59 protein-coding genes, 1 tRNA gene and 1 other RNA gene (1 of these 61 only partly in view) are annotated in these 55,966 nt (G+C 68.0%); 30 read left to right on the top strand and 31 right to left on the bottom strand.

From position 1 onward, the window contains the following. Positions 1-641, bottom strand: partial view of an SDR family oxidoreductase gene (locus EL337_RS26310; protein ID WP_048635161.1) — the 5' portion only. 97 nt of this gene lie to the left of the window's left edge; 641 of the gene's 738 nt are visible here — the first part of the coding sequence; its start codon is at positions 639-641; its stop codon lies off the left edge, out of view. Between the two features lie 14 nt (positions 642-655). Further along, positions 656-1,396, bottom strand: a complete 741-nt coding sequence (locus tag EL337_RS26305) for an SDR family oxidoreductase (protein WP_048635162.1) — start codon at positions 1,394-1,396, stop codon at positions 656-658. A 104-nt stretch (positions 1,397-1,500) separates the two neighbouring features. Between EL337_RS26305 and EL337_RS26300 the strand changes: the two genes are divergently transcribed. Next, positions 1,501-2,436, top strand: coding sequence for a LysR family transcriptional regulator (locus EL337_RS26300; protein WP_048635163.1), 936 nt, complete (start codon positions 1,501-1,503; stop codon positions 2,434-2,436). Positions 2,437-2,452: 16 nt separating this feature from the next. On the opposite strand, the gene EL337_RS26295 is transcribed toward EL337_RS26300, so the two are convergent. Both EL337_RS26295 and EL337_RS26290 read right to left on the bottom strand, forming a co-directional pair. Further along, positions 2,453-3,091 (bottom strand): TetR/AcrR family transcriptional regulator, encoded by a 639-nt coding sequence (locus EL337_RS26295; protein WP_048635164.1) that lies wholly within the window; start codon positions 3,089-3,091, stop codon positions 2,453-2,455. After that, positions 3,060-4,454, bottom strand: coding sequence for an aromatic ring-hydroxylating oxygenase subunit alpha (locus EL337_RS26290; RefSeq protein WP_048635165.1), 1,395 nt, complete (start codon positions 4,452-4,454; stop codon positions 3,060-3,062). The genes EL337_RS26295 and EL337_RS26290 overlap by 32 nt, the downstream gene beginning before the upstream one ends. A 136-nt stretch (positions 4,455-4,590) precedes the next feature. Between EL337_RS26290 and EL337_RS26285 the strand changes: the two genes are divergently transcribed. From EL337_RS26285 to EL337_RS26250, 8 genes are all read left to right on the top strand, one after another. Further along, positions 4,591-6,351: an N-acyl-D-amino-acid deacylase family protein gene (locus EL337_RS26285; protein ID WP_048635166.1), complete on the top strand. Its 1,761-nt coding sequence runs from the start codon at positions 4,591-4,593 to the stop codon at positions 6,349-6,351. Then, complete coding sequence (locus tag EL337_RS26280) at positions 6,352-7,335, top strand: alpha/beta fold hydrolase (protein WP_048635167.1); 984 nt, start codon at positions 6,352-6,354, stop codon at positions 7,333-7,335. 23 nt (positions 7,336-7,358) lie between these two features. Further along, positions 7,359-8,510 carry an epoxide hydrolase family protein gene (locus EL337_RS26275; RefSeq protein ID WP_048635168.1) on the top strand — a complete coding sequence of 384 codons (1,152 nt, stop codon included), beginning with the start codon at positions 7,359-7,361 and terminating at the stop codon, positions 8,508-8,510. A gap of 69 nt (positions 8,511-8,579) precedes the next feature. Then, positions 8,580-9,635 carry an ATP-dependent DNA ligase gene (locus tag EL337_RS26270; protein ID WP_048635169.1) on the top strand — a complete coding sequence of 352 codons (1,056 nt, stop codon included), beginning with the start codon at positions 8,580-8,582 and terminating at the stop codon, positions 9,633-9,635. Between the two features lies 1 nt (position 9,636). After that, positions 9,637-10,686 carry a non-homologous end-joining DNA ligase gene (gene ligD / locus EL337_RS26265; protein ID WP_048635170.1) on the top strand — a complete coding sequence of 350 codons (1,050 nt, stop codon included), beginning with the start codon at positions 9,637-9,639 and terminating at the stop codon, positions 10,684-10,686. 23 nt (positions 10,687-10,709) lie between these two features. Further along, the gene (locus tag EL337_RS26260) at positions 10,710-11,237 is read left to right on the top strand and encodes a hypothetical protein (RefSeq protein WP_048635171.1); all 528 of its coding nucleotides are present in this window, start codon (positions 10,710-10,712) and stop codon (positions 11,235-11,237) included. Further along, complete coding sequence (locus EL337_RS26255) at positions 11,234-11,983, top strand: thioesterase II family protein (RefSeq protein ID WP_048635172.1); 750 nt, start codon at positions 11,234-11,236, stop codon at positions 11,981-11,983. Before EL337_RS26260 ends, EL337_RS26255 begins: the two co-directional genes overlap by 4 nt. Before the next feature lie 64 nt (positions 11,984-12,047). Beyond that, positions 12,048-13,373 (top strand): HNH endonuclease signature motif containing protein, encoded by a 1,326-nt coding sequence (locus EL337_RS26250; protein WP_126316696.1) that lies wholly within the window; start codon positions 12,048-12,050, stop codon positions 13,371-13,373. On the opposite strand, the gene EL337_RS28925 is transcribed toward EL337_RS26250, so the two are convergent. The 6 genes from EL337_RS28925 to EL337_RS26220 all read right to left on the bottom strand — a co-directional run bounded on the left by EL337_RS28925 (position 13,341) and on the right by EL337_RS26220 (position 17,693). Beyond that, positions 13,341-13,604, bottom strand: coding sequence for a hypothetical protein (locus EL337_RS28925; protein WP_198528545.1), 264 nt, complete (start codon positions 13,602-13,604; stop codon positions 13,341-13,343). The two genes, EL337_RS26250 and EL337_RS28925, sit on opposite strands and share 33 nt — an antisense overlap. A 27-nt stretch (positions 13,605-13,631) precedes the next feature. Next, positions 13,632-14,504, bottom strand: a complete 873-nt coding sequence (locus tag EL337_RS26240; protein ID WP_048635175.1) for a DMT family transporter — start codon at positions 14,502-14,504, stop codon at positions 13,632-13,634. A 9-nt stretch (positions 14,505-14,513) separates the two neighbouring features. Beyond that, entirely contained in the window at positions 14,514-15,584 is a 1,071-nt protein-coding gene (locus EL337_RS26235) for an NAD(P)H-dependent amine dehydrogenase family protein (RefSeq protein ID WP_048635176.1), read from the bottom strand. 62 nt (positions 15,585-15,646) lie between these two features. Further along, on the bottom strand, positions 15,647-16,657 hold the full coding sequence (locus EL337_RS26230) for a S1C family serine protease (RefSeq protein WP_048635177.1): 1,011 nt from the start codon (positions 16,655-16,657) through the stop codon (positions 15,647-15,649). Positions 16,658-16,709: 52 nt separating this feature from the next. After that, entirely contained in the window at positions 16,710-17,537 is an 828-nt protein-coding gene (locus EL337_RS26225; protein WP_048635178.1) for a lipid uptake coordinator LucA, read from the bottom strand. A gap of 70 nt (positions 17,538-17,607) precedes the next feature. Further along, positions 17,608-17,693, bottom strand: a tRNA-Ser gene (locus EL337_RS26220). A 94-nt stretch (positions 17,694-17,787) separates the two neighbouring features. Between EL337_RS26220 and ffs the strand changes: the two genes are divergently transcribed. The 3 genes from ffs (at position 17,788) to EL337_RS26205 (ending at position 21,273) form a co-directional block, all read left to right on the top strand. Then, positions 17,788-17,882: signal recognition particle sRNA small type (ffs, locus tag EL337_RS26215), an RNA gene on the top strand. Between the two features lie 35 nt (positions 17,883-17,917). Next, a complete protein-coding gene (locus tag EL337_RS26210) occupies positions 17,918-19,216 on the top strand; it encodes an aspartate aminotransferase type Ic (RefSeq protein ID WP_048635179.1) in 1,299 nt (432 codons plus the stop codon). Positions 19,217-19,242: 26 nt separating this feature from the next. Next, the gene (locus EL337_RS26205; RefSeq protein WP_126316694.1) at positions 19,243-21,273 is read left to right on the top strand and encodes a DNA polymerase III subunits gamma/tau; all 2,031 of its coding nucleotides are present in this window, start codon (positions 19,243-19,245) and stop codon (positions 21,271-21,273) included. Positions 21,274-21,293: 20 nt separating this feature from the next. Here the strand turns inward: EL337_RS26205 and EL337_RS26200 are convergent, their stop codons facing one another. From EL337_RS26200 to EL337_RS26190, 3 genes are read right to left on the bottom strand one after another with little or no spacing between them, the layout of a single operon-like run. Then, positions 21,294-21,680, bottom strand: coding sequence for a phage holin family protein (locus EL337_RS26200; protein WP_048634019.1), 387 nt, complete (start codon positions 21,678-21,680; stop codon positions 21,294-21,296). A 16-nt stretch (positions 21,681-21,696) separates the two neighbouring features. Next, positions 21,697-23,019 carry a class I SAM-dependent methyltransferase gene (locus tag EL337_RS26195; RefSeq protein WP_048634018.1) on the bottom strand — a complete coding sequence of 441 codons (1,323 nt, stop codon included), beginning with the start codon at positions 23,017-23,019 and terminating at the stop codon, positions 21,697-21,699. Further along, the gene (locus EL337_RS26190) at positions 23,016-24,395 is read right to left on the bottom strand and encodes an FAD-binding oxidoreductase (RefSeq protein ID WP_048634017.1); all 1,380 of its coding nucleotides are present in this window, start codon (positions 24,393-24,395) and stop codon (positions 23,016-23,018) included. The genes EL337_RS26195 and EL337_RS26190 overlap by 4 nt, the downstream gene beginning before the upstream one ends. A gap of 90 nt (positions 24,396-24,485) precedes the next feature. Between EL337_RS26190 and EL337_RS26185 the strand changes: the two genes are divergently transcribed. Then, entirely contained in the window at positions 24,486-24,941 is a 456-nt protein-coding gene (locus tag EL337_RS26185; protein ID WP_048634016.1) for an SRPBCC family protein, read from the top strand. A gap of 14 nt (positions 24,942-24,955) precedes the next feature. Here EL337_RS26185 and EL337_RS26180 read toward each other — a convergent pair whose 3' ends face one another. Next, positions 24,956-25,708 carry an Rv3717 family N-acetylmuramoyl-L-alanine amidase gene (locus EL337_RS26180; protein WP_048634015.1) on the bottom strand — a complete coding sequence of 251 codons (753 nt, stop codon included), beginning with the start codon at positions 25,706-25,708 and terminating at the stop codon, positions 24,956-24,958. Between the two features lie 129 nt (positions 25,709-25,837). Between EL337_RS26180 and EL337_RS26175 the strand changes: the two genes are divergently transcribed. The 3 genes from EL337_RS26175 (at position 25,838) to EL337_RS26165 (ending at position 27,806) form a co-directional block, all read left to right on the top strand. Next, positions 25,838-26,179 (top strand): YbaB/EbfC family nucleoid-associated protein, encoded by a 342-nt coding sequence (locus EL337_RS26175; protein ID WP_048634014.1) that lies wholly within the window; start codon positions 25,838-25,840, stop codon positions 26,177-26,179. 4 nt (positions 26,180-26,183) lie between these two features. Further along, a complete protein-coding gene (gene recR / locus EL337_RS26170; RefSeq protein WP_048634013.1) occupies positions 26,184-26,795 on the top strand; it encodes a recombination mediator RecR in 612 nt (203 codons plus the stop codon). A gap of 129 nt (positions 26,796-26,924) precedes the next feature. Further along, positions 26,925-27,806 (top strand): type IV toxin-antitoxin system AbiEi family antitoxin, encoded by an 882-nt coding sequence (locus EL337_RS26165; RefSeq protein WP_048634012.1) that lies wholly within the window; start codon positions 26,925-26,927, stop codon positions 27,804-27,806. A gap of 40 nt (positions 27,807-27,846) precedes the next feature. On the opposite strand, the gene EL337_RS26160 is transcribed toward EL337_RS26165, so the two are convergent. Both EL337_RS26160 and EL337_RS26155 read right to left on the bottom strand, forming a co-directional pair. Then, positions 27,847-28,563 (bottom strand): type 1 glutamine amidotransferase, encoded by a 717-nt coding sequence (locus EL337_RS26160; protein WP_048634011.1) that lies wholly within the window; start codon positions 28,561-28,563, stop codon positions 27,847-27,849. After that, on the bottom strand, positions 28,560-29,786 hold the full coding sequence (locus EL337_RS26155) for a MurT ligase domain-containing protein (RefSeq protein WP_048634010.1): 1,227 nt from the start codon (positions 29,784-29,786) through the stop codon (positions 28,560-28,562). Before EL337_RS26155 ends, EL337_RS26160 begins: the two co-directional genes overlap by 4 nt. 78 nt (positions 29,787-29,864) lie before the next feature. Here EL337_RS26155 and EL337_RS26150 point away from each other — a divergent pair, with 78 nt between their 5' ends. Next, positions 29,865-30,866 (top strand): DEDDh family exonuclease, encoded by a 1,002-nt coding sequence (locus tag EL337_RS26150; protein ID WP_048634009.1) that lies wholly within the window; start codon positions 29,865-29,867, stop codon positions 30,864-30,866. Here EL337_RS26150 and EL337_RS26145 read toward each other — a convergent pair. After that, a complete protein-coding gene (locus EL337_RS26145) occupies positions 30,853-31,716 on the bottom strand; it encodes a helix-turn-helix transcriptional regulator (protein ID WP_048634042.1) in 864 nt (287 codons plus the stop codon). The genes EL337_RS26150 and EL337_RS26145 overlap by 14 nt on opposite strands. Positions 31,717-31,789: 73 nt before the next feature. Between EL337_RS26145 and EL337_RS26140 the strand changes: the two genes are divergently transcribed. After that, the gene (locus EL337_RS26140) at positions 31,790-32,455 is read left to right on the top strand and encodes a class I SAM-dependent methyltransferase (RefSeq protein ID WP_048634041.1); all 666 of its coding nucleotides are present in this window, start codon (positions 31,790-31,792) and stop codon (positions 32,453-32,455) included. Positions 32,456-32,470: 15 nt separating this feature from the next. Here the strand turns inward: EL337_RS26140 and EL337_RS26135 are convergent, their stop codons facing one another. The 9 genes from EL337_RS26135 to EL337_RS26095 form a co-directional block, all read right to left on the bottom strand. Next, entirely contained in the window at positions 32,471-32,854 is a 384-nt protein-coding gene (locus EL337_RS26135) for an SHOCT domain-containing protein (RefSeq protein ID WP_048634008.1), read from the bottom strand. 104 nt (positions 32,855-32,958) lie between these two features. Then, positions 32,959-34,770 carry a 2-isopropylmalate synthase gene (leuA, locus tag EL337_RS26130; RefSeq protein WP_048634007.1) on the bottom strand — a complete coding sequence of 604 codons (1,812 nt, stop codon included), beginning with the start codon at positions 34,768-34,770 and terminating at the stop codon, positions 32,959-32,961. A 178-nt stretch (positions 34,771-34,948) separates the two neighbouring features. Continuing rightward, positions 34,949-35,608: a helix-turn-helix domain-containing protein gene (locus EL337_RS26125; protein WP_048634006.1), complete on the bottom strand. Its 660-nt coding sequence runs from the start codon at positions 35,606-35,608 to the stop codon at positions 34,949-34,951. Between the two features lie 11 nt (positions 35,609-35,619). After that, the gene (locus tag EL337_RS26120; protein WP_048634005.1) at positions 35,620-36,825 is read right to left on the bottom strand and encodes an NAD(P)/FAD-dependent oxidoreductase; all 1,206 of its coding nucleotides are present in this window, start codon (positions 36,823-36,825) and stop codon (positions 35,620-35,622) included. Then, the gene (locus EL337_RS26115) at positions 36,822-38,162 is read right to left on the bottom strand and encodes an FMN-binding glutamate synthase family protein (protein ID WP_048634004.1); all 1,341 of its coding nucleotides are present in this window, start codon (positions 38,160-38,162) and stop codon (positions 36,822-36,824) included. The genes EL337_RS26120 and EL337_RS26115 overlap by 4 nt, the downstream gene beginning before the upstream one ends. Beyond that, entirely contained in the window at positions 38,162-38,857 is a 696-nt protein-coding gene (locus EL337_RS26110; RefSeq protein WP_048634003.1) for a GltB/FmdC/FwdC-like GXGXG domain-containing protein, read from the bottom strand. Before EL337_RS26110 ends, EL337_RS26115 begins: the two co-directional genes overlap by 1 nt. Next, on the bottom strand, positions 38,845-39,753 hold the full coding sequence (locus EL337_RS26105) for a class II glutamine amidotransferase domain-containing protein (RefSeq protein WP_048634002.1): 909 nt from the start codon (positions 39,751-39,753) through the stop codon (positions 38,845-38,847). Before EL337_RS26105 ends, EL337_RS26110 begins: the two co-directional genes overlap by 13 nt. Positions 39,754-39,797: 44 nt before the next feature. After that, complete coding sequence (gene glnT / locus EL337_RS26100) at positions 39,798-41,111, bottom strand: type III glutamate--ammonia ligase (RefSeq protein WP_048634001.1); 1,314 nt, start codon at positions 41,109-41,111, stop codon at positions 39,798-39,800. Between the two features lie 105 nt (positions 41,112-41,216). Continuing rightward, positions 41,217-42,467: an ammonium transporter gene (locus EL337_RS26095; RefSeq protein WP_048634040.1), complete on the bottom strand. Its 1,251-nt coding sequence runs from the start codon at positions 42,465-42,467 to the stop codon at positions 41,217-41,219. Between the two features lie 155 nt (positions 42,468-42,622). Here EL337_RS26095 and EL337_RS26090 point away from each other — a divergent pair, with 155 nt between their 5' ends. Next, positions 42,623-43,606: a bile salt hydrolase gene (locus EL337_RS26090; RefSeq protein WP_197724154.1), complete on the top strand. Its 984-nt coding sequence runs from the start codon at positions 42,623-42,625 to the stop codon at positions 43,604-43,606. On the opposite strand, the gene EL337_RS26085 is transcribed toward EL337_RS26090, so the two are convergent. Continuing rightward, positions 43,603-44,193, bottom strand: coding sequence for a nitroreductase family protein (locus tag EL337_RS26085; RefSeq protein ID WP_048634039.1), 591 nt, complete (start codon positions 44,191-44,193; stop codon positions 43,603-43,605). The two genes, EL337_RS26090 and EL337_RS26085, sit on opposite strands and share 4 nt — an antisense overlap. A gap of 76 nt (positions 44,194-44,269) precedes the next feature. On the opposite strand from EL337_RS26085, the gene EL337_RS26080 reads away from it, so the two are divergent. The 8 genes from EL337_RS26080 (at position 44,270) to EL337_RS26045 (ending at position 52,599) form a co-directional block, all read left to right on the top strand. Next, positions 44,270-45,535: an aspartate kinase gene (locus tag EL337_RS26080; RefSeq protein WP_048634038.1), complete on the top strand. Its 1,266-nt coding sequence runs from the start codon at positions 44,270-44,272 to the stop codon at positions 45,533-45,535. Positions 45,536-45,567: 32 nt separating this feature from the next. Continuing rightward, entirely contained in the window at positions 45,568-46,602 is a 1,035-nt protein-coding gene (locus EL337_RS26075) for an aspartate-semialdehyde dehydrogenase (RefSeq protein WP_048633999.1), read from the top strand. A 100-nt stretch (positions 46,603-46,702) separates the two neighbouring features. Continuing rightward, entirely contained in the window at positions 46,703-47,704 is a 1,002-nt protein-coding gene (locus EL337_RS26070) for a DUF4185 domain-containing protein (protein ID WP_083443184.1), read from the top strand. Between the two features lie 75 nt (positions 47,705-47,779). Next, entirely contained in the window at positions 47,780-49,477 is a 1,698-nt protein-coding gene (locus tag EL337_RS26065) for a dihydroxyacetone kinase subunit DhaK (RefSeq protein ID WP_048633998.1), read from the top strand. A gap of 153 nt (positions 49,478-49,630) precedes the next feature. Continuing rightward, the gene (locus tag EL337_RS26060) at positions 49,631-49,957 is read left to right on the top strand and encodes a hypothetical protein (protein WP_232786863.1); all 327 of its coding nucleotides are present in this window, start codon (positions 49,631-49,633) and stop codon (positions 49,955-49,957) included. Between the two features lie 96 nt (positions 49,958-50,053). After that, positions 50,054-51,499 carry a catalase gene (locus EL337_RS26055; RefSeq protein ID WP_048633996.1) on the top strand — a complete coding sequence of 482 codons (1,446 nt, stop codon included), beginning with the start codon at positions 50,054-50,056 and terminating at the stop codon, positions 51,497-51,499. A 430-nt stretch (positions 51,500-51,929) separates the two neighbouring features. After that, a complete protein-coding gene (locus EL337_RS26050) occupies positions 51,930-52,337 on the top strand; it encodes a CsbD family protein (protein ID WP_232786862.1) in 408 nt (135 codons plus the stop codon). 88 nt (positions 52,338-52,425) lie between these two features. Further along, on the top strand, positions 52,426-52,599 hold the full coding sequence (locus EL337_RS26045; RefSeq protein ID WP_048633995.1) for a CsbD family protein: 174 nt from the start codon (positions 52,426-52,428) through the stop codon (positions 52,597-52,599). Positions 52,600-52,677: 78 nt separating this feature from the next. On the opposite strand, the gene rpsR is transcribed toward EL337_RS26045, so the two are convergent. From rpsR to rpmB, 4 genes are read right to left on the bottom strand one after another with little or no spacing between them, the layout of a single operon-like run. Beyond that, the gene (gene rpsR / locus EL337_RS26040; protein ID WP_048633994.1) at positions 52,678-52,935 is read right to left on the bottom strand and encodes a 30S ribosomal protein S18; all 258 of its coding nucleotides are present in this window, start codon (positions 52,933-52,935) and stop codon (positions 52,678-52,680) included. After that, positions 52,932-53,237, bottom strand: a complete 306-nt coding sequence (rpsN, locus tag EL337_RS26035; RefSeq protein WP_048633993.1) for a 30S ribosomal protein S14 — start codon at positions 53,235-53,237, stop codon at positions 52,932-52,934. Before rpsN ends, rpsR begins: the two co-directional genes overlap by 4 nt. 3 nt (positions 53,238-53,240) lie before the next feature. Continuing rightward, complete coding sequence (rpmG, locus tag EL337_RS26030; RefSeq protein WP_048633992.1) at positions 53,241-53,405, bottom strand: 50S ribosomal protein L33; 165 nt, start codon at positions 53,403-53,405, stop codon at positions 53,241-53,243. After that, positions 53,405-53,641 carry a 50S ribosomal protein L28 gene (gene rpmB, locus EL337_RS26025; RefSeq protein WP_048633991.1) on the bottom strand — a complete coding sequence of 79 codons (237 nt, stop codon included), beginning with the start codon at positions 53,639-53,641 and terminating at the stop codon, positions 53,405-53,407. Before rpmB ends, rpmG begins: the two co-directional genes overlap by 1 nt. Before the next feature lie 99 nt (positions 53,642-53,740). Here rpmB and mrf point away from each other — a divergent pair, with 99 nt between their 5' ends. From mrf to EL337_RS26010, 3 genes are read left to right on the top strand one after another with little or no spacing between them, the layout of a single operon-like run. Beyond that, entirely contained in the window at positions 53,741-54,853 is a 1,113-nt protein-coding gene (gene mrf / locus EL337_RS26020) for a ribosome hibernation factor-recruiting GTPase MRF (protein WP_048633990.1), read from the top strand. Between the two features lie 8 nt (positions 54,854-54,861). After that, positions 54,862-55,299, top strand: a complete 438-nt coding sequence (locus EL337_RS26015; RefSeq protein ID WP_048633989.1) for an organic hydroperoxide resistance protein — start codon at positions 54,862-54,864, stop codon at positions 55,297-55,299. Position 55,300: 1 nt separating this feature from the next. Continuing rightward, on the top strand, positions 55,301-55,945 hold the full coding sequence (locus EL337_RS26010) for a sensor domain-containing protein (protein WP_048633988.1): 645 nt from the start codon (positions 55,301-55,303) through the stop codon (positions 55,943-55,945). The last annotated feature ends 21 nt before the right edge of the window (positions 55,946-55,966 follow it).

The following is a 55,966-nucleotide window of genomic DNA, read 5'->3' as shown; positions in this document are numbered from 1 at the left end:
GGCAACCCGAAGCGCTGCATCGGATTGCTCGCCTTGACCTGATCGAGGAATTCACGTGCGGCGTCCGGGGACATGGTGCGCTGCAGGATCCCGGTATCGACGGGGCCGGGGGAGACGGCGTTGACGCGGATGCCCCGATCGATCAGCTCGCGGGCGAAGGTCCGGGTCAGGGACCGCAATGCCGCCTTGGTCGCCGAGTAGACACTCGTCGCCGCAATACCTTTGGTGTTGCTGACCGACGTGGTGAGCACCACGGCGCTGCCGTCGGGCAGCAGCGGCAGGAACTTCTGCAGAGTGAAAAAGGGTGCCTTGGTGTTCAGCTCGAAGAGCGCGTCGTAGTCGGCCTCGCTGGTGTCGTCCACGGTCGAGGTCACCGTGGCGCCGGCATTGAGCACCAGCAGGTCGACGGCGCCGAATTCGGCAGCGGCGCGCTCGACCAGTGCGTCGATTCCGGAGACGGCGTCGCTGGCCTCCACGATGGCCCGCGGACCCAGTGCGGCCCTCGCCTTTTCCAGCGACGCGGGAGTCCGCCCCGTCACCAGGACCCGCGCGCCACCGTCGACGAGCAGCTGAGCGGTCGCCAGCCCGATCCCGCTCGTGCCGCCGGTGATGACGGCCCGCTTTCCCTCGTACTGATTCACAGTCGGATGTCCTTTCACAGTTGTGACTCGCCGCCGTCGACGACGAGTTCGATACCGGCGACATAGGTCGCGTCGAATGCCAGAAATGCCACCGCAGGGGCGAATTCATCGGGATGGCCCCAGCGCCGCATCGGGCTGCTGTCGGTGAACTCGGCCTTGAGCTGCGCCGCCCGCTCCGGCACCTCTTTCTCCAACTTGCCGGTGTCGATGGAGCCCGGGCTGATCGCGTTGACCCGGATTCCCCTGGGCAACAACTCCCGGCTGAGAGTGCGTGCCATCGACCGCAGCGCCGCCTTGCTGGCCGAATACACGCTCAGCGCCGCCCATCCCGTCTGGTTCGCGATCGATGTCGTGAGCACCACACCGCTGCCCGGGGCCAGCAGTGGCGCCAGTCGCTGCACGGTGAAGAACGGCCCCTTGGTGTTGATGGCGAAGACCTGGTCGAAGGTCCGTTCGGTGACATCGTCGAACGCGTCGAAGCTGCCGATGCCGGCGTTCACCACCAGTGCGTCGAGCGACCCGAACTCCTCCCTGGCGCGGGCGGCCAGCGCGTCGATGTCCGCCAGCGAACTCGCGTCGCTCGCCAGCGTGATCGCGTTGCCACCGAGCCGCCGGCCCGCGGCCTCCAGCGTGTCCCGATGCCGTCCGGTGATCAGGACGTGGGCTCCGTTGTCCACGAGGTAGCGCGCCGCCGCCAGTCCCAGACCGCTGCTGCCTCCCGTGATCACCACGTTCTTGCCGTCGTATCTGCTCATGTCTCTCGAGTCTGCGGCGGTCTGTTCCGGGTGTCCAAGACCTGGTCGGTACCCGGTTATGCGGAAACGGAATAACCCCGGCGACGCCTGAAGTTGCACGTCGAATGAACGATCTCGGGATCGACCTGGAGCTGCGGCTGGTGCGGTACTTCACGGTTGTCGCGGAGCATCGGAACTTCAGCCGCGCGGCCGCCGAGCTGCACCTGGCGCAGCCATCGCTGAGCCGCCAGATCCAGCGCCTGGAGCACCGACTCGGCGTGCAGTTGCTGGAGCGCACTCCGTCGGGAGCGCTGCTCACCGAGGCCGGCGCAGCGTTCCTCCCGGAAGCGCAGGCCCTGCTGCGCACCGCCCGCCGCGCCGCGCTCACCGCACGCGCGCACGCACCCGTCGGCAAGGTCGTCATCGGATACGTGGAGGATCTGGTGATCACCCCGGCGGTTCGCGAACTGCGGCACCGCAATCCGGGGGCCGAGATCGTCACCCGCCACCTGCAGTGCCACGAGGAGGGGCTGTTCGCCGAAGGGCAGGTCGACGTACTGGTGGCCAGGGACCCGTTGTTCATCCCTACCGACGGCATCCGGGTCGCCGCGCTGTACGAGGAGCCGCGGATGTTGGTCATGCCTCCTGACCATCCGCTGGCCGACCGCGTGTCGGTGTCGCTGGAGGAGTTCGCCCGCGACCAGTCGATCATCTGCTCGCACGGCGGGATCCGGTCGATCTACCCGGCGGGCTCCTATGAGCCGAATGATCCGGGTCCGATGTCAGCTGCACCCACGGTCGAAAGTTTCGAGGACAGAATCGAACTCGTCGCCAGCGGCCAGGCGATCGCGGTGCTGCCCGTCGGTGACCGGCGCACGTCGCTGCGCGACGGGCTGGTGACCGTTGCGCTGCAGGGATTCCCCGCCAGCACGGTCGTCGTCGCCAGTCGTGTCGGCGACCAGAATCCCCTGGTGGCCGAGTTCGTCAGGACCGCGCACACGCACCTCACCGGGCCCGGGTCACCGGCGGCCACTCAGATTCAGGCGGGGGCCAGCCGGTAGTGACGGACCGGCAACGTCAGTCCGGTGTGCGCAGCGTCGCCAGCAGGGCGTCGAGGACGAACTCGAAGACAGCGTCGTAATCGGTCGGGGCCTGCAGCGCCTCGACCAGCGCGCGGTCGGGGGACGCGTCCGCCCACAGCGACGGATCCTCCTCGTCGTGTTTGGCGCCGCGCACCGCGGAGAACTGCATGACCGCCGACGAGATGACGTGCACCTGGACAGAGCGCAGGATGAGTGCCGCCTCGGTTCCGGTCACGTCCAGCTCCGCCAGCTGCGCTGCCAATGCTTGCTGGATAGGTAGGAACAGCTGTGGTGTGCGGTCGCGTTCGTGGGCGATGCCGAGAAGGTGCTGGCGTTCGATGAGCACCCGCCGTTGCGAACGGGCCAGCGACGCAATGCGTTCGACGGGATCATCGCCTTCGGCGGGCAGATTCGCCAGCTCGCCGAGCAGTCGCTCGACGAGGCTGTCCAGGAGCTGATCCCGCCCCCCGATATGCCAGTAGATGGACGTGACCGCCACGCCGAGCCGGTCGGCGAGGTTGCGCATCGTCAGTGCCTTCACCCCGTCGATCTCGATCAGCTGGGCTGCGGTCTGCAGGATCAGCTCCGCGGTGACGCCGGGATCACCGGTGGGCTTGCGGCGCGGCGGCGCCATCGGTGTCACCCCCGGTCATCCGATCCTGTTCCGGCACATCGAGATAACGTTCCAGGTTGCGATGCATGTTGATGATCCGCCGCTCCTCGTTCGACAGCACGAGGTGCGTCAGACCCGGTTGATGCAGTCCGCGTTGAAGCCCGGGCAGCACCTCGATGTCCTGTGTCAGAACCAGACCGGGGTGGGCTTCGTCGGCCCGCAGCCGGATATCTGCGGGCGTGCCGCGCGGCGCACCCGGCGGCATCCGCATCCACAACGTCATCACCAGCTCGCCCCGGTCGGGATCGGCACCCGGTCGGGACGTGAGCACGGTCAGGTGGTCGGCGTTGGTCAGGACGGACAGGTTGGGGAACACGTTGTACTGGTGCAGTTGCATGATCTGGTCGTCGGTGGCCCACTGGAGATCGACACCCCGTCCGGCGGCGAAGGCTCTGGTCCGGTCGGCGATCACCTCGGCCACGGTTTGGCCCGGCGTTTGTTGCTCGGCCGGGAACGGGGTGCCCTCGGCGACGCCCATGAGCGTGCCCTGTGTGGACACGTACGCGTCCCACACCGCGGCGTCGTCCACGTTCTCCTTGAGGTGCGGACTGGGCACGCCGTAGCGCTGTTCGGACTTGCCGGTGTGGCCCCAAATGGTCTGCGGTGCATAGACATCGTCCATGCACCTGTGCAGTTCGGGGTGCAGGGTCTGGATGTGGTAGGTCTCGCTGAACCCGTCGGCGATCGTCTTCCAGTTGGCGTCGACGTCGATGGTCATGGTGGCGTAGCAGCGGAACTCGCCGAGGCGGTTCCACGCGATGTCGTCGGGCACCGCCTCGAGGTAGTCGCGCAGCGGTATCGCGGATGAGTCGAGATTGACGAAGACGAGGCGTTCCCAGGTGTCGACCTGTACCGGGACGAGCGGGAACTCGCTCATAGGGAGCGCGCCGAAACCCTTGCGATGGGGCACGCGTCGCAGCGCACCCTGCAGATCCCAGGTCCAGCCGTGATACCCGCATCGGAGTTCACGCAATTGTGAGCCGGCGCCGGTGCACAGGGCGTTGCCGCGATGGCGGCAGACGTTCTGGAATGCCCGTAGCTCTCCGTCGTCTCCGTGAACGACGAGCACCGAGTAGGGCCCGCAACGGTACTCGAAGTAGTCACCGGGTTCGGCGACGTGATCGACGGTGCACGCGAACTGCCAGACCTTCGGCCACATCCGCTCGTTCTCAAGCGCTGCGAACTCGGACGAGTAGTAACGCTGCGCCGGGACCAGGGTGGGACGCTGCGGCGGCACGCCGATGGCGTCCTCTCGCGCCGAGCGAGGTCGGGTGGGTGGCGCGGGTGTGTTGGTGCTGTAGCTGATCTGCGCCGTGTGCGTCATGACTCGTCCTTCGAAAAAGTCGCTACTCGCCTTGGGTGGAAACGGCTCGTGCGCTTGGCAACGCTATTACATTGGCCTCTGTAACGGTGTTACATTCACGAAGAAACCGGCTGCCGCTGCGCTCGAGGAGGAAATCGTGTTCGACCTGAAGATCACCGGCGGGACCGTGGTGGACGGCACGGGCGCGGACCGCTTCACCGCCGACGTGGCGGTCAAGGACGGCAAGATCGTCGAGATTCGTCGCCGTGGACCGAGCGACCCGCCACTGGAGGGCAACGCCACCGAGACGATCGACGCCACCGGAAAGATCGTCGCGCCGGGCTTCGTCGACATCCACACCCACTACGACGGGCAGGTCAGCTGGGACAGCGTGCTGGAACCGTCCAGCAATCACGGGGTCACGACCGTCGTCGCCGGCAACTGCGGCGTCGGCTTCGCGCCGGTGCGGCCCGGTAGCGAGGAGTGGCTGATCGCCCTGATGGAGGGTGTCGAGGACATTCCAGGTACGGCGCTCACCGAGGGCATCACGTGGGGCTGGGAGAGCTATGCGGAGTACCTCGACGTGATCGGCACCCGGGAGTTGGCTGTCGACTTCGGCAGCCAGATCGCCCACGGCACGGTGCGTGCATACGCGATGGGCGAGCGCGGGGCCCGCAACGAACCGGCCACACCGGAGGACATCGCCGCCATGAGCCGGCTGGTCCGTGAGGCCGCCGAGGCGGGCGCGCTGGGCTTCTCCTCCTCCCGCACCATCGCCCACCGGGCCATGGACGGCGAACCCGTCCCGGGGACGTACGCCGCCGAAGACGAACTGTTCGCCCTCGGCCACGCGATGGCCGCCGGTGGGGCCGGCGTGTTCGAGCTCGCACCGCAGGGCGCGGCGGGGGAGGACATCGTCGCGCCGAAGAAGGAACTGGAGTGGATGCAACGGCTCGGCTCCGAGATCGATTGCGCGCTGAGCTTCGCGCTGATCCAGGTGGACGCCGACCCGAACCTGTGGCGCGAGCAGCTCGACATCTCGGCGGCCGCGCACGAGGCCGGCAGCCGGCTGCACCCGCAGATCGCTGCCCGCCCGTTCGGCATGCTGCTCGGCTTCCCCGGCCACCACGCGTTCACCCACCGCCCCACCTATCGACGCTTGAAGGCGGAGTGCACCCGCGAAGAACTGGCCGCTCGATTGGCTGAACCCGCTGTGCGGCAGGCGATCCTGTCCGAGGACGATCTGCCGATCGATCCGACGAAGCTGTTCGACGGCATGTTCGCGCTGGCGCAGAACGTAACCGAGCGGCTGTACTACCTGGGCGAGCCGCCCAACTACGAGCCCACCGACGAGGACACCGTGGCCGCGATCGCGCGCGAACGCGGTCAGGATCCGCTGGCGGCGATGTACGACCTGATGCTGGAGGCCGACGCCGGCAACATGCTGATGTTCCCGATGTTCAACTACTCCAACGGAAACCACGACGCCATCCGCGAGATGATCACCCACCCCGCGGGCGTGATGGGCCTGTCGGACGGCGGTGCGCACTGCAGCATGATCTGCGACGCGTCCTATCCCACGTTCCTGCTGACGCACTGGGCCAGAGACCGGCACCGCGGCGCGACGCTGCCGTTGGAGTACGTCATCCGCAAGCAGGCACACGACACCGCGCAGCTGTTCGGACTGACCGACCGCGGCGTCATCGCCGTCGGCAAGAAGGCCGATGTGAACGTGATCGACATGAACGCGCTCACGCTGCACGCCCCGCGGATGGCCTACGACCTGCCCGCGGGCGGACACCGGCTGGTCCAGGGGGCATCCGGCTACGACGCCACCATCGTCAGCGGAGTCGTGACGCGCCGCCACGGCGCCGACACAGGGGCACGTCCGGGTCGGCTGGTGCGCGGAGCGCGGTAGGTGTCCTTTCGGTACGACCCACGGCACCGGCCACCTCAGCCCGCCCTGCCTCCGCCTGACGCGTTCCACGTCGACAAGGCTGTTGTCGCCGAGGGTGTTTCACTGGCGTATGTCCGGGAGGGCGTCGGTGGTGTGCCGCTGCTGTTGATCCACGGCTACCCGGAGACCAAGCGGATCTGGTGGCGCAACATCGAGGCGCTCGCGGCGTCGGGCTTCGAGGTCGTCGCACCCGACCTGCGGGGCTACGGAGACAGCGACCTCCCGCCCGACGATCGCCACGACATCGTCACCTACTCACACGACCTGCACGCGTTGATGCACGACCACCTCGGCCACGCCTCGTGCGTGATCGCGGCAAGCGACGTCGGCGGTGTCGTGGCCACCGACATGATCCACCGCTTTCCCGGGTTCGTGACCGGGTTCTGTGTGTTCAACACCGTTCCGCCGATGGGTGTCGACTACACGGGGATCGCCGTCGCTGGCACTGCCGACATCGCCGACGGATCGGCGATCAGCGACCCGACCGGCGACTACCGGTGGATGCAGGGCGCGTTCCCCGACGAACTCGCCGCGATGCTGCGCTCCGCGCAGGCGCGCAGGCAGTGGGTTGCCTCGATGTACACCAACCGACTGTGGGGGTCGAGGTACGCGTTCGAACAGGCGCACGTCGACTTCATGACCGAACCGTTCGCCGACGAGGCGCGGCTGCGTGCCGGCTGGGCGACCTATCAGCTGGCCTACGGCCGCGCGATGCCCGAGTTCCCGTTGATGGACGCCGTCGATGTCCGAACCCTGATCCTCTACGGGCCCGACGACCACGCCATCGGGGAGGACTTCGTGCCGCGGTGCGAACGAGCCTTCCGCAATCGCATCGGGCCGCTCGTGGTTCCGGGGGCCGGCCACTTCCTGCAGTGGGAGCGTGCGGACATCTTCAACGAAGTGCTGCCCGCGGTGTTCGCCGCCGCGCAGACCGCCCACCTGTGACCGACCGCTCCCGAAAGGACCGTATGACCACGCCCGTCTCCGTGAGGCCCTATCCGATCGCCGTGGCGCAGGAGCAGCTCGACGATCTGCGGCGTCGGCTGGAACTCGCGCGCTGGCCGGCCGAGATCGACGGCGCCGGTGGCGATTACGGTACCGACCACGCGTTCCTCCGTTCGGTGATCGACAGATGGACGAGCGGCTACGACTGGCGGCGCACCGAAGCCGAGCTGAACAGCTGGGGGTCGTACATCACCACCGCCGCCGGCCAGCGGGTGCATCTGCTGCACGCGCGTTCCGCGGATCCCGGCGCCATCCCGCTGGTGCTCACCCATGGCTGGCCCGGATCCGTCGTCGAGTTCCTCGACGCGCTGCCCCTGCTGGTGGACCGCTTTCATGTGGTTGTCGTGTCGATGCCCGGCTACGGATTCTCCGGCCCGACCAGGGAGCGGGGGATCGACGTCGCCAAGGTGGCCGCTGCCGTCGCCGACGTCATGGCCCAGCTCGGCTATGACCGGTACGTCGCCCAGGGCGGCGACTGGGGCGCGCTCGTCACCCGGTACCTCGGCGAGCATTTCACGCCCAATGTCGTTGCCATCCATACGAACATGTTGTTCGCGCTGCCGCCTGAAGGCGCGTCGGATGCCATGGTGGGCGTCACCGAGGACGAGATCGCCGCGATCGTGCGGACGTCGGCGCAGGTGGCCGACGGCACCGCCTACATGGATGTGCAGTCGACGCGTCCGCATTCTGTCGGCTTCGGGCTGGACGACTCGCCGATCGGACTTGCCGGGTGGATTCTGGAGAAGTTCGCCGCATGGTGTGACACCCGCGACGGCATGCCGGTGAGCACCGATCGGCTGATCGACAACCTGATGATGTACTGGCTCACCCGCACCGCGACGTCGGCGGCACGCCTGTACTACGAGTCGGCCCGCGCTGGGACGGGTGCGCTGAGTCCGTGGCAGGGCCGGGTCGACGTCCCGACCGGATACGCGGTGTACCCGTGCGAGATCCTGCAGACGCCGCGCGTCTGGGCAGAAAAGCACTACAACTTGGTGCATTACACGCATCAGGAGCGCGGCGGGCACTTCGCCGCTTTCGAACAGCCCGAGTTGTTCGCGGCCGATCTCACCGCGTATGGAGCACATCTGCGGGACGTGGGTCTGTTCGGCTGAGCCGTGACGGTCCGCGGACCCAGACGGCGTACGCGATGACATTGTCTGGGTACACCGGTCTAGGTGAGTATGAACACCGTGGATCTCCCCGTTCGGCCACCACTGGAGCCGATGCTGGCCAAAGCGCAGACCAAGGTGCCTGACGACGCCGGCGTCTGGTCCTATGAACCCAAGTGGGACGGTTTCCGGGCGCTGGTGTTCCGCGACGGCGACGACGTCGTGCTGCTGTCGCGCAGCGGCAAGGACCTGGCCAGGTACTTCCCGGAAGTGCTCGACTCGGTGCGCGACGAACTCGCGCCGCGCTGTGTGCTCGACGGCGAGATCGTCGTCCCCCGTGAGATCGCCGGACGCACTCGGCTGGACTGGGAGTCGCTGAGCCAGCGCATCCACCCCGCGGAGTCCCGGGTGCGCAAGCTCTCGCAGGAGACCCCGGCCCACTTCATCGGTTTCGACGCCCTCGCCAGCGGTGACTCCTCGCTGATGAAGGAGCCGTTCCGGGTTCGCCGACAGGCTTTGATCGACGCCGTCGACCACACCACGTGGTGTCACGTCACACGCACGACCGAGGACCCCGGGCTCGGTGCGCAGTGGCTGGAGGAATTCGAAGGAGCCGGCCTGGACGGCGTGATCGCCAAGCGCCTTGACGGGCCCTATCTGCCGGGTAAGCGGGAGATGATCAAGGTCAAGCACCACCGCGACGCCGACTGCGTGGCCATCGGCTATCGGATCCACAAGAGCGGGGAGGGCATCGGTTCGATCCTGCTCGGTCTGTACCGCGAGGACGGTGAACTCCAGATGGTGGGTGGGGCCGCCTCCTTCACCGCCAAGGCGCGCATCTCACTGCTCGCCGAACTGGAGCCGCTGCGCATCGGTGAGGACGTGCGCGACGGCGAACCCAGCCGGTGGAACTCCGCGGCCGACAAGCGCTGGATCCCGATCCGGCCGGAGAAGGTGTGCGAGGTGGCGTACGACCAGATGGAAGGCGCCAGCGAGCACGGCAGGCGGTTCCGGCACGCGGTGAAGTTCCTCCGCTGGCGGCCTGACCGAGATCCCGAGAGCTGCCGTTTCGATCAGCTCGACGCGCCACTGCACTACGACCTCTACGACGTACTGGAGAAGTCCTGATATGGCAAGCCCTGCAACCGAACTCGACGTCGACGGCGTCAAGGTCCGGCTCACCAATCCGGACAAGCCCTTCTTCCCGAAGCTGGGCAAGGACGGCACCAAGGGCAAACTGGTCGAGTACTACCTGTCGGTCGCCGGGCCCATGGTCGCGCTGCTGCGGGACCGGCCCGTGCACCTGCAGCGGTTCCCCGACGGGATCGAAGGCGAGGAGATCTATCAGAAGCGGGTGCCGCGGAAGCATCCCGACTATCTCGAAACCTGCACTGTCACATTCCCGTCCGGAAGGACCGCCGATGCGCTGAAGATCACCCACCCGTCGGCGATCGCGTGGGCGGCGCAGATGGGAACGGTGACGTTGCACCCGTGGCAGGTGAGATGCCCGGACACCGAACATCCCGACGAGCTGCGCATCGACCTCGACCCGCAGCCTGGCACAGGCTTCACAGAAGCCCGCGAAGTGGCCGTGGACGTCCTCAAACCCCTGCTCGACGAGCTCGGTCTGGTCGGATACCCGAAGACCTCCGGGGGCCGCGGCGTGCACGTCTTCCTGCGCATCGCGACCGACTGGGATTTCATCGCGGTTCGGCGCGCAGGCATCGCGCTGGCCCGCGAGGTCGAGCGGCGGGCCCCGGACGCGGTGACGACGTCGTGGTGGAAGGAAGAACGCGGCGAGCGCCTGTTCATCGACTACAACCAGAACGCCCGCGACCGGACCTTCGCCTCGCCCTACTCGGCCCGCAAGACCCCGATTGCCACTGTGTCGACACCGCTGACGTGGGATGAGCTCCGCGCCGCCGAGCCCGACGACTACACGATTCTCACCGTGCCGGGTTTCGTCGCAGGCCGGCCGGACCCGTGGGCCGACATCGACACGAACGCCCAGTCGATCGACGTCCTGCTGGAGATGGTGGCCGCCGACGACGAACGCGGGCTGGGCGATCTGCCCTATCCGCCGAGCTACCCGAAGATGCCGGGCGAACCGCCCAGGGTGCAGCCGAGCAAGAAGGTCGCCGCGCACTGGGATGAGGACGGCAATCGCATAGCCGACTGACACGGCCATATACCCTGCTGACCATGGCGATGACCACCCTGCGGAAGCTGCTCGCTGCCCTGGCGATCGTGGGGATGCTCGCCAGCGGCATCGGCATCGCCTCATACCTGGTCGCCGGCAGTTTCCGGGACCGGGACACCGCAGCCGCTCCGCGCTACACGCCGCCCGTTCCACCGCCGCCGTCGCTCCCGACCGCCAAGGAGTTCATGATCGGCGTCAACGTCACCGCGCAGATCTGCGACCCGGCTGCGCCCGTATGTCTTTACACGTACACGATCGACCCGAAATACGTTGGACTGCATCCTTTCCCGGAATCGCCGTTCACCGTCGAATATGAGGTCACAGGCGGGAGCGTGCCGCAGCCGGGCAAGTTCACCGTCGCGGGCGACCAGGCCGAGATCCTCAAGGACGTCTCGATCGAGGGGCCGCCCGGTGCCCGGCTGTCGGCTAACGTCCTGCGGATCTTCGAGCAGCCGGCACCTCCTGCGGGAGCGCCGCCGCCCCCGGGAGATGCGCCGCCACCTGCCGCCGAGCCTGCGCCCGCGCCATGACGGCGCCGCAGCCCAGCCGCTGGATGCGCAACTTCCATCCCGCGCCCGACGCCCGCACCCGGCTCATCTGCCTGCCGCATGCCGGCGGCTCGGCCAGCTACTACTTTCCGCTGTCGTCGGCGCTGGCCCCCGAGTTCGAGGTGTACAGCGTGCAGTACCCGGGCCGCCAGGACCGCCACAAGGAGCCGTTCGTCGACTCCATCGAGGACATGGCCGACCAGGTCTACGCCGCGGTCGGTACGTTGCCCGACGCGCCGACGGCGTTCTTCGGGCACAGCATGGGCGCGGTGCTGGCGTTCGAGGTCACCCGCCGACTTGAGGCCGCCGGTCGGCAGGCGGTGACGGTGTTCGCGTCCGGTTCACGCGCCCCCAGCCATTACGGCGACGAGCGCGAGTACAAGAACGACACGGCGCTCGTCGACGTGATGCGCCAGCTCGGCGGTACGGACCCGCGGGTGCTCAACAACCCCGAACTGCTGGAGACGTTTCTGCCCGCGTTCCGCAACGACTACCGCGCGCTGCAGGCCTACCACCGCGGCACCGACGTCACCATCAACGCGCCCATCGTCGTGCTGTCGGCAACCGACGATCCGAAGACCAGCGAGGCCGCGGCGGGGGCATGGTTGGACCACACCACGGCGGGCGGCGACGTGCACATGTTCACCGGCGGACACTTCTTTCTCGAAAAGCAGGGCCAGCGGGTCATCGAGGTGGTCGGCTCGACGCTGCGGAGCATAGGCCGGTAAACCGCTCACCGAGACCAGTTCGCGCGGTCCGAAATTTGTCGGTGGCTTCTGGTGTGATGGTGTTATGTCTTTGGCGGCAACATCTTTGGGACCTAAGGAGCGTCTTGAGGTGTTGTTCGACGAGTTGTCGGAGTTGGCGGGTCAGCGTAACGCGATCGATGGGCGCATCGTCGATATCGTGGCCGAGCTCGACGGTGAGCGGTTGTGGGGGATGACGGGGGCGAAGTCGATCGCCTCGCTGGTGGCGTGGAAGCTGGGGGTGTCCCCGCGTAACGCCGAGACCATCGTCGCGGTGGCTGATCGGGCCGAGCAGTTCCCGCGCTGCACCACCGGGTTGCGGCAGGGCTGGTTGTCGCTGGATCAGGTGGGGGTGATCGCTGAACGCGCCGGCGACGGCTCCGATGACCATTATGTGGGGTTGGCGCGGTATGCGACGGTCACCCAGCTACGCACGGCGGTTAAACAAGAATTGCCCCCCGAACCCGACCCCACCCCCGACGAGGACGACGAAGAGGACGACGACGAGGTCGGGGATGTCGCAGTGGATCCCGGTGCGTCCGACGGGTCCATCACCAAGATCACCGAGGCGGGGTTCACGACGTGGCGGATCCGGCTGTCGAACCCCGAGGCTGCCGCGTTCGATGCCGCCTTATCCGCGCACCGTGATGCCCTGATCGCCGAGTGGAAAGACGACCACCAGATCGAGAGCCGCGACGAGGCGCAGGTGCCGCCGTTTCCGAGCACGATGGAGGCGTTCACCCGGCTGGTCGAATCCAGTTGGGACGCCGAAGCCACCCGCCGCCCGCACGGCCAGCACACTACCGTCGTCGTGCACGTCGATGTGGACACGAAGGTCGGGGCGCTGCATCTGGGTCCGGTGCTCACCGATGAGCAGCGCCGCTACCTGAGCTGTGATGCCACCTGCGAGGTGTGGTTCCAACGCCACGGCCAACCCATCGGGGCGGGGCGGGCCACCCGCACCGTCAACCGGCGGCTACGCCGGGCGCTGGAGCACCGCGACCGCTGTTGTGTGGTCCCCGGCTGCGGGGCCACCCGCGGCCTGCACGCCCACCACCTGATCCACTGGGAAGACGGCGGTCCCACCGAGCTCGACAACCTCGTGCTGGTGTGCCCGTTCCACCACCGGGCGCATCACCGCGGCGTCATCACCCTCACCGGCCCCGCCCACACCCTGGTGGTCGCCGACGCCCGAGGTCGTCCACTCAGCGGCGCCTCCCTGGCTAGGCCACCCACCACACAACCACCCCGCGTCCCGCCGTACCGCGGACCGACCGGCGAACGCGCCCAATGGAAGTGGTACCACCCCTTCAGGCACCACCGACGATCAATTGACGGGTTAGAGGCCGAGGAACTCTCGGGCCTTCCTTAGTCCAGTGATCTCGATGTCGCTGCGGCGCACTGTTTCCCACTGTGGCCGAGTCATCGAGAGTGGTGAGGGGACGTCTGTCCACGGCTCCGAGAACGGCATGGTGGCGGGGTCGTGGATGCCCGCGGCGGCAAGCTCGGCGATCTGCTTGCTGAGCTCATCGTTGAGGTAACGCAGGGTCAGCCGCGGAGTCGACACGACGAGGTCGTTGAGCGGCCAGATTGTCGCGGGCATGGATTCCATGTCACCGCAGACGCGACGTCAGCTCAACGCAATTTTCGGTTCGAGGCGCCGCGTCGCCAGTACCGAACCGGCGAGGATCAGCGCGAGGCCGGCCAGGTGCCACGGTGTCAGCGGTTCGCCGAGTACGACGACACCCGCAGCGAGAGCCACCGCGGGGTTGACGTAGGTGAACACCAGCGCGCGGGGCGCACCGACCTCACGGATCAGCGCGAAGAACACGATGAACGCCAACGCGGTACAGACCACGGCCAGGAGCGCCACCGACACCACTACGCGCGTCGCGGGAACCGCGGAGGGCCACGTCGCCGCCGCCGGACCGGCATAGATGATCGCCGCGAGGCCGAGGCATGCGGCCGTCATCGGCATCGTCGGCACGTCTGCGAGATAGCGCGCGGCGATCAGCGGCGCGATGGCGTAGCAGACCGCCACCAGCAGTACCTCCGAGACCGGCCATGCGCTGCCGCCGGTCAGCTCTGGGCCGGCGAGCACGGCGACCCCCGACAACCCGACCGCGAGCCCGGCGAGGCGCTTCGCCGTCAGCGGCTGACCACCGCCGGTGAGCCGGTCGAGCACCGCCGCGACGATCGGTGAGGCCGCGATCAGCAGTCCGGTCAGCGAGCTGGAAATGTGCTGCTCGGCATCCGAGAGCAGCAGCCAGGCCGCGATGATCTCGAAGAACGCGAAGGCCGCGACCGGCTTCCACTGCGCAAGCACCGGAGCCCACGAGGACCGCCGCAGCGTCAGCGGGATCAGCACCAGCGCGCCCACCGCGGTACGGGCAAAGACCAGAACGGGGACCGAAAGCCCTTCCACCGCAACCTTGATGAGCAGATACGGGATCCCCCAGATGACGCTCATCGCGGCGAACAGCAGCCATCCACGAACGCTCACCCGGCAAGGCTAGCCAGTCGGCACGACACCTCGGGGCAGCGGCAGTGGCAGGTCGGTGTAGGTCGCGATGCCGGGGGCCGCCGCGACGACGGCTGCGATCGCGTGAATCGGCGGCAGCGCGGTCATGATGTGGCCGAGCACGAAGAAGTCCTCGAGCGTCTTGGCGCTCTCGATCATGTCCTGCGGCGGCAGGAAGCCGACCGACATGTTCACCGTCGGCCGTCCATCGATAGTGATCTTCCAGCCGTCCCCGTCGAGTTTCCAGTCCGGCTCCAGCGTCTGACCCTTCTTCCACCGGACGTTGATGTCGATGACGGTCTTGCCGTTGGCGATCCCCTGCCAGCTGGCGAAGACGCCCGCCACGTGTCCGGCCTTGATGGTCCACGACGCCATTGGGAGATCCTCGGTCGTCTGCGCGTACTCGGAGACGCACGTGATCTCGTCCAGCGCGATGCCGAGCGCGTCGGCGACGAGCTGGACAGCCTCGGCGAACACCGCGGTGCCCTTGGCCGCCATCGGTTGCAACGCCGGGTCGTCGATCGCCATGTCGAAGCCCACCGGCCGTTCTGTCTCGGGGGAGTCGTAGAGCGTGGTGTCGGCGGACTCGGCGATGGTGACCTTGTCGATGCGGTCGCAGGCGGTCCCGGCCACGATGGCGAGCAGCTCGGCGAAACCGGGGCTGACGCCGGACCCGAAGAGCGTCGATCCGCCGCGCAGGCAGGCGTCTGCAAGCTTGTCCCGGCCGTCACCCAGGTTGTGCCCGGTGATGAACGACGCGGACGCCACCACGTTCACGCCGGCCTCCAGGATCCGCACCAGTTCGTCGACGTCGATCCACATCGGGTTGTAGACGACGACGTCGGGCTTGAGCGCGAGCAGCGCGTCGACGTCGTTGGTGGCGGTGATCCCCAGCGGGTCGATACCGACGAGCTCGCCGACGTCACGGCCGGCCTTGTCGTCCGACCAGGCGTAGCAGCCGACCAGCTCCAGCAACGGATTCTTGACTATCGCAGCGACCGAGGACTTTCCGACATTTCCCGTCGTCCACTGGACGACCCGATAGGGAGCATTGTTGTGCACTCGCTCAGCATAGGGTTCCGCAGCTGATCGACCGCCGAAATCGGGTCAAATGCCACGCGGAGTCAGGACGGCGTCAGCACGGCCTTGCCGGTACGGGTCTGGCCCGACCTGTCGATCCACGTCAGGTCCAGTATTTCGCCCGGGTAGTGCCTGTCGAGCACCGACGTCAGGGTGTTGGTCGAGTCGAGCAGGGTGCCGTCGAGCGTGATGATGACGTCGCCTGCCTGCAGGCCGGCCTGTTCGGCAGGCCCACCGACCATGACCTCCTGGATGAGGACACCCGGCTGATCACGCGGCGCGGTGCGCACACCGACGCCGAGCAGGGTGGGGGGACCGATGTGAACGTTGTCGGAGCGCACCCCGGCCCGGATCTGAGCGGCCACCGCCATCGCATCGTTGATCGGAATCGCGAAGCCTTTGCCTCCGGGCCCCATCCGGAAGTTGACCGACGCCGCGGTGGTGATGCCGACGACCTGGCCGGCGCCGTTGACCACCGGACCACCGGAATCGCCGGCCCGCACCGGAGCGGCGAACTCGAAAAGGCCGGTGAGCTGGTCGGTGGTTCCCGTCAGTGCGTCCTCGGCCTCCACGGTGCGCCCGAACGCCGTCAGCGTGCCCACTTCCTGGGTCAGCGGGGCATCCGAACCCATCGCGTTACCGAGGGCGACCAACGGCTCACCGGGCGCCAGGAGGTTCACATCGCCGATGGGAGCCACCGGGAGACCGGCAGCGCCGAGCAGCTGCACGACGGCCACGTCGCGTTTGCGGTCGTACCCGACGAGTTGGCCGGCGTAGGGACGGCCGCCGACGGTTCCGGTGATGCGGTCGGCACCCTGAACCACGTGGAAGTTCGTCAGGATCTGGCCGCCGGGGTCGATGACGAAGCCGGTGCCCAACCCCACGACGCCCTGGTAGTCGACGGCCGTGTCGATGCGCACCACGGCAGGCTCGACGAGGGCAGATGCCGCGACGGGATCCCCTGGAGCAGCCGAAGCGGGCGCCGACGGAGCGACGAGAGTGAGGGCCGCAGCCAATGCCAGCAGCAGCGTCCGGTGTCCCCTAATCAGCCCCATACTCATCAATAGTGCTTGCGACGTCGGCTGCTGTCGACGTGAGATGGTGCGCTCAGTCCTCGACGGCGACGCCGCCGCGGGTCCGCTTGCGCCGTCCGAGCACCGCTCCCTTGCCGGTCGGACGGCGATTCCGGAGTTTGCCGTCCGACGATTCGGCGGCGTCGGATTCGGGCTCGGATTCGGCGACCGTGTCGGCCTCAGGCGCGCCGTCAGGCTCCGCTTCGGCTGTGGGAGCGGTGGGCGTCGGCTCGGAATTGTCTGTGTCACTCTCGGTGGCCCCGTCAGCATCCTCGGTCGCTTTCGCGCCGTCGGCCTGGTCGGCCCCGTCGGCCCCTATGACCTCTTCGGCTTCTATAGCCTCTTCGGAACCATCCGAATCCTCGCTGTCGGCGGCGGCATCCTTGCGGCCCCGCCGGCCGGAACGCTGCTTGACCTTCAGCGGTTTGGGCGGTGGCGGCGTCGTCTCGGCGACGAACGCCAGGTAGAACGCCAGCGCGGCGAGGAAAGCGACCGCCGCGGCGGCCCCGTAGATGCCGAACAGCCACTGACCGGCGTCGTCCAGCGACAGCCAGATCTCGCTGATCGCGGTGCCGACGATGAGCACACCCGCCAGGACGTGCAGCGAGATCGACACGACGCGCAGGTTGAGCGCCAGCTTGGGGGTGCCGAACTCGGGAGGACGGGTGCGCAACAGCGTCAACACCACGGGCAGAGCGGCAAGGCCGATCAGGGCGCCGGTAACGATCCGCAGCGCGGTACCGAGCGTGGGGGACGTATCACCGAGCAACTCGGGCGTCCGCGGAAGCACGAAGAAGAAGTAGAGGACACCGGCGGCAACGCAGAACGACGCGTGCCAGATCACCGCAGCGGTGCGGCCCATACTCCTCCTCGATCTTGTTGCCCGAGGTGCGACCTGGCGAGTTGTCAGCCGGTCGCACCTCGGGCGAGTGCGGAGGATAGGGGATTTGAACCCCTGAGGGCTATTAACCCAACCCGCGTTCCAGGCGAGCGCCATAGGCCACTAGGCGAATCCTCCGTCGGCCATGGTAACCGACCGGCCAGGGGGTCCCGCCAATCGCTCGTCGGAGATCCTCGAAGGTGGTTCGTGAGCCCGGGGGTATTACACTCGCCGTGGACCCCGCGCGGCGTCCATCCTGTGAACTCCCCCAGGGCCGGAAGGCAGCAAGGGTCAACGGGCTCTGGCGGGTGCGCGGGGTCCCCTTATGTCACCCATCACGCATGCACGGGGAAAGGCGAGCGGTGTCGTTTCAATCGCTGGGCCGCGACGACCTGGACGCGCAGCACGAACTGCAGCGGCGCAACTACGCCGAACTGCAGGCCAAGAACCTCCGCCTCGACCTGACCCGGGGAAAGCCCTCACCCGCACAGCTGGACCTGTCGAACCCGCTGCTGGGACTGCCGGGCGACGGCGCCGACTCCTTCCGGGACGCCGAAGGCACCGACACCCGCAACTACGGCGGCCTGCACGGACTGCCCGAACTGCGGGCGATCTTCGGTGAGCTGCTCGGAATCCCGGTGCCGAATCTGATCGCGGGCAACAACGCCAGCCTGGAGTTCATGCACGACGTGATCGTGTATTCGCTGCTGCACGGCGGCGTGGACTCGCCGCGGCCATGGATTCGCGACCTCCACGACGGCCCCGGCGTGAAGTTCCTGTGTCCCGCGCCTGGCTACGACCGCCACTTCGCCATCACCGAGAGCCTCTGTATCGAGATGATCCCGGTGCCCCTGCGCGAGGACGGCCCCGACGTGGACCTCATCGAGGAACTCGTCGCCGCGGACCCGGCGATCAAGGGTATGTGGTGCGTGCCGATGTACTCGAACCCCACCGGTACCACCTACTCGTGGGAGACGACCCGTCGCCTGGTCCAGATGGAAACGGCGGCAACCGATTTCCGGATCATGTGGGACAACGCGTATGCGGTGCACACGCTCACCCACGACTTCGGGAAGCAGATCGACATCCTCGGCCTCGCGGCGGCGGCCAACCACGCCAACCGACCGCTGGTCTTTGCGTCCACCTCCAAGATCACCTTTGCCGGGGCCGGAGTCTGCTTCTTCGGCGGTTCGCTGGGCAACATCGCCTGGTACCTGCAGCACGCGGGCAAACGGTCGATCGGTCCCGACAAGCTCAACCAGCTCCGGCATGCCCGGTTCTTCGGTGACGCAGACGGCGTGCGACTGCACATGCAGCGCCACCAGGCGCTGCTGGCGCCCAAGTTCGCGCTCGTGCTGGAGATCCTCGAGGAGCGTCTCGGTGAGTCCAAGATCGCGTCCTGGACCGAACCGAAGGGCGGCTACTTCATCAGCCTCGACGTGCTGCCCGGCACCGCCCGGCGAACCATCGCCCTGGCCAAGGATGCGGGCATCGCGGTGACGGAGGCCGGGGCCGCCTTCCCGTATCGAAAAGACCCGGAAGACAAGAACATCCGGATCGCCCCGACCTTCCCGAACACGTCCGACCTGCAGGCCGCCATCGACGGCCTCGCCACGTGCGCGCTGCTGTCGGCTACCGAGCACCTGCTGGCCGAGAAGTAGTCGGCGGGGCTGGGTAGCCTGCTTCCGTGGCTCTCTACCGCAAGTACCGACCGGCGACGTTCGCAGATGTCGTCGGCCAGGAACACGTCACCGAGCCGCTGTCGACGGCGCTGAACTCGGGTCGCATCAACCATGCCTACCTGTTCTCGGGTCCGCGTGGTTGCGGCAAGACGTCGTCGGCGAGGATCCTGGCCCGCTCGCTGAACTGCGCGCAAGGTCCCACGGCTACCCCGTGCGGCGTCTGCGACTCCTGTGTGGCGTTGGCTCCCAACGGCGGCGGCAGCGTCGACGTGACCGAACTCGACGCCGCCAGCCACGGTGGTGTCGACGACACCCGGGAACTGCGTGACCGCGCGTTCTATGCCCCGGCCCAGTCGCGGTACCGCATCTTCATCGTCGACGAGGCGCACATGGTCACCACGGCCGGCTTCAACGCGCTGCTCAAGATCGTCGAGGAGCCGCCCGAGCACCTGATCTTCGTGTTCGCCACCACGGAGCCGGAAAAGGTGCTGCCGACCATCCGGTCGCGCACCCATCACTACCCGTTCCGGCTGCTGGCGCCCAAGACGATGCGCACGTTGATCGAGAAGATCGTCGCCTCGGAGAGCGTCGACGTCGACGACGCGGTCTACCCGCTGGTGATCCGTGCGGGCGGCGGCTCACCGCGTGACACGCTCAGTGTGCTGGACCAGCTCCTCGCAGGCGCGGATGGCAACCACGTCGCCTATCAGCGGGCGCTGTCCCTGCTGGGGGCCACCGATGTCGCACTGATCGACGACGCGATCGACGCGCTGGCCGCGGGCGACGCCCCCGCCCTGTTCGGGGCGGTCGAGGGGGTCATCGACGCCGGACACGACCCGCGACGGTTCGCCACCGACCTGCTCGAGCGGTTCCGCGATCTGATCGTGCTGCAGGCGGTGCCTGACGCGATCGCGCGTGGCGTGGTGGACGGGCCGGAGGACATCCTGGACCGGATGCGGGACCAGGCGTCGCGGCTCGGAATGGCGACCCTGACCCGGTACGCCGAAGTGGTGCATGCCGGCCTCGGGGAGATGCGCGGCGCGACGGCTCCGCGGCTGCTGCTGGAGGTGGTGTGCGCCAGGCTGCTGCTTCCCTCGGCCAGCGACACCGAGGCCGCGCTGTTGCAGCGAGTCGAGCGCATCGAGACCCGGCTCGATCTGTCCATCCCGGCCAGCGACGCCGTCGCAGGCGGCGCTGCCGGCGTTCCGCGCAAGCAGTTCGTCCGCAAGAGCGAAGCGTCGGAAACAGAACCAGCTGCACAGCCGGCGGCAGAACCAGCTGCGCAGCCGGAGGCACAACCAGTTGCAGAGCCGGCGGCCGCACCGGCGCCGATTCCGCCCGCCGCGCCCGCCGCGCCCGCCGCGGCGGCCCGGCCCGCTCCGGTGCCCGCCCCTGCTGCCGAGCCCGAGCCCGCCCCCGAGCCCGCGCCCAGAGACGTTGAACCCGAACCGGATTCGCCGCCGCCGGTGCGCCCGCCCGCAGCGCCTGCGGTGGAAGCGCCCGCCGCCACGCCGGCTGCGGCGGTTGCCGCAGGCGAGCCCAACGCCGCCGCGGTGCGCAGCATGTGGACGACCGTGCGGGAAAAGGTGCGGGAGCGCAGCCGCACCACCGAGGTCATGCTCGCGGGCGCCATCGTCCGCGCCGTCGAGGGCGACACCCTGGTCCTCAGCCACGAGTCCGCTCCGCTGGCCAAGCGCCTCGTCGAGCAGCGCAACGCCGACGTCATCCGGGAAGCGCTCAAGGACGCGCTCGGTGTGGACTGGAAGATCAGGTGCGAGACCGGTGGCGAGCCCGCCGCGGCCGCGCCGTCCACCCCGGCGCCACCACGCCCCACCCCCCAGCGGCCGACGCCTCAACGGCCCCGTGAACGCGTCGCCCTTGCCGAACCGCCTCCGCCGCCGCCTGAGGACGACGACGTCGAGAGCATGCTCGCCGAGGCGGGCACCGCGGACCCCGCGGCACCACGCCGCGACCCGGAAGAGGCGGCGCTGGAGTTGCTGCAGACCGAGCTTGGGGCCCGCCGCATCGACGGCTGAGCCTCAGTCGAGCAAAGGGACTAGCTGGTCGCCGGTTTCTTCTTCTCGCGCAACACCAGCACCGGTAGCACCACTGTCGCCAAGGCGGTGACCAGCCACACCACCACGGTGGCTGCGATCCACGAGCCGATGCCGCGGATGCTCAGCCCGTTGGACAGCAGCGAGGCCAGCAGCAGTGCCGCGAACGTGGACACCAGACCGATGCCACCCAGGAACGCCGATGCGTACCTGCTGGCCATCTTCAGGAAGAACGGCGACAGGATCGCCTGTGCCACAGTGAAGATCACGACCGCAGTGATGAAGCCCAGCACAGACAGCGACACTCCGGGCACCAGCCAGCCGGCCACTAGCAGCCCGATCGCCGAGGAGCCCAGGAAGACCGCGACGCGCAGCACCAAGCGGATCACACGGTGAGCATAGTTGCTACGCGTCCCACCACGGCCGCGACGGCAATCCGCCGTCCCTGCCACGCTCGTCGAGCTTCACCGCCAGCACCTGATGCAGCTGAATGATGTTCTGCTCGAAGCCCACTCGGGACCCCGCCATGTAGACACCCCACACCTTCGCGGTCGCCAGACCCACCTCGGCGACCGCTTCGTCCCAGTGCTCGACCAGGTTGCGGCACCAGTCCCGCAACGTCATCGCGTAGTGGTGTCGCAGGTTCTCCTCGTGCACCACTTCCAGACCGACATCCTGCATCTCGGAGATGATCCGCCCCGACCCGGTGAGCTCCCCGTCGGGGAACACGTACCGGTCTATGAAGCCGCCTGCGGCGGCGCCGGTCCTGTTGTCGTGCCGGGTGATGCAATGGTTGAGCAGGAGTCCGCCGGTGCGCAGCTTCGACTTGAGGAAGCGGAAGTACGGCGGGTAGTTGGCGACGCCGATGTGTTCGGTGAGACCGATCGAAGACACCGCGTCGAACTGCGACTCGCGCACGTCGCGGTAGTCGCTGTGGCGCACTTCGGCCAGGTCGGCCAGCCCGTCACGCGCGATGGCGGCCTTGGCCCACTCCGCCTGCTCCTTGGACAGCGTCACCCCGAGCACCTTGACGCCGTGGCTGGCGGCGTAGCGCACCATGCCGCCCCAGCCGCAACCGACGTCGAGCAGCCGGTCGCCCGGCTTCAGGCGCAGCTTCTCGAACACCAGGCGGTACTTGTTCTCCTGCGCCTCCTCGAGCGTGGCGTCCGGATGCGGATAACACGCGCAGGTGTAGGTCATCGACGGGCCGAGCACCCACTCGTAGAACGTGTTCGAGACGTCGTAGTGGTGGTGGATCGCCTCCGCGTCGCGAGATTTGCTGTGCCGCAACCCTTCCACCATGCGCCGCCACCGGGGCAGGGCCTCCTGAGGCGGGGGCGGGATCGGCTTGAGGTGCTCGATGCCGATGGAGCGGACGATCTGCGCCAGCACACGCGCCGACGGGCGCTTGAAATCGAGCTTCTCCACAAGCCCGGTGAGCAGCTCGTACGGATCGCCGGGGTGGACTCCGAGCATCTCCAGGTCACCGGAGACGTAGGCGCGGGCGAGCCCGAGATCGCCGGGAGCCGTTGCCAGGTAGGTGGTGCCCCGCGGCGTCCGCAGATCCAGGCCCAGGGAAGCGTCGTCGGGGCCGGCGCTGCTGCCGTCGTACGCCGTGAACTTCAGCGGCATCCGGCCGGGGGCGAAGATCTCCAGGACCTCGGCGAGGGTGAGCTTGCGGTCGGGGTCACGGGCCGAGTCGTCCGTGCGTTCTCGAAAAGTCGTCATTGCCGTCTTACTGCCTTCGCGTAGAGGTCGAGGAAACGGGAGTCCGGATCGTAGGTCTTCTTGACCGTCGGATAGATCTCGCCGCCGTAGAGTTCGTCGAACTCCTCGGGTGAATAGAACGCGTCGGAGTACAGCGATTTGTGCCCGTCGAGCTCGCTGACCTTGCGTTCGATCATCTTGTTGGTGTAACCCTCCTCGGGCCCGACGGGCACCGAGGACCAGAAGCCGATGTTGACGTAGGTGTGGCGCGGTGGGATCGGGTAGAGCGGCCAGTTCCGGTCCTCGCGAAGCCGCAACGGACACAACCAGATCGGTTCGATCGGGACGTTGTCGAGGAACCACTCGAGGAAGTCGGCGGTGCGCTCGATGGGCACCTCGACGTCCTGGACGACGCGCTCGCGGGGCGGACGGCCGTTGCGCACCTCGATACGGTCGGCGATGTCGAAGCGCTGGTCGTAGCCGATGAGCTTCCAGTAGAAGCTGCTGCGCCGGTACCGTCGCGGCCACCAGCGGCGGATTCGCGGGTTCTGCGCACCGAACGCCCGTGAGCACCAGAACCAGTCGGTGTCCCAACGCCACAGATAGTCGTGGATGGTGAGCCTGTCGTGCTTCTCACCGTCCTCGTGTTGGATGGAGCGATAGTAGATGGCGCTTCCTGTGTAGTCGCTGACAGCCCCCGGGGTCGCGGACTGGACACCGATGCACAGGTAGCTCTCGTCGGCGCTGAACACCACACCGTCGAGATAGTCGACGCGCTCACCGTCCAGGCCGCCGGTTTCGGTGATCCGGTCCATCGTCTCGATCAGTTCGGTGAGCGAGTGGAACCGTAGATGCCGAAGTGCGACAAAGGGTTTCACCGGCTCCAGCTCGATCTTGAGCCGCACCGCATAGCCGAGGGTGCCGTAGGAGTTCGGGAACGCCTGGAAGAGATCGACGTTCTCGACAGGCGAGGCGCGCACCACCTCGCCCGCGCCGGTCAAGATGTCCATCTCCAGAACCGACTCGTGGGGGAGTCCGTTACGGAACGAGGCGGACTCGATGCCGAGGCCGGTGACCGCGCCACCGAGGGTGATGGTCTTGAGCTGAGGGACGACCAGTGGCGACAGCCCGTGGGGCAGCGTGGCCGCGACCAGGTCTTCGTAGGTGCACATCCCGGCCACATCGGCGGTACGTGCGTCGGGATCGACGGAGATCACGCCCGTCAGCCCGGAGGTGTCCAGGCCAGGGGCCGAGCTCTTGGCCCGGACGCGGAACAGGTTGGAGGTGGGCTTGGCGAGACGCACGGTCGCGTCAACGGGAATCGCCCGATAGCTGGCGAGAAGCCGCTGCACGCCTTCGGCGTGAGCAGAACGTGCGTCGGTTGGGGCAACAGACACGCATATACGCTAGTCCGCGTTGACAGCCGATGCGACCGCACCGGTCGCGCGCCACGCATTGTGTTTTCACCTGACAAGGAGTTTGTACTGATGGGACAGGTCAGCGCGTCCAGCACGGTCCTGATCGACGCCGAGCCGGCCACGGTGCTGGCCGCCGTCGCGGACTACGAGGCCATGCGCCCGAAGATCCTCTCCGCGCACTACAGCGGCTATCGGGTGCTCGAAGGCGGCCAGGGCGCGGGCACGGTGGCCGAATGGAAGCTCCAGGCCACCAAGTCGCGCTCGCGCGACGTCAAGGCATCCGTCGACGTCGCGGGCCGCACCGTGATCGAGAAGGACGCGAACTCGTCCATGGTGACCAACTGGACGGTGGCGCCGGCCGGACCCGGCTCGTCGGTGACGGTCAAGACGTCGTGGCAGGGTGCGGGCGGTATCGGGGGCTTCTTCGAGAAGACCTTCGCCCCGCTCGGATTGCGCAAGATCCAGGCAGAGGTGCTCGGCAACCTCAAGCGAGAGGTCGAGGGCGGCAGCCAGCCGAAGCCCTGAGCTCGCGAACGTGCCTAGCGCTGGCTGCTGAGGAACGCCACGATGCCGCGAACGACGGCGTCGGCGTACTTCTGCCGCCCTGCCTCGGTCTTCATCAGCGCGGAGTCCACCGGACTCTTCATGTTTCCGAGCTCGACGAGGATCGACGGGTATTGCGCCAGGTTCAGCCCGGCGATGTCAGCGCGCGGGTTCAGGCCCGAGGAGCCGATGTAGGTCGCGGGTGGGATCCCGGATCCGGCGAGCTGATCGCGCATGACCTTGGCGAACTGCACCGACGGACCGGCCTGCGCGGCGTTGAGCGGGGGCGACGAGTACAGCACGTGGAACCCGCGTCCGGTGGGCGGGCCCCCGTCGGCGTGGATGGAGACGACGGCATTCGGTGTGATTGCGTTGGCCATCGCGGCACGCTCGTCCACGCACGGCCCCGGACCGGTGTCGTCGCCGCGTGACATGGCGGTGCGCACGCCCAGTGCGGTCAGCGCCTGGCGGATCCGCAGCGTGGTGTCCCAGGCGAAGGTGTGTTCGGCGAGGCCGTCCTCGGTCGAGGTGCCGCTGGCCTGGCAGTCCTTGGTGCCGCCGCGACCGGTGGGGACCTGCCGACTCAGCCCTTCCATCGAGGCCTGATGACCGGGGTCGAGGAAGACGATCATGCCGGCGATGTTGGCGGGTGCCGCCTGGGCGGGCCCGGCGAGGACTGACGACGCGACGAGCAGCGCGCTGGCGACGGCCGACGCTGTCCGCAGGCCGACACGCTGTCTGGCTGGCATGGGCACGGCGCCACGGTAGCCGCAGTGCCGACTACGCTGAAAGTCAAAAGTGCCGCTTGGCAGCGAGCGCAACCAAGTCGAGACCGAGACTTAATCAATTCGCCTACCGACACGTACGGAGGATCACTGATGCAGCCTGGTGGCCAACCCGAGATGCCCGACATGTCAGCCCTGCTCGCACAGGCTCAGCAGGTGCAGCAGCAGCTCATGGAAGCCCAGGCGTCCCTGGCCGGCGCCGAGGTGCACGGCCAGGCCGGTGGCGGGCTGGTGCAGGTGACGATGCGGGGCAGCGGCGAGGTGGTAGGCGTGGCGATCGATCCCAAGGTCGTCGACCCCTCCGACGTCGAAACCCTGCAGGACCTCGTCGTCGGCGCGATCGCCGACGCCGCCAAACAGGTCACCATTCTCGCCCACGATCGGCTCGGACCGCTGGCCGGCGGCATGGGCGGCCTCGGCTTGCCGGGGATGTGACTACTTGTTCGAAGGACCCGTCCAGGATCTGATCGACGAGCTCGGCAAGCTGCCCGGCATCGGGCCGAAGAGTGCCCAGCGGATCGCGTTCCATCTGCTCTCGGTCGAGCCGCCGGACATCGACCGGCTCACCGCGGTGCTGAACAAGGTTCGCGACGGCGTGAAGTTCTGTGCGGTGTGCGGCAATGTCAGCGACGACGACCGCTGCCGCATCTGCAGCGACTCGCGCCGGGACGCGTCGCTGGTGTGTGTCGTCGAGGAGCCCAAGGACGTGCAGGCGGTCGAGCGGACCCGCGAGTTCCGCGGGCGCTACCACGTGCTCGGCGGTGCACTCGACCCGCTGTCCGGCGTCGGGCCCGATCAATTGCGAATCCGGGAGCTGCTCAACCGGATCGGCGAACGGGTGGACGGCGTGGAGATCGCCGAGGTCATCATCGCCACCGACCCCAATACCGAGGGCGAGGCCACGGCCACGTATCTGGTGCGGATGTTGCGCGACATCCCCGGTCTGTCGGTGACCCGGATCGCGTCAGGTCTCCCGATGGGCGGTGACCTGGAGTTCGCCGACGAACTCACGCTGGGTCGCGCGCTCGCCGGCCGCCGCACCATGGTCTGACGGGGTTTTCGGGGCAGGTCCGGCCGCGTCGGGACGGACGAGAGCAACGTTCTGCAGCCGCCTTCTCGCACGTTGCCTGCACAACGTTGCTCTCGTCGGTTGTCGGTGCTCGGGAGCACGATGACGAGCATGGGTCGAGTGATATTGGGCGGGGAAGCGGTCAGGGCTGGTGTCGTCACCCGGCACGAACTGGCCTGTGGGTACAGAACCCTGTACCGGGGGGTGTTCGTCCGCAAGGATGCCGTTGTTTCCCTGCGGGACCGCGCCATCGGGGCCTGGTTGGCGACCGGCCGCCAAGGTGTCATCGCGGGTGTCGCCGCGTCGGCACTGCACGGCGCACCGTGGGTGGATCCGGAGCAGTCGGTGGAAGTGGCGGGCGTGAAGCGCAGGCCGCAGCGCGGGCTCATCCTGCGCAGCGAATACATCCCGGCCGATGAGCAGACGCGCGTGGGTGGCCTCCCGGTGACCACGCGGGTCCGCACCGCCTTCGACCTCGGGCGCCATCTGGAACGCGGCCCGGCCCTGGAACGCATGGACGCATTGATGTGGAACCAACCCTTCGACACCGCCGAGGTGGCCGGCCTGGCCCGCCGGCATCACCGCGCCCGCGGGCTGTGCCAGCTGCGGGAACTGCTGCCACTCGTCGACGGCGGTGCTGCCTCGCCGCGCGAGAGCCGGATCCGATTGTGGTTGCTCGACAGCGGTTTCCCGCGGCCGCAGACTCAGATACCCGTGCTGGACGGATCCCGGCCGGTGGCGTTCCTGGACATGGGGTGGGAAAGGTTTGGCGTCGCCGTGGAATACGACGGGGACCACCACCGCAAGGACCGCAAGCAGTATGTCAAGGACATCGCGCGCCTACGCATGCTGGAAGCCATGGGCTGGATCGTCATCCGGGTGATTGCCGAGGAGACGCCCGCCGAGTGGCTCACGCGGGTCGAAGCGGCGCTGCGGCAGCGAGGGTGTCCGGTGCAGAGCCGGGCCATCGGGACCGCGCCGCTGGCCGCCTAGTGGTCCGTATCCGAGCCATGTGCGGACAATCGCGGGTGGGTCACACCCGCCGCGGTGCGGCCAGACGCTCACGGCGCAGCCGGGTGACTTCGGAAAGCTCAAGTGGGGCAAGGGGTCCCACCACCGTGGTGAGCAGATGATCGGCCAGCTCAGGGTTGCGGGCCAGGCAACAGCCGTGCAGATAGGTGGCGACGATACTGCCCTGCACCGCACCGTCGATACCATCGCCGGCCCGGTTGCCCGCACCCTTGGTGACGGCAGCCAGCGGTCGGGCGTCCGGGCCCAGAACCGTTCCACCGCGGTGATTTTCGAACCCGGTCAGCGGCTCGGTGAGTCCGTCGACCAGCGGGGTGGCAGCCACCTCGCCGATGGTGCGCTCCGGCTGCGGCGAGGTGGTCACGTCCAGAACGCCTACGCCGTCGACGCGTTCGCCGGCCGAGGTCTCGTACCAGTGGCCCAGCACCTGGATCGCCGCACAGATCGCCAACACCGGGGCGCCGCGTGAAACGGCCTGCTGCAGACCGGGATAACGGATCAAGTGTTTGGTGGCCAATCGCTGGGCGTAGTCCTCGGCGCCACCGAGGGTGTAGAGGTCCAGCTCGGCGGGCACCGGATCGTCGAGTGTGATCTCGACGATCTCGGCGGCGATTCCACGCAGCCGCAACCTCTGCCGCAGCACCACCGAGTTGCCGCCGTCGCCGTAGGTGCCCATCACGTCGGGCAGCACCAGCCCGATCCGTACCGCGGATTCACTCATCGGGACAACCGCCTGTTCAGCTGGAGGAACGCGGTGTAGTTGGCCAGCACCTCGACGTGACCGGGCGGGCATGACGCGATGGCCGCCATCGTGTCGTGGACCAGGGTGTGTTCGACGCCGGCGTAGCCGAGCCTGACTGCGAGGTCGGTGCCCCGCTCGCCGGCGGCCACCACCGGGACGCTCTCGAAGTGTTCGAACCGGACGTCCCACAGCCACGACAGGTCCTCGCCGTCGGGGACCTGTCCGTTGACCGCGATGACCACCCCGGCCGCGTCGCGGTTCACCATCGACAGCGCTTCCTGCCAGCCCGCCGGATTCTTGGCCAGCAGGATCCGCGCGGTGTGGGCGCCGACCTGCACGGTGCGGTACCGGCCCGCGACCTCGTCGACGGCGGACACCGCAGCGACGGCGGCAGCCGGGTCCGCGCCCAACGTGACCGCTGCGGCCACCGCCTGCGCCGCGTTGCCGCGGTTCACGGTGCCCGGCAGCGTCAGCGTCATCGGCACCGACAGCCCGTCGGGACCGTGGAGGTGGGTGTCGTCGTACCACCAGTCGGGGGTGGGGCGCGCGAAATCCATACCGGTCGAGTGCCAGTGCGTGCCGTCGCGGACGATGATCTCCCCCGAACGCGGGCAGCTGACCGAGTCGCTGGCCCAGCCGCCGCCCGCGGCGACCCACACGACGTGCGGATGGTCGTAGGCCGCCGACGTCATCAGGACGTCGTCGCAGTTGGCGACGACGACTGCCGAGGGATGCCGGGCGAGCCCGGCCCGCAGCGTGCGCTCGATGTGGTTGATCTCACCCACGCGGTCGAGTTGGTCCCGGGAGAGGTTCAGCAGCACGATCACCGACGGGGACACCGCGTCGCTGACGTGGGGAACGTGCATCTCGTCCACCTCGAGGGCCGCCAGACCCGCACCAGGGGCCGCGGCCAGCGCCGCCACCAGCCCGGCGTCCATGTTGGCGCCCTCGGCGTTGGTGGCGACCTCGCCGAGGGTGGCCAGCGCGGCGGCGGTCATCCGCGTGGTGGTGGACTTGCCGTTGGTCCCCGTGATGATGACTGCGCGACGGTTGCGGCCCAGCTGGCCCAGGATCGAGCGGTCCAGCGTCATCGCGACGAGTCCGCCGATCATCGCGCCCGCGCCCCGGCCCGTGACGCGGGACGCCCAGCGGGCACCTGCGCCTGCGGCTAGCGCGATTCGTGCGCGTGGAGTGATGACCATTCCCGGCAGTTTAGAAGAGCGCCCGACACGCGGGGTGATGGAGCAGGGCATGTCAGAGCCGCGTGCCATCCTCGGAGTGTGAGTTCAACCGCCGTGAGTCGCTGGGGCCGGCCGGCCGACCAGGACGGTGCCGGCTGGGCCGTGGTCGATGTCGAGACCTCAGGATTCCGGCCCGGTCAGGCTCGCGTCGTCAGCGTCGCGGCGCTGGCCCTGAGCGACGACGGCAACGTCGAGAAGAGCCTCTACAGCCTCCTCGACCCGGGCGTGGATCCCGGCCCCACCCACGTGCACGGGCTGACGGCGGAGATGCTGGCCGGGCAGCCGACCTTCGGTGATGTGGTCGGCGACCTTGCGGAGGTGCTGCGCGGGCGCACGCTGGTCGCCCACAACGTCGGCTTCGACTATGCGTTCCTGACCGCCGAAGCGGAGCTCGTGCACGCCGAGCTGCCGATCGACAGCGTCATGTGCACCGTCGAGTTGGCCCGCCGCCTCGAACTCGGCGCCGAGAACCTCCGGTTGGAGACGCTGGCCGCCCATTACGGGGTCACCCAGATGAAGCCGCACGACGCCCTTGACGACGCGATGGTGCTGGCACAGATCCTCAAACCGGTCCTGGTGCGCGCACAGGAACGCCGCAAGTGGCTGCCGGTGCATCCGGTGTCCCGGCGCACCTGGCCCAACGGGCGCGTCACCCACGACGAAATACGACCGCTGAAGGTGCTGGCGGCCCGGATGCCCTGCCCCTACGCCAATCCCGGACCCTTCGTGGCCGGGCGGCCGCTGGTACAGGGCATGCGGATCGCGTTGGCCGCCGAGGTGGGGCATACGCACGAGGAGCTCGTCGAACGCATCCTGCACGCCGGCCTGGCCTTCACCGAGTCGGTGGACGCCCACACGTCACTGGTCGTCTGCGACCAGCCCGCGCCGGAGCAGGGCAAGGGGTACCAGGCAGGCGAATTCGGGGTGCCGATGCTCAGCAGCACGGGCTTCCTGCAATGCCTGGACGCGGTGATCGGCGGTTCAGAGGTCACCGAATTCGGCGCCACGTCCCCGGTCGCCGACCAGTTCACCCTGTTCTGACGTGCTCCTCACGCCACGCCCGCGGGGACACCCCGTGGGCGCCGCGAAACGTGCGGGTGAAGTAGCCGGGGTCGGTGATGCCCACCCGCCGTGCCACGTCCTGCACCGCGAGGTCTGTCCCGCGGAGCAGGGCGCGCGCCTCGGCCATCCGCCGTTCGAGGATCCATTCGCCGACAGTGCGTCCTGTCCTGCGCCGCACCACCGTGGTGAGATGCCCTGGTGTGACGCCACATTCGCGCGCCACATCGCGTAGCGACACAGGCTCGGCGATGCGCTGCTCGATCACCTCGAACACCCGGGCGAGCATCGGCTCACCGCTGCGGCGCAGATCGACGACGACGTTGTCGACCAACCGCGCAAGCTCGATCAGCAGCACCGTCAGATGCGCCAGGCTCGCCTGGTGGTAGCCCTCACGGCGGTCGGCCAACTCCGTTTCGATACAGGTGAGAGTGGCCAGCCAGAATGCGCGACGGGGCGCGGGCACCTCGATCCGCAGCAGGCCCCCGTGATGGCCGTGCAGGAACGGGAACAGCAGGGGGTGCGCCCGCCACGTCGGCCACGGTGACCTGGCCCCCTCACCCAGCGCGGCCGGATCGAAGAAGACGGCGACGGCGTCGGTGCGGTCGGCGTCGGGCGGCGGGTCGACGGCGGCGCCGGCGGCCACCACGTCGACCAGACCGGTGCGGGCGTGATAGACGAGCACGGGGAAATCGTGGATGTGACGTCCGGCCGCGGGCAGCGTGCAGGCCTGCCACTCCATCACCGACACCGGCGGACTGCCCACCGCGCCGGGGTAGGAGTAGATCGGCACTCCGTCGCGGCGACCCGCGAACCTGGCCGTCTGGGACATCAGCCGAATATAGTTCAAGTTCTGCCGAGCATCGGCCCACATCGACGGTTCGACAAGGACAACGATGGGTGGCATGACCGAAGATAATCCAGACTCAGTGGTCGGCACCTGGGGCAACGGACATGACTACCTGCCCGCCGCCGGCCGTGACTTTCTGCTTCCCGCCTACGACGTCCTCGCTCGCATTCTCGGCTTCGGCCGCATCTACGACGAGCTGATCGACGTCGCCCAGCTCGACGGCACCGCCAACATCCTCGAGATCGGCTGTGGCACCGGTAATCTCACCATCCGCGCGCGACGTGCGGCGCCGACGGCACACCTGACGGCCACCGACCCCGACCACAAGGCGTTGGCGCGTGCGCGGCGCAAAATCGGCACCGCGGCCCGGGTGCAGCTGCAGACGGCCTACGCCCAGCAGCTTCCGTTCGCCGACAACGCCTTTGACCGCGTGCTGTCGTCGATGATGCTGCATCATCTCGACGACGACACGAAGGTCGCCGCACTGCGTGAGGTGTTTCGGGTGTTACGACCCGGTGGTCGCATGTACGTGGTCGACGTGGGCGGGGACGGCCCGGTGGGCCTGCTGTCCCGCGTCACCGGACATGACCACGCGACCGCCGGGTCCCGGCTGCCCGACGAGATGCAGGCGGCGGGATTCGACTGCGCGGTGCTGGCCACTCGCCGCGTCCGGCTGACCGGACCCGTCACGCTCTACCGGGCCACCCGCCCGGCCGAATGACCCGCCGACATTCGACTACCCGAGCGCCTTGGCTTTCAGCGCGTCGAACTCTCCCTGGGAGATCGTGCCCGCGTCGAGCAGCGCCTTGGCGTCGGCGATCTCCTGGGCAGGGCTGCGGCCCGCAGCATCCCGGATGTAGTCGTCGGTCTGCTGCTTGGCCTGCAGCGCCTGCTCCCGCGCCCGCTCTGCCATGCCCTTGCCACGGACGATCAGGTAGACGAGCGCCGTCAGGTAGGGCAGCACGATGAGGAAGATGACCCAGACCGCCTTGACCAGACCGGAAGTCTTGTGGTCGCGCCAGAACAGGTCGGCAAGGATGTTGAACAGGATCATCAGGTACGCGATGAACGCGAAGATGACGACCGCTGACCATAGGTAGTCCCAGAACGAATCCCACATGACGGCTGCTCCTTAACCGAATCCGCGCAGGTGCGCGGACCCAGTCAAGCACCCGCGGTGGCAGCGGACGAGGGCCTAAAGGCCTTCGGTGAAAGGGATGCGCGTCAGCTGCGCGCCGCCCGGTTCACCGCCGACACGACCGCCCGCAGCGATGCGGTGGTGATGGACGTCGCGATGCCGACGCCCCACACGGTCTTACCGCCGATCGAGGCCTCGACATAGGCGGCTGCCTTGGCTTCCTCGCCCGCGGACATCGCGTGTTCGGAGTAATCCAGCACGTTCACGTCGAACCCGATGGCGCCCAGGGCATCACAGAAGGCCGCGAGCGGACCGTTGCCCGCTCCGACGATCTCACGCTCTTCGCCGTCGATTTTCACCACTGCGGTGATCGTGTCGGTTCCACCGTCGACCTCGGCGGCGTCGACCTTCTGCCGCATGCGCTCCAGCGGGCTGATCGGCGCCAGGTATTCGTCGTAGAACGCGTCCCACATCTCCTTGGGGGACACCTCGCCGCCCTCGCCGTCGGTGATCGCCTGGATCGCCTGGGAGAACTCGATCTGCAACCGACGCGGCAGGGCCAGCCCGTGGTCGGCCTTCATGATGTACGCGACGCCGCCCTTGCCCGACTGCGAGTTCACCCGGATGACGGCCTCGTAGGTGCGGCCGACATCCTTCGGGTCGATCGGCAGATACGGGACCTGCCACAGCATGTCGTCGACGTCCTTGTCGGCGGCGTCGGCGTCGAACTTCATCGCGTCCAGGCCCTTGTTGATGGCGTCCTGGTGGCTGCCGGAGAACGCGGTGTAGACCAGATCGCCGCCGTAGGGATGGCGTTCGTGGACCCCCAGCTGGTTGCAGTACTCGACCGTGCGACGGATCTCGTCGATGTTGGAGAAGTCGATCTGCGGATCCACACCGCGGGAGAACAGGTTCATACCCAGCGTCACCAGACACACGTTGCCGGTGCGCTCACCGTTGCCGAACAGGCAGCCCTCGATCCGGTCGGCGCCGGCCGCGTACCCCAATTCAGCTGCGGCGACGGCGGTTCCGCGGTCATTGTGCGGGTGCAGGCTCAGGATGATCGAATCCCGTGGCGCCAGATGGCGGTTCATCCACTCGATCGAGTCGGCATAGACGTTGGGCGTGGCCATCTCGACGGTCGCAGGCAGGTTGACGATCAGCGGCACCTCGGGCGTCGGCCCGACGATGTCGGCGACGGCATTGCACACCTCGACGGCGTACTCCAGCTCGGTGCCGGTATACGACTCGGGGGAGTACTCGTATCGCCACTGGGTGCCGGGATACTTCTGGGCCTCCTGGACGCACATGCGGGCGCCGTCGGTGGCGATCTTCTTGACGGCGTCGCGGTCGGCGCGGAACACCACGCGGCGCTGCAGGATGGATGTCGAGTTGTAGAAGTGCACGATGGCCCGCGGCGCACCCTGGCAGGCCAGGAACGTGCGCTCGATCAGCTCGGGCCGGCACTGCGTGAGCACCTGGATGGTGACGTCGTCGGGAATGGCGCCCTGTTCGATGATCTCGCGGACGAAATCGAAATCGGTTTGGCTGGCCGACGGGAAACCGACCTCGATCTCCTTGTAGCCCATCCGCACCAGCAGGTCGAACATGCGGCGCTTGCGCTGGGGGCTCATCGGGTCGATCAGTGCCTGGTTGCCGTCGCGCAGGTCGACAGCGCACCACATGGGTGCGGTGGTGATCTGCTTCTCGGGCCAGGTGCGGTCGGGCAGACGGATCGGCTCGACTTCGTCGTCGAAGCTGCGATACCGGCTGACCGGCATCTGCGAGCCGCGCTGGGTGTTCCAGGACGGCTGGCCGGGATGGGGTGCACCCGCCGGGGTGCTGATGGTGCGTACCGAGCTGTAAGCGTCGGTGCTGGGATTGAAGTTCTCAGTCATTGGGGTGCTCCGGTGTGGTCTAGGGGGATTTCAGACCGGCGCATCGCGAAATACCCGCGACGGGAAGCCAGTCTGGATCAGACCCCGTCGCGGCGTCCGAGAAGGAGCACCCGCTGCACGTGGCACACCTTACTCCGGTGTGCGCGCGGGACAAAACGTGCGACGACGCCCACCGGCGCTACACCTGGGAGTCGGGGAACGCGATGACCGACAGGAACCGGATGGGCACCTCGATCAGGTCGACGGGACCGTGCGCGCCTTCGCCGTCGATCTGCAGCGAGTCTCCGGCGTGCAGCCGGTAGACCGACCGGCTGTGGCTGTAGTCCATGACGCCTTCGAGCATGTAGATGAATTCGGTGCCGGGGTGCTGGAACAGCGGATAGGTCTGGCTTTTCTCCGACAGCGTGACCTCGAGGCATTCCAGGCGCTTGTGCTCGCCCCGCAGCGACCCCAGCAGCTGATACTCGTGCCCTTCCCGGGTGCCCTCGCGCACGATGCGTGCCCCCGTGCCCGCCTTGACGAACGCCGCCGGACGCTCGACATCGGCACCCCGGAAGAGGCTGGTCACCGGAACGTCGAAGCCCTTGGCCAGCAGCGCCAGCGTCGACAGACTGCACGAGGTCTGCGCGTTCTCGATCTTGCTCATCATGGCCTTCGAGATGCCCACCTTGGCGGCCGTCTCGGCAACGGTCAGTCCGTGTTGAAGCCGCAGGAGCCTGACGTTCTTCCCGATCGCGGACTCGATCTCGAGTTCCTCGACCGGCGCGGCGGGATCGCGGTCTCTGGCGGTGCCGGAGGTATTGCGCAGCAGTGGGACGTCGTCGTCTGAGGCAGCCACAATTGTCCTGTCTAGCGCATCTGCCCCGCGCCGACGTATGGGTAGGGCGTCGTGAGCGGGTCGTCCTCGGCAAATCGTGACAGACGGAAGTCCGAGGCGGGGATCCGGGCGTCGTTGCTGCGCCCGTCGATCACGATGTCGGCGACGAGCATGCCGACCGCCGGGGCGATCTTGAAGCCGTGGCCGCTGAACCCTGCCGCGATCACCAGGCCGTCCAACGGACCCCTCGAGATGACCGGATTCCAGTCCGGGGTGACGTCGTAGCACCCCGCATAGCTGCTGGAGATCGCGGCGTCGGCGAAGCCGGGGAAGCGGGTGCCCACCTTGTCGACGGTGACGTCGACGAAGTCCTCGGTGGCGCGGTTCAGGTAGTCGTCGGGATCGGCCGGGTCGATGTCGGCGTAACCGGGCAGGTCGCTGTTGCCGAAGAGGATGTCGCCGCCGACCTCGGGGCGCACGTACTGCAAGGACACCAGGTCGGAGAACACCGGCACCGGCCCGGTGTCGAGCCCGGGATCGATCATGACGATCTGCTCGCGGATCACCTTGATGGGCAGATCGATGCCGTAGGGCGCCAGGAACGGGCGGCTCCACACGCCGGTGGCGACGATGACGGTGCCCGCGGAGATCTCGGTACCGTCGGCCAGGCGGACGCCGGTGACGCGGTCGCCGTCAGTGAGCAACTCGGTCACGGTGGCGCCCTGCTTGACGCGCACACCGGCGGCGCGTGCGGACGTCGAGAAGGCCTGGGCGGTCTGGTACGCGTCGCCGTATCCGCCGCGGGCCTCCCACCCGAACGCGGCGAACGGGGTCAGGTCCGCGAACGGCCACAGCCTGGCCACCTCGGTCTTGTCGATCTCCTCGGTGTCCACTCCCACGGCACGCTGGGCCGCGAGGCTCTTGCGCAGTGAGTCGACGTTCTGTTCGCCGACGCCGACGACGTAGCCGGTCTGCCGGAACCCGATGTCGGTGGCTTCCTCGCCAAGGAACTCCTGCGGACGCTCGAAGACCTCGAGCCCGACGGCCGCCATTGCGGCCAGAGAGCTGACCCCGTAGTGGCAGCGCACGATACCGCTGGACTTGCCGGTCATGCCGGAGCCGACTGTACCGCGTTCAGCCACAACAACATCGGTGACGCCGCGCCGACTCAGCGCCCACGCCGACGCCGCGCCTTCCAGGCCGCCACCGACGATGACGACGTCCGCCGTCTCGCTCACCAGGTGCCACCCCGGCCGGGAATCCAGTCGGTACCGGCCAGCGGGATGCGCGCCATCGCGGCCGCCTCGATGCTGACCGCCACGAGGTCGTCGGGTTCGAGATGGCAGACGTGGGACTTCCCGCAGGCGCGCGCGATCGTCTGCGCCTCCATCGTCAGTACCCGCAGGTAGTTCGCCAGCCGGTGTCCGCCTGCGATCGGGTCGAAGCGGGCAGCGAGTTCGGGATCCTGCGTGCTGATGCCCGCCGGGTCCTTGCCGTCCTGGTAGTCGTCGTAGAAACCTGCTGCACTGCCCAGCTTCTCGTACTCCGCGGCGTAGCGGGGGTGGTTGTCGCCGAGGGCGATGAGCGCGGCGGTTCCGATCGCGACGGCGTCGGCCCCGAGCGCCAGTGCCTTGGCCACATCGGCGCCGTTGCGGATACCGCCGGAGACGATCAGCTGAACCTTCCGGTGCACGCCCAGCTCGGTGAGCGCCTGCACCGCCTGCGGGATCGCCGCGAGCGTCGGTATTCCGACGTGCTCGATGAAGACGTCCTGGGTGGCGGCGGTGCCGCCCTGCATGCCGTCGACGACCACGACGTCCGCGCCGGCGTGCACCGCGAGCTTCACGTCGTAGTAGGTGCGGGTGGCGCCGACCTTGACATAGATCGGCTTCTCCCAGTCGGTGATCTCCCGCAACTCGTTGATCTTGATGGTGAGATCGTCGGGGCCGGTCCAGTCCGGGTGCCGGCAGGCCGAGCGCTGGTCGATGCCTTCAGGCAGCGTGCGCATACCGGCCACGCGTTCGGAGATCTTCTGTCCCAACAGCATTCCGCCGCCGCCTGGCTTTGCGCCCTGACCGAGCACGATCTCGATGGCATCGGCCTTGCGCAGGTCGTCGGGGTTCATGCCGTACCGCGACGGCAGGTACTGATAGACCAGGTACTTGCTCTGTCCGCGCTCTTCCGGCGTCATCCCGCCGTCGCCGGTGGTCGTGGAGGTGCCGACCTCGCTGGCACCGCGACCGATCGCCTCCTTCGCAGGCCCGGACAGCGCACCGAAGCTCATCCCGGCGATCGTGACCGGGATATCCAGGTGCAGAGGGTGTTTGGCGTGCCGATCGCCGAGCACGACGTCCGTGGCGCAGCGCTCGCGATAGCCCTCCAGCGGGTACCGCGACATCGATGCGCCGAGGAACAGCAGATCGTCGAAGTGGGGCAGCGGGCGCTTGGCGCCCCACCCGCGGATGTCATAGATGCCGGTGTCGGCCGCTCGCTGGATCGCGGCGATGGTGGCCCGGTCGAAGGTCGCCGACTCACGCAGGCCGAGCCGCGCGCGGTCGTCGTCGGTGTAGGTCATCAGTAGCTGCTCGCATTGTCGACGTGGAAGTGGTACAGCGAACGCGCTGACCCGTACCGGGTGTACGCGCTCGTGTCGTCACCTTCGAATCCGGCTGTTTTCAGGAGCTTTTCGAGCTCCAGGTGGTGCTCGTCGCGCATCGGTTTCGCGATGCAGTCCGCGCCCAGCGATGCGACGTCGCCGCGCACGTAGATGCGCGCCTCGTAGATGGAGTCGCCCAGGGCTTCGCCCGCGTCGCCGCGGATGACCAGCCGCCCGGCCTGGGCCATGAACGCGCTCATGTGCCCGACATGGCCGCCGACGACGATGTCCACCCCCTTCATCGAGATGCCGCACCGCGCCGCGGCGTTGCCCTCGACGACCAACAGGCCGCCGTGTGCCGTGGCACCGGCCGACTGCGACGCGTCGCCCTTGACCCACACCGAGCCGCTCATCATGTTCTCGGCGACACCGGTTCCGGCATTGCCGTTGATGATCACGTCGGCCTGCTGGTTCATCCCGGCGGCGTAATAGCCGACGTGGCCCTCGACGGTCACCGTGACCGGTGCGTTGAGGCCGACCGCGACATTGTGGGCACCCGCGGGATGCTCGATGACGAACTCTCCGGTCAGATCCGGCGCGTGCAGCGCGGTGTTGACCTCACGCAGCGGGGTCGTGGCCAGGTCGTAACGAGTCGGGCTGATCACCGGCTCCATGCGTACACCACCTCGGGCTCGGGTTCCCAGATGCGGGCCCGCTCGACGCCGGGAAGACCTGCCAGGGCGCGGTATTCACTGCCCATGGCGACCCAGTCCTCGGTCTCGGCGATCACCGCGGGCTTGCAGGCGATCGCGTCGCGCACCACCGCGAACGAGTCACGGTTGGAGACCAGCAACGTGTAGAAGCCGTCGAACGTGGCGCACAGTTCCTTGAGCGCACTTTGGACGTCGCGTCCCTCCGCGAGCAGCTTGGCGATGAACCGAGCACCCACCTCGGTGTCGTTCTCGCTGTCGAACGGAACACCGGCGGCGCGCAGGTCGCGCCGGATCGTGGCGTGGTTGGCGAAGGATCCGTTGTGCACCATGCACTGTTCGGGACCGACGGCGTAGGGGTGACAGCCTGCGGGCGTCACCGCCGACTCGGTCGCCATCCGGGTGTGCCCGACTCCCTGCCAGCCTTGGGCCTTCGCCAGTCCCCATCCGTCGGTGAGGGCACGGGGGTGGCCGACGCCTTTGAGAACCGCCATGTCCGAACCGAATCCGGCCACCAGGGCGCCCGGGTAGGCCGCGCGCACCGCCCTCAGCAGAACATCGGAGTCCACGCCTGCCGACAGCACGTAGCTGACGTCGACCGCGACGCCGTCGACCTCGCCACCCAGCGCCGCGGCGACAGCAGCCGCCACCTGATCCGGCTCTTCGGTGCGTCCGGTGCCGAGGTCGGCCACCGACACGCACCCCTGGCCTGGTGGCGACCAGGTCGGGTCGCCGTAGACGGCGACGCCGGCCGAGTCACTGCCGCGGTCTCCCATCTCGCAGAGCATTCCGGTCAGCAGCTCGCCGAGCCGTGGGTAGAGCTCGGGGCTTCGCAGATGCAAGCCGACGATCCCGCACATGGCCGTGTCCTTTCGTATTCCGCTTCGTGCCAGTCGAATCCGGCTCAGAAGGCTGTGAGGTAGTGCTCGAGCTCCCAGGGGGTGACCGCGCTGTGGTAGGCGAAGAACTCCTCGCGCTTGATGGTCGCGAAGTACGCGGCGACCCCGTCGCCCACGGCGTCGAGGACGCCGGTCACCACGGGGTTGATCTCGAATTCCTCGACGGCGTGCAGCAGTGTGGGTGGCAGCGTCTTGTCGCTGACGCCCTGTCCCACCGCGCCGGGATCGGTGCTGCGCTTGATGCCGTCGATACCCGCACCCAGCGCAGCCGCGATGGCCAGATACGGGTTGGCGGAACCGTCGCCGCCCCGCATCTCGATCCGGTCGGAATCGGGCACGCGGATGTAATGCGTGCGGTCGTTGCCTCCGTAGGTGGCCAGCCGGGGTGCCCACGATGCGCCCGACGCGGTGGAGACCGCGCCGGTTCGCTTGTAGGAGTTGACCGTCGGGCCGACCACCGCCTGCAACGCGCAGGCATGGTCGAGGATCCCGCCTATGAATCCGTACGCGGTGTCGGACAGGCCGAGGCCGCGCTCGTCGTCATCCGCTGTCGGGAACACCGGATTGCCGCCGCTGGTCAGCGACAGATGCAGGTGCAGTCCGCTTCCGGTCTTGTCGCCGAACGGCTTCGGCATGAAGGTGGCGATCATGCCGCGGTCGGCGGCGATCATCGACAGCAGATAGCGCAGCGTGATCACGCGGTCGGCGGTGACCAGGGCCTCGGCGAACTTGAAGTTCTGTTCGAACTGCCCGTTGCCGTCCTCGTGGTCGTTGGCGTAATTGGACCAGCCCAGCTGGTTCATGGCCGTCGAGACGGCGGTGAGGTGGTCATACATCCGGGTGACACCGCGCGCGTCGTAGCAGGGCTGGGCCGCGGTGTCGGCAGTGTCGGCCACCGACACGCTGCCGTCGGCGTTGCGGGACAACAGGAAATACTCGACCTCGGCGCCGACCCACGGTTCGAAGCCCGCGTCGGAACATCGTTCGATGAGGGACTTGAGGATGACCCGGGGCGCGTACGGCCAGGGTTTGCCTTCCACGTGCGGGTCGCAGTGCACGATCGCGAGACCGTCCTTGATGAACGGGATCGGGGTGAAGGACTCCGGGTCGGGGATCGCCATCAGGTCGGGATCCTTGGGCTCCTGCCCCATGGCGCCGACGGCGTAGCCGGCGAAGCCGACGCCCTCGGTGGCGAGCAGATCGACGGCCTCGACCGGAACCAGCTTGGCGCACGGCTTGCCCCGCAGGTCGACGAACAGCGCGAGGATGAACTTCGTGCCTGCGTCCCTGGCGAGGTCCTGGAGTTGGGTGGTGGCCATCAGAATCCTTGTCTCTTGTTAAGAATCAAAGTATCACGATATGAAACTCGATGCAGACGAACGGGCCGCCGCGGCGCATGCTCCCGCGGCGGCCGGTCGTCGGCGTCAGGTGGCGAGCTCGTACGACGATTCGCGGTGGAACGCGGCGTCGATGCCCTTCTCCTCTTCTTCGGGCGAGATGCGGATGCCCATCGTCTTCTTGATGGCGAAGGCGATCGCGAATGCCACCACGAACGAGTACGCGAGCACCGCGAACGCGGCGACCGCCTGCCGCCACAGTTGATCCGCGCCCCCGCCGTAGAACAGGCCGTTCGTGGCGTTGGGCATGCTCTCGCTGGCGAAGAAACCGATCAGCAGCGTGCCGATGACACCGCCGACGAGGTGCACACCGACGACGTCGAGCGAATCGTCGTAGCCGAACTTCGACTTCAGGCCCACGGCGTAGACGCAGATCGCCCCGGCGATCGCGCCGACGGCGATCGCACCCACGGGTGTCACCGCGCCGCAGGCGGGGGTGATGGCGACCAGGCCGGTGATGGCGCCGGATGCGGCACCGACACCGGTGACATGCCCGTCCTTGAACTTCTCGACGGCCAGCCACGCCAGGGTGGCCGCGCAGGTGGCGACGAACGTGGTGACCATGACGATGGCCGCCGAGTTGCCCGCGGCCAGCGCCGAGCCGCCGTTGAACGCATACCAGCCGGCCCAGAGCAGGCCGGCGCCCAGCAGCGTCAGCGGCACGTTGTGCGGCTTGCGCAGCTGGCCGAACATCGCGGACTTGCCGAGCACGATCGCGACGGCGAGCGCGGCCGCGCCCGCGTTGATGTGCACCGCGGTGCCACCGGCGAAGTCGATGGCCTTGAGCTGGTTGGCGATCCAGCCGCCGACCGAGTTCTCGGTGACCACGCCGTCGAACGCGAACACCCAGTGCGCGACGGGGAAGTACACCAGCACGGCCCAGACCGTGGCGAACAGCATCCAGGCGCCGAACTTCATCCGGTCGGCCACCGCACCCGAGATCAGCGCGACGGTGATCGCGGCGAACAGGGCCTGGAACAGCGAGAACAGGCTGATCGGCAGGCCCGAGATGGTGGTCTGTGACTCCAGGAGGTCCTTCATCCCGAGGAACTCGGTGAAGCTCCCGACGAATCCGTCGTAGGACGTGCCGAAGACCATCGAGAAGCCGAACAGCACCCACAGCACGCCGACGATGGCGACCGCGCCGAACGTCATCATCATCATGTTGGTCGAACTCTTGACCGAGACCATGCCGCCGTAGAACAGCGCGAGTCCGGGGATCATCAGGGTCAGCCCGATGATGCAGCACAGCATGAAAGCCGTGGTGCCGGTGTCCACTACATCCATTGAGAGGTTCTCCTGTGACGGCGGCCCTCGTCATTGGAAGTGGGGCCGATCACTGGCAGTAACGGACGGTTCTGTTACGCGGACGGCTTCTGCACGTTGCGATGAGGTTAATGCTGAGCCTGGCAATTGGCTGTACGGTGCTCCTGGTGTGCACCCGCGTGGTCTACCTCGGTACCGGCGAACGGATTGTGACCGGACGGTCGATGGACTGGGAAGTCGAGATCGGCACCAATCTGTGGGTGCTGCCGCGGGGTGTGTCCCGCAGCGGCAGCGCGGGCCCGAACTCCGCGACGTGGACGTCGAAGTACGGCAGCGTGGTCGCGAGTGGATACGACATCTCCACCACCGACGGTCTCAACGAGGCAGGCTTGGGCGCGAACCTGTTGTGGTTGGCCGAATCCCAGTACCCGTCCGACGGCGGTGACCGCCCGGCGGTGGCGCTGTCGCTGTGGGCTCAGTACGTACTGGACAACTTCGCGACCGTGGCCGAGACCGTCGCCGCGTTGACCGCGACGCCGTTGCACGTGGTGACCATCGAGGTGCCCGGCCAGCAGCGGCTGGCCACACTGCATCTCGCGCTGTCGGATGCGAGCGGTGACAGCGCGATCGTCGAGTACATCGACGGCGAGCAGGTGATCCACCACGGCCGCGACTACCAGGTGATGACGAACTCGCCGATCTTCGACAAGCAGCTCGCGATCACCGAGTACTGGAACCAGATCGGCGGCACGGTGATGCTGCCGGGCACCAACCGCGCTGCCGACCGGTTCGTGCGCGCGTCGTTCTACATCGATGCAGTGCCGAAGACCGCCGATCCGCTCGAAGCCGTCGCCGTGACGCTCGGCGTGGTGCGCAACGCCTCCGTGCCGTACGGCATCACCACGCCCGACGCGCCGAACATCTCTTCGACGCGCTGGCGCACCGCCATGGACCACACCTCGCTGCGGTACTTCTTCGAGTCGGCGTTGTCGCCGAGCACCTTCTGGGTCGATCTGGACAACCTCGACTTCAGCGAGGGCGCGCCGACGCTGACACTCGGGCTCGGCGAAGGGCAGAAGACCGTCTACACGGGCGAGACCAGCGCCCAGTTCGCCAAAGCCGAACCGTTCAGGTTCCTGGGCGTGGGCTAGGAGCCCGCCGGCCAGTTCAAGACGATCTCGTCCAGCGGCAATCGATGCCGGGGCGCGCTGTCGCGTTCGGCGACGTCGTCCGGCACGTCGGCATGGTCGCCGAGCCAGCCGACGGCGATCACGACCAGCGGCCGGAGCCCGTCGGGCAGCGCATACGCGTCCGCCGCACCGGCCGCGTCGAACCCCGCCATCGGGTGGGCGATCAGGCCCCGCGCGACCGCCTCGATGAGCAGGTTGCCCATGGCGGCGCCGCCGTCCACCGCGGAGTACAGCGTGGTCTTGTCGTCCTCACCCTCGTCGGCGCACAACAGGATCAGGGCGCCGGCCGCCGTCGCGTAGCTGTTGCCGCGTCTGAGCAGCCCGGCAAGGGTCGCGAAGGTGCCGTCACCGCGCCGCCCGACCACGAAACGCACCGGCTGGCGGCGGCCCCAGGTCGGTGCCCATCGGGCGGCTTCCAGCAGAGCGACCAGATCCGTCCGCGTCAGTTCGGCGTCGGGATCGAACGCGCGTGGACTCCACCGCTCGGCGATCGGGGGGTGGATGGGGACCGACGTATCGGCCGACCGATCTGCTGGCACAGGGGGCAGGCTACCGGCGGGAAAAACCAGGTGCACCGAGCCTTTATCCTTTATGGGAATCTCCCAGGACCGGAAAGGCAGTTCAGTGGCGCTCGTCGTACAGAAGTACGGCGGATCCTCGGTGTCCGACGCCGAGCGAATCCGCCGTGTGGCCGAGCGCATCGTCGAGACGAAGAAGGCGGGCAACGACGTCGTCGTGGTGGTCTCGGCGATGGGTGACACCACCGACGAGCTGCTGGACCTGGCCAAACAGGTCTCGCCGGCCCCGCCGGTCCGCGAACTCGACATGCTCCTGACCGCCGGCGAACGCATCTCCAACGCCCTGGTCGCCATGGCGATCGAGTCGCTCGGGGCGCAGGCCCGCTCGTACACCGGGTCGCAGGCCGGCGTCATCACCACCGGCACCCACGGCAACGCCAAGATCATCGACGTCAACCCGGGCCGGCTGCGTGCGGCGCTCGACGAGGGGCAGATCGTGCTGGTCGCCGGGTTCCAGGGCGTCAGCCAGGACACGAAGGACGTCACGACACTCGGACGCGGCGGCTCGGACACCACCGCCGTCGCCGTCGCCGCGGCACTGAACGCCGACGTCTGCGAGATCTACACCGATGTCGACGGCATCTTCACCGCCGACCCGCGCATCGTGCCGAACGCGCGCAAGCTCGACACCGTCTCCTTCGAGGAGATGCTGGAGATGGCTGCCGCCGGTGCCAAGGTGCTGATGCTGCGCTGCGTCGAGTACGCGCGCCGGTACGACCTGCCCATCCACGTCCGCTCGTCGTACACCGACAAGCCGGGCACTCTCGTCACAGGATCGATGGAGGACATCCCGATGGAAGACGCCATCCTCACCGGAGTTGCACATGACCGCGGCGAGGCGAAGGTGACGGTCGTCGGGCTTCCCGACGTTCCGGGTTACGCCGCCCAGGTGTTCCGCGCCTGCGCCGACGCGGACGTGAACATCGACATGGTGCTGCAGAACATCTCCAAGGTCGAGGACGGCAAGACCGACATCACCTTCACGTGTTCGCGGGAGAGCGGCCCGGGCGCCGTGGAGAAGCTCACCGCGCTGCAGGACGAGATCGGGTTCACCCGGGTGCTCTACGACGATCACATCGGGAAGGTCTCGCTCATCGGTGCCGGAATGCGTTCGCACCCCGGGGTGACGGCGACGTTCTGTGAGGCGCTGGCGAAGGCGGGCATCAACATCGACCTGATCTCCACCTCCGAGATCCGCATCTCGGTGCTGATCAAGGACACCGAGCTCGACCGCGCCGTCGCCGCCCTGCACGAGGCGTTCGGCCTCGGCGGTGACGAGGAAGCGGTCGTCTACGCGGGAACGGGGCGGTAGTCATGGGGCGAGCGAAGCGACGGGAAATATAGATGACCAGCATCGGTGTGGTGGGCGCCACCGGCCAGGTCGGTCAGGTGATGCGGAATCTGTTGGTGGAGCGCGACTTCCCCGCTGACGAGGTCAGGTTCTTCGCTTCGGCGCGGTCGGCGGGCAAGAAGCTGGAGTTCCGCGGCCGCGAGATCGAGGTCGAGGACTCCGAGACAGCCGATCCGACCGGCCTGGACATCGCGCTGTTCTCGGCCGGCGCGACGATGTCGCGGGTGCAGGCGCCGCGCTTCGCCGCCGCAGGCGCTGTGGTGGTGGACAATTCGTCGGCGTGGCGCAAGGACCCCGACGTGCCGCTGGTGGTGTCGGAGGTCAACTTCACCAGAGATGCGGGGAACAGGCCCAAGGGCATCATCGCGAACCCCAACTGCACCACCATGGCCGCGATGCCGGTACTCAAGCCGTTGCACGACGCGGCCGGGCTCACCCGGCTGATCGTGTCGAGCTACCAGGCGGTGTCGGGTAGTGGACTGGCCGGTGTCGAGGAACTCGCCTCGCAGACCCGGGCCGTCATCGACGGCGCCGAGCAGCTGGTGCACGACGGTTCAGCGCTGGCGTACCCGGCGCCCAACAAGTACGTGGCGCCGATCGCGTTCAATGTCATTCCGCTGGCCGGTGCGCTCGTCGACGACGGCTCGGGTGAGACCGACGAGGATCAGAAGCTGCGCAACGAGAGTCGCAAGATCCTCGGAATCCCGGACCTCGCCGTTTCCGGGACCTGCGTGCGCGTCCCGGTGTTCACCGGCCACTCGCTGTCGATCAATGCCGAGTTCGCTCAACCGTTGTCGGTCGAGAAGGCCACCGAGATCCTGGCCTCCGCGCCCGGTGTGACGCTGGTCGATGTGCCCACACCGCTGGCCGCCGCGGGGGTGGACGACTCCCTCGTCGGCAGGATCCGTCAGGATCACGGTGTGCCCGACGGGCGCGGCCTGGCACTCTTCGTCTCGGGGGACAACCTCCGAAAAGGCGCGGCACTCAACACGATTCAGATCGCCGAGTTGCTGGCCGCAAGTCTCTGAATTGCGCGGGCACGGTATTTCATGTGCGGTCTTCGTGACCGTCTGCGCGTGGAACACCGTTGCGCCTGCAGCCGCCACACCGGCGCCGCTGCCGCCGCTCATGCCCGGTCAGGTGTTGCGGCTGGGGCCCACGGCCGGAACTGGCACGCCGACAGTTGATTACGGGATCGGCGCGACCGATCTCTGCGAGTTCATGGAGTTTCCGAGCGGAATTCTGCAGGTCTGCGGCGACAGCTTCGCCGGCCAGGCGGTGGGTTTCGGCGGCTGGTACTCCCCGATCGCGTTGCACGTGGTGGGCGACTCCCTCGACGATCCGGGTGGGGTGCGCTACGACGGTGTGACCGGCGTCGACACCCCGCTGCTGGCGGACGCGACAGCACCCGGCGAATCGCAGCTGCCCGCAGGCGTGATCGAGATCAACCGGGAGAACTGGATGATGGTCACCACCACCAAGGACCTGCGCCCGCAGAACTCGCGGCTGGTGAAAGCCGAAGCCGGCCAGGGCAATTGGCGGACGGTCCCGGGTTCGCGGCGGGATGCCGGCTACGCGGGCGGGTTGCAGTCGCAGATCAGCGGCTACTACGACCCGATCCCGACTGCCGAGTCGGCGAGCGGCTGGGTCTACATCGTGGCCAACAGTTTCGACCGTAGTGGCCCGGTGGTGCTCTACCGGGCGACTCCGGAGACGTTCACCGACCGGGCCACCTGGCAGGGCTGGACCGGCCTCGGCTGGGGCGGCGAACCTGTCCCGCTGTGGGATGACCGGGTGGGGGAGATGAGCGTGCGCCAGATCGACGGCGACGCGGTGCTGTCGTACTTCAACGCCAGCACCGGCAACATGGAGATCCGGGTCGCCGACGCGCCAACGGGATTGGGGACAGCGCCTGTGACCACGGTCGTGGTGGCCGCGCCGTGGCCGGATCCGGTGGAGGTCCTGCCACCGCCCCAGGACAATCGGCTCGCCCAGCCCTACGGCGGCTACATCTCGCCCAGCTCCACCCCGGACGCGGTGCGCGTATTCGTCAGCCAGTGGAACACCACCGCGCGTGGCGGGACGCCCTACCGGGTCATCCAGTACGCGGTGAACCCGGTGAAACCCTGACGGGCGCCGACGTTTGCCGACGCCGTCTGCAGGACATGATGGTGGTGCAGACGCCCACACAGTAGGGAGTGGCCGATGACCGTGCTGTTCATTGCCGACAGAGCCAAACGTGCACGTGCGGGACTCTCGGGGCTGGCCATGGTGGCGGGCGAGGGGGTCGAGTACTCCAGCGATCCGGCCTACCTGTTCACCAGGCGACCTGCCGAGGGCAGACGGGTGGCGTTGGTCAGCGGCGGCGGCGCCGGTCACGAGCCGATGCACGGCGGCTTCGTCGGCCGCGGTGGGTTGGACGCCGCCTGCCCGGGTGAGATCTTCACCTCGCCACACAACCGCCAGATCTATGCGGCCAGCGCGCAGGTCGCGCTGCCCGACGGTGTGCTGCACATCGTGAAGAACTACACCGGCGACGTCCTCAACTTCTCCATCGCCGCCGAGCGTCTGCGCGCCGACGGCATCGCGGTCGAGCAGGTGCTCGTCGACGACGACTGGGGTTCGCGCGACGCGGGCAAGGTGGGCCGCCGGGGCACCGCGGCCACGGTGATCGTCGAGAAGGTGCTCGGCGCGGCCGCCGACGCGGGCTGGTCGTTGGCGGAGCTGGCCGCACTCGGTCGCGACGTGGTCGCCAGGTCGCGCACGGTCGCGGTGGCCTCCGAAGCCCATCGCAGCCCCGGCGACGGCGGCCGCGCCTTCGAGGTGTCGCCGGGGTCACTCGAATTCGGTGTCGGTATCCACGGCGAGCCCGCACGGGAACGCATCGATGTGACAGATCTCGACGGCCTGGTGGACAGGATGGTCGACGCGCTGACGGCCGACCTGTCCGCGCCCGAGGGGGTGGTGGTGCTCGTCAACGGTCTGGGCGGGACAGGCCAGCTGGAACTGCTGCACTTCGGCGACGCCGCGGCGCGGGCCCTGATGGCACGCCGAGTACCCATTCGTAGCCTCGTGACCGGCGCCTACTGCACGGCACTGGACATGCGTGGCGTCAGCCTCACGGTGGTCGATGCCGACCCGGAGTGGCTGCCGCACTGGTACGCCGATCACGGCACGCCCGGCCTGCCCCGTCCGACAGTCTTCGCCGGGGTCGACGACGTGCACGCCACGGGCCGGGAGGAGGGCGCGTCGACACATGCGTCGCCATGGCTGCAGAATCTGGCCGACCGGACCGAGCGCCTCCGCGACCACTTCAACGCCCTCGATCAGGCGGCAGGCGACGGGGACTTCGGTGACAACATCGCGGTGGGGGTGTCGCATGCCGTGCGACGTGGAGACGCCGAGGATGACCTGGTGGCCGACCTCGGCCACCTCGCCTCGGCCTTTCTCGACGACGTCGGCGGGTCGAGTGGCCCCCTGCTCGGGCTGGTGTTCGGCGGCATCGCGTCCCGCGCCGCGGATGCGCCCGGTGACGCGCTCGCCGGTGCCGTACTCGCCGGGCTGGGCGACGCGTTGACTGCGGTGCAACGGGCAGGCGGGGCGCAACGCGGCGACCGAACCCTGGTCGACGCACTTGCGGCTGTCGTCGACGACGCCGGTCGCCGCGACGTCGAGGGCCTGGACGGTACGTCCGTGCTGGCGGCGATCGAGGGGGCCGGAGCTACCGCTGAGATGGTCGGCGGCCGGGGCCGGGCTGCCTACGTCGGCGAACGGGCGATCGGCCGTCCGGACCCAGGCGCCGTCGCCGTCGCGTGGCTGTGCGCCCTCTTGTGGCAGGCGGTCACCGGAGACAGCTCGGACCAGGCGGACACCGCGTTGGAGGCGCTTCTCGCCGACGGGTGACCCCGCCCGCACCCTCATACCGGATTCACAGCGCTCCCTTTCACACCTGCTGCGAATAAGGGTGGAGGATCGTCGCCATGAGCGAATCCACACCAGCCCCGGGTCAGTCCGAGGCCACCACCGGACCGGTGCCCGCCGCGGCGCCTGCGACCGGTGCCCGCCGCGGCGCCGCAGACCGTCTACGTCCCGCAGCGGCCCAGCCGTCTGATCCAGGTGGCCGCATGGGTCGGGATCGTCGCCGGTGCGGTGTTCATCGTGGCGGTCATCTTCGGCACGGGATTCGTCCTCGGCAAGAACGTCGGCGACGGTCAGCGGTACCACCATCGCGGACACGAGATGATGCAGCGCCCGGGTCCCGGGATGTTCCCGCCCGGCGGGTTCGAACGCGGGCCCGGCTTCCCCGGCTCTTTCGGACCGGGCGGACCGGGTGGGTTCGCAGGACCGGGCGGACCGCCGACACCAGCCCCGCAGCGGCCCTGATCGTCGGTTTCGGGATGTTTCGTCCGCGCTTTGGGTACGAACCTTGTGAGGACGACGGCCACAGCCGAGAGACGCCGCTCATCCCTGAGGAGGAACATGATAGAGAAGTACGCAACAACTGATGCCGGTGCGCCGGTACCCAGCGTCGAACACTCACTGACCGTCGGCTCCGACGGGCCGATTCTGCTGCAGGACCACTACCTGATCGAGCAGATGGCCAACTTCAACCGCGAGCGCATCCCGGAGCGTCAGCCGCACGCCAAGGGTGGCGGCGCGTTCGGTGAGTTCGAGGTGACACACGACGTCACCCAGTTCACCAAGGCGGCGTTTCTGCAGCCCGGCGTCAAGACCGAGATGGTCGCCCGGTTCTCGACGGTGGCCGGCGAGCGCGGCAGCCCAGACACCTGGCGCGATCCGCGCGGGTTCTCGCTGAAGTTCTACACCAGCGAGGGCAACTGGGACATGGTCGGCAACAACACCCCGGTGTTCTTCATCCGCGACCCGATGAAGTTCCAGAATTTCATCCGGAGCCAGAAGCGGATGGCCGCCAACAACCTTCGCGACCATCACATGCAGTGGGACTTCTGGACGCTCTCACCCGAGTCGGCCCATCAGGTCACCTGGCTGATGGGTGACAGGGGCATCCCCAAGACCTGGCGGCACATGAACGGGTACTCCAGCCACACCTACAGCTGGGTCAACGCCGACGACGAGATGTTCTGGGTCAAGTACCACTTCAAGACCGATCAGGGCATCGACTTCCTCACCCAGGAAGAGGGCGATCGCCTGGCCGGTGAGGACGGCGACTATCACCAGCGCGACCTGTTCACCTCGATCGAGGACGGCAACTTCCCGACGTGGACGCTGCACGTCCAGATCATGCCGTTCGAAGATGCGAAGACCTACCGGTACAACCCATTCGATCTGACCAAGGTGTGGCCGCACAGCGATTATCCGTTGCAGCAGGTCGGCAAGATGACGCTGAACCGCAACGTGGTCGACTATCACGCCCAGATCGAGCAGGCCGCGTTCGAGCCGAACAACGTCGTCCCGGGCACCGGGCTGAGCCCGGACAAGATGCTGTTGGCCCGCGGGTTCTCCTATGCCGACGCCCACCGCGCCCGGCTCGGGGTGAACTACAAGCAGATCCCGGTCAACGAACCCCACACCGAGGTCCGTGCCTACAGCAAGGACGGCGCGATGCGTATCCGCAACGCGACCGACCCTGTCTACGCGCCGAACTCGATGGGTGGCCCCGAGGCCGACCCGAAGCGCGCCGCCGAGGTGCACTGGGCCTCCGACGGAGACATGGTGCGTACCGCCTACGCGTTGCGTGCCGAGGACGACGACTGGGGCCAGGCGGGCACCCTGGTTCGGGAAGTCCTCGATGACGCGGCCCGAGACAGGTTGGCGAGCAACATCATCGGCCATGTTTCGGACGGTGTGAAGGAGCCGGTGCTGTCGCGGGTGTTCGAGTACTGGCGCAATGTCGACCCGGATCTCGGCAAGAAGGTCGAGGAGGGCGTGCGCAACGGCGGCTAGCTCCTCGGCGCCACCCACAGAAGCATCAGCGCCACGTGGCGGACGGTCTTCAAGACCGACCGGCACGTGGCGCTGTTGCTGTTCGCGCGAGGGAAAGCGGGGGGCCGAGTCACCGCCGCGCCCGACCGAGCATGGCCCGTCGGCGATCCCGACGCGATGCAACGCGATTGGATACGTACGCTGGGTGACGCGACGCGACGTGACGCAGTTGGACGCGAACGTCTCCGCCACGTGACAGGTGCCCCCGCCGATCCCCCCATCTGCGGGGGCACCGCCGTGTCTGGCTTCTCCGCACCGACACGCGGCAGCCGCGTGGCGCACATCACTGCTTCGGCGCATGCGGTTCCCGCTGTCGGCCACGTCTATCAGGTGAGTACTTCACAAGACTCCGGCGGCACGGTCCGGAGGCGTGGGAAAAGGAGCGTTGATCGTGAGCGACATCTCCAACGGTGCCGGCGAACTCGCCGGACGCGCAAAACAATCGGTGGGCGACTTGACCGGGAACGAGGATCTGCAGGCCGAGGGACAGATCGAGGAAGTCAAGGCCAAGGTCAAGCAGGCCGCCTCGGACGTCTCCGACAGGGCTGAAGACCTCGCAGAGTCGGCCGAGGACAAAGTCGCCGAGGTCGCCGACAGGGCATCTGAGCTGGGGCACAAGGCTGCCGACACGGCAGGCGATCTTCATCTCGACGACAAGCGCGTGACGGTCGCTCTCGCCGCCGCCGGCGTCGCCCTGGTCGTCGTGCTGCTGACCCGGCGCGCGGCCAAGCGCACCGCCAGAAAGCACCCGGTGGCACGCGGCACGGTCAAGGGCATCGGTCGGGCGCTGTCGTCCTGACCGTCTCGACGGAGGCCAGTTCGTCTCTGTCACAGGAACTGTCGGCTCGGACCCGAGGCCGACGATCACGAAGGAAAGGGATCACATCATGGGAATCGCTGACAAGGCCAAGAACGCCGCCGAGGATGCCATCGGTCAGGCCAAGGAGGTCATCGGCAACATCACCGGCAATGACGACCTGAAGGCCGAAGGCAAGAAGGATCAGGGCGTCTCCGGCGCCAAGAAGGTCGGAGAGAACATCAAAGACAAGTTCACCAACTGATCAACCCGTCCTGTCAACGGTCCGCGCCTGGTGGCGCGGACCGTTGTTCGTCAACAGTGACACTTCGGCCGATCTCGTCTAGCGCGGGGTCTGGCCGGGATTCTGACCCGGATACGGCAGCAGCGCCATCTCGCGCGCGGTCTTGATCGCCAGGGCGACCTGGCGCTGCTGCTGCACCGTCACGCCGGTCACGGTGCGGGACCGGATCTTGCCGCGCTCGGAGATGAACTGCCGCAAGGTCGACGTGTCCTTATAATCGACACGGTCGATTCCCAGTTGCTTCAAAAGGTTTCGCCGCTTCTTCACCGTAGCGGATTCACGCCGCCGCACGCTCACCAGCTGCTCTTCCGGACGCCGGGCAATTGACCCTGGTGGGCGAGCTCACGCACCCGCACCCGGGACAGCCCGAACTTCCGCAGGTGCCCGCGCGGGCGTCCGTCGGTCGAGTCGCGGTTGCGTACCCGCACCGGGCTCGCGTCGCGCGGCTGCCGATTGAGCTCTGATTGTGCCGCAGCCCTTTCCGACGGCGACGTCGACGGCGACCTGATGAGCTGCTTCAGCTCTGCCCGGCGTTCGGCATAGCGCGCCACGACCTCGCGGCGCTGTTCGTTCTTGGCGATCTTGGACTTCTTCGCCATCGGTCAGCGCTCCTCGCGGAAGTCGACGTGCTTGCGCACCACGGGGTCGAACTTGCGCAGCGTGAGGCGGTCGGGGTCGTTGCGACGGTTCTTGCGGGTGATGTAGGTGTAGCCGGTACCCGCGGTGGACCGGAGTTTGACCAGCGGTCGAATCTCGTTGCGTGCCATTACACTTTCTGCCCTTCCCGGCGGAGTCGAGCCACCACGGACTCGATGCCGTCGCGGTCGATGATCTTGATGCCCTTGGCGCTGACGCGCAGCGTGACCCGACGCCCCTCGGACGGCAGGAGGTACGTCTTGCGCTGGATGTTGGGATCCCAGCGACGACGGGTGCGCCGATGCGAATGCGACACCGCATTACCGAAACTCGGTGCGCGTCCCGTGACCTGACAGTGGGCGGACACAGACTCTCCTCTTAGTGGAAATCGTTTTCGACAAGCTGCCGACAGGACTGTAGCGTGAACGCCCAGTTATTGAAAATCATTCCCATTAGAGGAGGGTTGATGCGTACTCCAGTCGTCGTGGTCAGCGGCCAGGCCGACACCGACAGCGTCACCGGTGTGCTTCTCGCAGGCGAGGGCACGGCGCTGGTGGAGCACCGTTTCGACGGCCACGTCGTGCACCGCAGGACCACGACCGTCCAGCGGGGCGTCGAGGTCACCGCGGACTCGGTGCTGGAGCTGGCGAACTGCTGTGTGTCCTGCACCGTGCGCAACGACCTGCTCGAGCACCTGAGGTCCCTGCACCGGCGAGCCGACATCGCCCGGATCGCCGTTCTGCTGGGGCCGTGGATGGAACCCGAGCCGGTCTGCTTCGCCATCAGGCACTCACCCACCGCGCGCGATGTGTCGCTCGCGGCGGTCATCACCGCAGTCGACGCCACGGACTGGCTGTCCCAGTCGGTCGGGGAGGACGCACTCGACGACGGGCGCACCGTTGCGCAGGTGCACGTCGGGCAGGTCGAATTCGCCGACGTCGTCGTCCTGACCGCACCGCACCCGGACACGCTCGCCGTCATCCGGCGGCTGGCGCCCACGGCGCGGGTCACCGTCACCGCGGAGCGGCTCGAACTCTGCCTCGCGAACCTGGATCCCGGCGCCCGCCGCGGGCGTAGCGACGATCCACATGGATCGCTGCTGGCCGGACAGCCGCCGCTGGAGGAGTCCGGCCGGGTCCGGCTCGTCGAGTTCGAGTCGCGCCGCCCGTTCCATCCGCGCCGGCTCCATGCGGCCGTCGACCTGTTGCTCGACGGGGTCGTGCGCACCCGGGGTCGGCTGTGGCTGGCAAGTGAGCCCGAGCGGGCGATGTGGCTGGAGTCGGCCGGTGGCGGACTGCGAGTCTCGCAAGCAGGAAAGTGGTTGGCGGCCATGACCTCCCGCGAGATCGCCTACGTAGGCCCCGAGCGGCGGGCGATGGCCGACCTGATCTGGGACGATAGGCACGGCGATCGGCACACGTCGATGACCGTTCTGGTGTGCGGAGCGGACCCTGCCGAGATCGTCCAGGCGCTGCAGGGGGCGCTGCTCACCGACGACGAAATGGAGCGCCCGCAGGATTGGCGCCGCTACCAGGACCCCTTCGGCGATTGGCATACCGACGAGGCCCGGCTGGCATGATCGGGTGAATGAGCATCGACGTCGTCTACACCGCAGAGTCGACCGCCACCGGAGGTGGCCGCGACGGTCATGTGAAGTCCACCGATGGCAGGATCGACCTCGACACCCGCCCGCCCAAGGAGATGGGCGGCAGCGGTGACGGGGTCAACCCCGAACTGCTGTTCTCGGCCGGCTGGTCCGCATGCTTCCTCGGCGCGCTGCGACTCGTGGCCAAGAACGAGAAGGTCGCCCTCGACGATGCCAGCGGCATCACCGCCGAGATCGGCATCGGAAAGGCCCCGGAGGACGAGGGGGGCGGATTCGGCCTGGCGGCCAGGTTGATCGGCTACCTGCCCGGCCTGGAACAGGACGTCGCCGACGACCTGATGGAGAAGGCGCACGCGTTCTGCCCGTACTCGAAGGCCACCCGCGGCAACATCGACGTCACGCTCGCGGCGAAGATCTGACATGGCGCGCATTGCCGCCGGGGTCATCGCCTGCGCGGTGCTGTCGCTGGCCCTGGCTGCGCCGGCCCACGCACGACCGTCCGATCCCGGCGTGGTCAATTACGCGGTGTTGAACAAGGGCTCCGTCGGCAACATCGTGGGCGCCCGGATGGGATTCGAGACGACGTTCACCGACCCGTTTCAGGCGTTCTATGTCGACAACCCCGCGTGCAACAACTGGGCCGGCATCGGCCTGCCCGAGGTCTACAACGATCCCGACCTCGCGGCGTTCAGCGGTGCGGTCACGCAGGAATCGCCGACGGACATGACCCACTTCGTCAAGCAGACGGTCGGGGTGTTCGCCACCTCCGATGCCGCCAACAGGGCCTTTTATCGCGTCGTGGACCGGACCACCGGCTGCAACGGCCAGACCACGGCCATGCACTTGGACAACTTCACCACCCAGGTCTGGACGTTCACCGGCGGGCCGACCACCGCGACGGACGCGAACTGGGTCAAGCAGGAGGCCGGCACCGACCGGCGCTGCTTCGTGACCACCCGGCTGCGGGAGAATGTGCTGCTCCAGGCCAAGGTCTGTCAGTCGGGTAACGGCGGGCCCGCGGTCAATGTGTTGGCCGGCGCGATGCAGAACACCCTGGGCCAATAGCAAGTCGGGTACTCGTCATCG

This window comes from Mycolicibacterium aurum (assembly GCF_900637195.1).
GTDB classification, from domain to species: domain Bacteria; phylum Actinomycetota; class Actinomycetes; order Mycobacteriales; family Mycobacteriaceae; genus Mycobacterium; species Mycobacterium aurum.
Note: the sequence above shows the minus strand (reverse complement) of the source record. Positions and strands in the feature narration are given on the sequence as shown.

Coding starts and splice junctions, on each gene's coding strand:
- EL337_RS26115 (WP_048634004.1), bottom strand. CDS start 38,162: ATGACCTACACCGACGACGACCGCGCGCGGCTCGGCCTGCGTGAGTCG.
- EL337_RS26105 (WP_048634002.1), bottom strand. CDS start 39,753: ATGTGCGGGATCGTCGGCTTGCATCTGCGAAGCCCCGAGCTCTACCCA.
- EL337_RS26250 (WP_126316696.1), top strand. CDS start 12,048: ATGTCTTTGGCGGCAACATCTTTGGGACCTAAGGAGCGTCTTGAGGTG.
- leuA (WP_048634007.1), bottom strand. CDS start 34,770: ATGACTGAGAACTTCAATCCCAGCACCGACGCTTACAGCTCGGTACGC.
- EL337_RS26155 (WP_048634010.1), bottom strand. CDS start 29,786: ATGGTCATCACTCCACGCGCACGAATCGCGCTAGCCGCAGGCGCAGGT.
- EL337_RS26015 (WP_048633989.1), top strand. CDS start 54,862: ATGAGCATCGACGTCGTCTACACCGCAGAGTCGACCGCCACCGGAGGT.
- EL337_RS26300 (WP_048635163.1), top strand. CDS start 1,501: ATGAACGATCTCGGGATCGACCTGGAGCTGCGGCTGGTGCGGTACTTC.
- EL337_RS26140 (WP_048634041.1), top strand. CDS start 31,790: ATGACCGAAGATAATCCAGACTCAGTGGTCGGCACCTGGGGCAACGGA.
- EL337_RS26180 (WP_048634015.1), bottom strand. CDS start 25,708: ATGCCAGCCAGACAGCGTGTCGGCCTGCGGACAGCGTCGGCCGTCGCC.
- ligD (WP_048635170.1), top strand. CDS start 9,637: ATGGCAAGCCCTGCAACCGAACTCGACGTCGACGGCGTCAAGGTCCGG.
- rpmG (WP_048633992.1), bottom strand. CDS start 53,405: ATGGCACGCAACGAGATTCGACCGCTGGTCAAACTCCGGTCCACCGCG.
- EL337_RS26110 (WP_048634003.1), bottom strand. CDS start 38,857: ATGGAGCCGGTGATCAGCCCGACTCGTTACGACCTGGCCACGACCCCG.
- EL337_RS26075 (WP_048633999.1), top strand. CDS start 45,568: ATGACCAGCATCGGTGTGGTGGGCGCCACCGGCCAGGTCGGTCAGGTG.
- EL337_RS26270 (WP_048635169.1), top strand. CDS start 8,580: ATGAACACCGTGGATCTCCCCGTTCGGCCACCACTGGAGCCGATGCTG.
- EL337_RS26290 (WP_048635165.1), bottom strand. CDS start 4,454: ATGACGCACACGGCGCAGATCAGCTACAGCACCAACACACCCGCGCCA.
- rpsN (WP_048633993.1), bottom strand. CDS start 53,237: ATGGCGAAGAAGTCCAAGATCGCCAAGAACGAACAGCGCCGCGAGGTC.
- EL337_RS26295 (WP_048635164.1), bottom strand. CDS start 3,091: ATGGCGCCGCCGCGCCGCAAGCCCACCGGTGATCCCGGCGTCACCGCG.
- EL337_RS26230 (WP_048635177.1), bottom strand. CDS start 16,657: ATGGGGCTGATTAGGGGACACCGGACGCTGCTGCTGGCATTGGCTGCG.
- EL337_RS26160 (WP_048634011.1), bottom strand. CDS start 28,563: ATGAGTGAATCCGCGGTACGGATCGGGCTGGTGCTGCCCGACGTGATG.
- EL337_RS26135 (WP_048634008.1), bottom strand. CDS start 32,854: ATGTGGGATTCGTTCTGGGACTACCTATGGTCAGCGGTCGTCATCTTC.
- EL337_RS26070 (WP_083443184.1), top strand. CDS start 46,703: ATGCCCGGTCAGGTGTTGCGGCTGGGGCCCACGGCCGGAACTGGCACG.
- EL337_RS26065 (WP_048633998.1), top strand. CDS start 47,780: ATGACCGTGCTGTTCATTGCCGACAGAGCCAAACGTGCACGTGCGGGA.
- EL337_RS26305 (WP_048635162.1), bottom strand. CDS start 1,396: ATGAGCAGATACGACGGCAAGAACGTGGTGATCACGGGAGGCAGCAGC.
- EL337_RS26225 (WP_048635178.1), bottom strand. CDS start 17,537: ATGGGCCGCACCGCTGCGGTGATCTGGCACGCGTCGTTCTGCGTTGCC.
- EL337_RS26165 (WP_048634012.1), top strand. CDS start 26,925: ATGGGTCGAGTGATATTGGGCGGGGAAGCGGTCAGGGCTGGTGTCGTC.
- EL337_RS28925 (WP_198528545.1), bottom strand. CDS start 13,604: ATGCCCGCGACAATCTGGCCGCTCAACGACCTCGTCGTGTCGACTCCG.
- EL337_RS26145 (WP_048634042.1), bottom strand. CDS start 31,716: ATGTCCCAGACGGCCAGGTTCGCGGGTCGCCGCGACGGAGTGCCGATC.
- EL337_RS26185 (WP_048634016.1), top strand. CDS start 24,486: ATGGGACAGGTCAGCGCGTCCAGCACGGTCCTGATCGACGCCGAGCCG.
- EL337_RS26275 (WP_048635168.1), top strand. CDS start 7,359: ATGACCACGCCCGTCTCCGTGAGGCCCTATCCGATCGCCGTGGCGCAG.
- EL337_RS26175 (WP_048634014.1), top strand. CDS start 25,838: ATGCAGCCTGGTGGCCAACCCGAGATGCCCGACATGTCAGCCCTGCTC.
- EL337_RS26255 (WP_048635172.1), top strand. CDS start 11,234: ATGACGGCGCCGCAGCCCAGCCGCTGGATGCGCAACTTCCATCCCGCG.
- EL337_RS26010 (WP_048633988.1), top strand. CDS start 55,301: ATGGCGCGCATTGCCGCCGGGGTCATCGCCTGCGCGGTGCTGTCGCTG.
- glnT (WP_048634001.1), bottom strand. CDS start 41,111: ATGGCCACCACCCAACTCCAGGACCTCGCCAGGGACGCAGGCACGAAG.
- EL337_RS26055 (WP_048633996.1), top strand. CDS start 50,054: ATGATAGAGAAGTACGCAACAACTGATGCCGGTGCGCCGGTACCCAGC.
- EL337_RS26260 (WP_048635171.1), top strand. CDS start 10,710: ATGGCGATGACCACCCTGCGGAAGCTGCTCGCTGCCCTGGCGATCGTG.
- EL337_RS26045 (WP_048633995.1), top strand. CDS start 52,426: ATGGGAATCGCTGACAAGGCCAAGAACGCCGCCGAGGATGCCATCGGT.
- mrf (WP_048633990.1), top strand. CDS start 53,741: ATGCGTACTCCAGTCGTCGTGGTCAGCGGCCAGGCCGACACCGACAGC.
- EL337_RS26195 (WP_048634018.1), bottom strand. CDS start 23,019: ATGACGACTTTTCGAGAACGCACGGACGACTCGGCCCGTGACCCCGAC.